Raw genomic sequence first — 56,762 nt, 5'->3', positions numbered from 1 at the left:
CAGCTGCCGCAGGCGCTGCTGCTGCGCGCCTTCGCCAGCAAGCAGGATGCGCTGGATGGGTTCCTCGGCGCCGCCTATGCACTGCACATCGTTGCCACCGTGGCAGTGATGGCCGATGCGCGCGACCTGCAGAAGTCGGTGGGCAACGGCGATGGCACCTGGATCGCGATTGCCGACCAGAGCGGGCGCGGCCAGCTGCGGGGCAGCGATGGCGAGCCTGGCGCGGTGGAACTGCTGCAGGAATTCGTGCCGACCGTATACCTGTACGACAACTTCCCCGGTGGCGTCGGCCTGAGCGAGCCGCTGTGGCAGCGCCAGGCCGAGCTGGTGCAGCGCGCGCGCGAACTGGTACAGCGCTGCGACTGCAAGGCGGGTTGCCCGGCCTGCGTCGGCCCGGTGCTGGCCGCGCAGGAACAGGATGAAACCTCGCCGCGTGCGCTGGCGCTGCGCGTGCTCGACCTGTTCGATGCGCAGGCCTGCCAGCAGGTGGCCGATGTGGTGGCAAGCACGCGCGACCCGATGGAGCTGATCGCCCCGTGAGCCTGAGCTTGGACAAGCTGCGGCTGCTTCGCAAGCAGGCGGGTGACCCGAAAGCAGCCACGCCTGCCGCGCCGACGCAGCAGACGCCGCCGGCACGGGTGGCCGCCAACGATGCGCGGCAGCCACCGGCCGAGCGTTCGGTGTTTGCCTGGGTGGAACAGGAGATCCGCCACAAGCCGACCGGCACCGCCACCGCCACGCCTGCGCCAGCAGCACTGCGACGGCCCGAAGTGGGCAGCCTGCATCGCCTGCTCGGCATGCGCTCGCGGGGTGGCCCTGCGCCGGCACGCGCCAGCGCGCAGGATCGCCAACTGCCCGGCAACGAGATTGCGCCCGGCCTGTTCCTGATCGAGTCACTGCTGCCGCAGCCGATTCCCGCCATGCCGCTGTCGCTGGCCTTCGCCAAGCGCGAGGGTGAGCACGTGGCTGCGCGTGACCTGCTGTTCTTCGATACCGAGACCACCGGCCTGGCCGGCGGCACCGGCACCCGCGCCTTCATGATCGGCGCGGCCGACTGGCATGTGTGCCCGCAGCGTGGCGAAGGCCTGCGCATCCGCCAGCTGCTGATGTCGACGATGGCTGCCGAGGAAGCGATGCTGGCCGCCTTCGCCAGCTGGCTGCAGCCGCATACCGTGTTCTGCAGCTACAACGGCCGCAGCTACGACGCCCCACTGCTGAAGACACGCTATCGGCTGGCCCGCCAGGCCGATCCCATCACCGCGCTGGACCATGTCGACCTGCTGTATCCCACCCGCCGCCGTTACCGCGGAACGTGGGAGAACTGCAAGCTGTCCACCATCGAGCGGCAACTGCTGCGCGTGGTGCGTGAAGATGATCTGCCCGGCTCGGAAGCACCCGCCGCATGGCTGCGCTTCCTGCGGGGCGGCGATGCGCTGAATCTGCGCCGGGTGGCCGACCACAACCACCAGGACGTGGTGACCCTGGCACTGCTGCTGCAGCGGCTGGTGCGGGAAGAGCAGCGCGAACGGGAGACCCTGGCGCTGGTAAGCGGATGAACGGAGAGGGCGGATCCAGGCCGCGTTGACATCACTGACACAGGGCTCGGCGACACTGCCGCTACTGAACACCACCCAGGAGTACTGCCATGCGTCGATCCCCCCTGTTGCTGCTTGCAGCCGTCCTGCCGCTGGCCGCCTGCAGCCATGCCGGTGGCAACGCCTCTGCCGATGCCGGCAGCCTGCCGGCCAAGGTGTCCGATGGTCCGCAGGAGTGCCGCCCCGAGGCGCTGGACGCATTCACCGGCAAGACCGCCGACGAAGCAACGATCAAGAAGCTGGTGGCCGACAGCGGCGCGCGTAACGCACGCGTGGTGAAGCCGGGCATGGCGGTGACCATGGACTTCCGCCAGGACCGGGTAACGGTGCAGGTGGACGCACAGAACCGCATCGAACGTGCCAGCTGCGGCTGATGGGGTAGCGCCGGGCCCTGCCCGGCGGATTCCATTCGGATACGCGCCGCTGCGGGCGCCGGGCATGGCCCGGCGCTACCGCTCTGTCAGAGCCGCTCGGCCTTGCCGCTGGCCAGCGCACGCGCGATGACCTGCTCTGCCTGCTTCGCTGCCTGTGCCTGCAGCCGTGCCTGGCGCTCACCCAACGCGGCCTGTTGACTGCCCAGTGCCGCCTGCTGGCTTCCCAGCGCGGCCTGCTGGCTGGCGAGTCGGCTCATCTCGCGGCTACGCTCGGACTGCAGCGCCTGGTTGCGGGCAACCTGTGATGCGCGCTGTGCTTCGGCCGCAGCCTTGCGTGCAATCGCCGCATCATCCACCGCGCCGCGTGTAGCCCGCGCCGCTTCGGCTGCCGCTTCGCGATTGATGTCGCGATCGTTGATCGCACTGCGTGCAGCCCGTGCGGCGGCGAGGGCGATCTCACGCGCCTCTTCGCCCTGCAGCCTGCCCAGCTCGCCCTGCTCGCGGCCGAGCTGGCCCTGCTGACGACCCAGCACACTCTGCTGGCGCCCCAGTTCACTCTGCTGGCGGCTCAGGTCGACGGCGCCGGCATAGGCACGCTGCAACGACTGGATCAGCATCGGATCGCGCACCACGTAGCGCTTGTCGCCCTGGCGGAACCACAGGGCGGGGCCGTCACCAAGCCGGCTGCGCGCCTGCATCACATCGTCCATGCCGGCATTGGCGAACGCCTGGCCGTGATCAACGAGGACGAAGGCCTGCTGTGGCGGCGTACCCAGATCCAGCTGGCCATGGGTGACGATGGTGGTCTGCGAGTGCGCATGGGTGCCTGCGTCCTGCTCCTCGTCTTCATTGACGTCGGCAGGTTCCTCAGGCTCGGCGGGTTCTGCCGGCTCGGCCCAGTCGGCCGGCTCCGCCGGTACCGCTGCGGCAGGCGGCGCTGCCGGTGCCGGGGGTGCTGCGGGCGGCGGCGGCGGCGCTGGCACAGCGCGCGGCGGTGCCGGCGGTGCAGGCGGGACCGGCGCGGCCACCAGCCGCATCGGCGCCACTCCCACGGCCAATACAACCAGCGTCAAGCCGACGGCCAGCAGGCGTGGGCACGCCCGGTGCGACTGCAGCGACAGCAGGCGGCGCTTGAGGCTGGTGGTGCTGGGCGCTGCGCTGGCCACGCCGAGGTGTGGCTGCGGCGCCACACCCAGCTGCAGCAGCAACCGGCCATAGGCATGACGGCTGGCACCGTGCTGGCCGACCACCGCCGCATCCACGGCTTCCTCGCGGGCCTGGGCGTATTCGCGCACGGCCAGGCGCAGCAGCGGATGGAAGAAGAACAGGTGCTGGGCCAAGGCAGGCAGCAGCCCCCACTGCAGGTCACGACGCTGCAGGTGCTGCAGCTCGTGGGTCAGCGCCAGGTCCAGCGCATCGCCCTGCAGCGCGTTCATTCCCGCCGGCAGCAGCAGCACCGGACGGAACGGCCCGACCAGCTGCGGCGCGTCCACCTGGTCGCTCATCCACAGGCGCGGCGCGCGGCGCAGGCCGTGCGCATCCGAGGCCAGCTGCAGCGCCTGCACCAGCGCCTGGTCCTCGCACGGATACGACGCCGCCAGCAGCGCACGGCAACGGCGCCATTCGCCGAAGGTCCGCAACGCCATCAGCAGTACACCGGACATCCACAGCGCGGCCAGGGCCAACGCCCACCAGGCCACCGGGGTGCTGCCGACATCACCCATCGGCGTGTTCGCCAGCAGGTGCGCCGATGCCTCCGGTGCCATCGTATATATCGCGTCCGCCGCAAGATCCACGGTCGTCACTGCCACCGCATCGGGTGCGGGCAACCAGGCCAGCTGCAGCGGTTGGCTCCACAACAGACCGACCACCGCCTGCAGCGACACCAGCCACCACAACCGGCAACGGGTGGCCGCCGACAGTGCCGGCAGCGCGCGGCACAGCAGGTACACCAGCGCCACCAGCAACACGGTCTGCAAGCTGGTCCAACCCAGCCGCTCCAGCATCGGAATCAACATCGAGGTATCCATGGCTCAGTCCTCCTGGCGACGCGATTGCAGTTCGGCCACCAGCGCTTCCAGTTCGGCCAGTTCGTTGTCGCTGACCTTCTGCCGCTGCGACAGGTACGCCACGAATGGCGACACCGAGCCCTGCAGCGTGTTGTCGACGAACTGGGCAACGGCGCCCTGCAGCACGCTCTCCGGGCCACGGGTAGGCTGGTAACGGTAGACACCCTGCTGCTGCCTGCGCTGCAGGTAACCCTTGGCGCGCAGGCGCTCCATCATCGTCAACACGGTGGACCGGGCCAGTCCGCGCGGTTCGCCATAGCCGCTGGCGACCTCGCCGACGCTGGCCGGTGCCTGCTCATCCACATACTGCAGCAGGGCCAGTTCCTGGTCCCCGATGGTCTTGCCACGCATGACAACACTCCCTTGACTACACGTGTCGCTACTGTTGCCATGACGACACCTGTAGTCAACCCCCCGGAAGTCATGGGCCGACGAACGGTAGGGCGCGCAGCCGGCTTGAACCTTTTACGCCGGGCGCGCATCCGACCCATGGCCCGTCGCCTGCGGCAGCCGTCATCGCCGCCGATCTTTCCGCCCTCCGGGAACCCGCATGCCTCGCCAGACGCTACGAACCCTGCTCATGATCATCAGCCTGCTGCCCTTCGCCGCCGTCTCCGCCAACCAGGACCAGGCCAACGACCAGACCCGTCGTTTCATCCGGCAGACCATGCAGGAACAGCGCATCCCGGGCCTGCAGATCGCGGTGGTCAAGGATGGCCAGGTGGTGCTGTCGGAAACCTATGGGCTGGCCAACGTCGAGAACGGCGTGGTCGCCACCCGCAGCACCCGGTTCCCGCTCAACTCGGCCACCAAATCCTTCACCGGTGTCGCTCTGGCGCAGCTGGCACAGGACGGGCGGGTGGATCTGGACGCGCCCATCGCGCGCTATCTCGACGACCTGCCCGAAAGCTGGCGGGCGGTGCGGGTGCGCCAGCTGCTCGCCCACACCTCCGGCCTGCCCGACATCCTCGATGCAGAGGGATTGCTGGGTGGGGGCTCGGAACAGGATGCATGGCAGGCGGTCCGCGCGCTGCCGGCAGAGGCCAGGGCCGGCGAGCGTTTCCAGTACAACCAGACCAACTACCTGCTGCTGGCGCGGATCATCGCGCGGCAATCCGGCATGCCCTACGAACGCTTCCTGGCCACCGGCCAGTTCTCCACCGCGCGCATGGCACGCACCACGTTCGGCGACAGCTACGACCTGATCCCGGATGCGGCGACGATGTACAGCTACCTGCCACGCGCCACCGATGCAAAGGATGCGACGCCACGCCTGTCGCACTGGTTCTACGACATGCCGCCCAGCCTGTGGGCCGGCGGCGGCATCCTCACCACGGCCGATGACACCGCGCGCTGGTTGGCAGCATTGCAGGAGGGACGCCTGCTGGAGCAGCGCGCGGTGCAGCGGATGTGGACGGCCGAGCGCCTCAACGATGGCAGCGCCGGTGACTGGGCCGCAGGCTGGCCGGTGTTCAACACCGCACCCGACCTGCAGGTGGGCGGCATGGGCGGTGCGCGCTCGGCCTTCATCGTCTATCCCGAGCGCGGCCTCGCCGTTGTCCTGCTGACCAACCTGGTCGGCGCCAATCCGCAGCAGTTCATACCGCGCATCGCCGGCTTCTACTCCGCCGCGCCCTAGCCACGCGGCCCGCCCATCACCGGCAGGATCACCCCGCTGATGTAGCTGGCGCAGGCCGGCGAGGCCAGGAACACATAGGCCGGCGACAGTTCTTCGGGCTGTGCCGGCCGCCCCATGTCACTGTCCTTGCCGAACTCGGCCACATCCTTGGCCTGCTTGTCGGCCGGATTCAACGGCGTCCACACCGGGCCCGGCGCCACGCAGTTGACCCGGATGCCGCGCGGCAGCAACTGGCTGGCCAGCGCCTTGGTGAACGCATGGATCGCGCCCTTGGTAGCCGAATAATCGATCAGTGCCTTGCTGCCGAACAGGCCGGTTTCCGAGCCGGTGTTGATGATGCTGGCGCCCTCGCCCAGGTGCGGCAGCACTGCGCGTGCCATCTGGATATAGCCGCCGATATTGGTCTGCAGGGTTTCCTGCAGGTGCGCGTCTTCCAGGTCTTCCAGGCGCTCGCAGTGCAGCTGGAACGCCGCATTGTTGACCAGGATGTCGATGCCACCGAAGGCCTTGGCCACCTGCTTGACGGCCTTGTTGCAGAAGCCCGGGTCGCGCACGTCGCCGGCGATCACCACGCAGCGGCCGCCCTCTTTTTCCACGTGCTGACGCGTCAGCTCGGCGTCCTTGGCTTCATCCAGATGCAGCACGGCAACGTCGGCGCCTTCGCGGGCGAACAGCACCGCCACCGCACGGCCGATGCCGGAATCACCACCGGTGACGATGGCCCGCATGCCCTGCAGCTTGCCGCTGCCGACGTAATCCGGCGCGAGGAAGCGCGGGGCCAGCTCCAGTGCATGCTCATGGCCGGGCTTGGCCAGCTGCTGCGCCGGCATCTTCTCCGGCTGATGGCGCGGTCCGGCCTGGGTGGCGGTCTTCTTTTTTGTCGCCTTCTTTGCCGCGCGTACATCCTTCGCTTTCTCCTGGTCCTGCAGGCGTCGCTGCCGTGCTGCGACACGCGCCGCGCGCGGATCGGAAGCGGCGGCCTTGCGGGTGGCGGTCTTCACCACGCGCGGGCGCTCGGTATCGGCGGCCGTCGTCGCAGCGGTACTGCCCTTGCGGACCTTGGGGTCGCCTTGCGGCGGGCGGGGGTCTTCTTGGTGGTGGCCATGCAGGTCTCCTCGGGAGGGTGGGGGTTGCCGGCCAGCGGCCGGCACTACCGGGGCGCGTGCGCCGCAGTACCGGGGCGGCGTGCGCCGCTCGTGCAGTGTCTCCACGCAGGCTGTTGGCAGCAGTGAGCGCACTGTGTCCATCGCGTGCACGGCGTTCATTCCGCCACCACGCGTGTCGTCGCACCCTGCAGGCCACAACACGAGGAACGCCCCCCATGAAACATGCCATTGCCACCGCCGTCGTCTGCTTCGCTCTCGCCGCCTGCAGCAGCAGCCCGGTCGCCCAGGTCCAGCCGATCGATGGGGTGATTTCAGGCCAGTGCCACACCGACAAGGTGCGCGGCGCAGTCGGCCTCGCTGCTTCGGGCATGACCATCGAACGTGCGCGCGTGGACAGCGACAGCCTGCACGTGCAGGTAACCCGCGGCAGCCGCGAGCGCAGCGGCAACACCGCCAGCGGCGCTGCCGATCCGGCCGCCGGTGCAGCCACGGAAGGTGGGGATCGCCTGACCATCGAAACCGGCCGCACCAACAACATCACCGCCATCTACTGCGGCTGACCTGCCTTGCGGCTGAGCCGCCGGGCCCGCCGCAGTACCTTCAATGTGGCCTGCTCCCACTGCCGCGGGCCGCGCAGGCCCGCCAATGCAGTCAGTTCGCCGCGTTCCCAACCGGCGAACACGCAGGGATCGATGTAGGCCTTGCGGCATACCGCTGGCGTATTGCCCAAGCGCGCAGCCACCTGGCACACCACCTCGCGTTGCGCCTTGGCCAGCGCGCGTTGGCTGGCCGGCTCGGGCAGCTCGGTGGCGGCGAAGGCCTGCACCGCCGCCATCGTGCCGCCCCAGGTGCGGAAGTCCTTGGCGGTGAAGTCCTCGCCCATCACCTCGCGCAGGTAGTCGTTCACCGCGCCCGAATCCACAGGCTGCACCTCGCCCGCGTCGTCGCGGTACTGGAACAGGGCCTGACCCGGCAGCTGCTGCACGCTGCGTACCAGCGCGCCCAGCCGACGGTCACCGACCACCACCTCCTGCAACTGCCCGGACTTGCCGCGGAAGCGCATGCGCACCCGGCCACCCCGAAGCAGGTCCAAGTGACGGTTGCGCAACGTTGTCAGGCCGTATGACTTGTTCTCCTGCGCATAGGCTTCATTGCCCACCCGCACCAGCGTGTCGGCCAGCAGCGCGACCACCACCGCCAGCACCTTCTCGCGCGGGAAACCGCTGCGCTTGAGGTCGCGGCCCAGGCGTCGCCGCAGCGCCGGCAGTGCCTGGCCGAAGGCGATGGTGCGGTCGAACTTGCCGGCGTCGCGCACGGCCGCCCAGTCGGCGTGGTAACGGTACTGCTTGCGCCCGCGCGCATCGCGGCCGGTGGCCTGCAGGTGGCCATCGGCGTGGGCGCAGATCCACACGGCGGTATAGGCCGGTGGAATGGCCAGCGCGCGGATGCGCTGCAGGGTGGCGGCATCGCGCACGGCATGGCCATCGGCATCGCGATAGGCAAAGCCCTTGCCTGCGCGTCGCCGGCTGATGCCAGGCTGGGTGTCATCGACGTAGCGCAGGCCGGCGGCGCGCGCGGCCTGGCGTTCGGGTGTGGGGGTCGCTGGCATGCCTGCAGTCTGCCGATCGGCGCGGCGTGGCCACGTCAATAACGCAAGACAAACACGTGAGGGCGGGTTCGCCGCTATGCTCGGCCTTTCACCGTCCCTTCCCTTCCGGAGTCATGATGTCGTTCCCGATCCGCGCCCGTTCCCTCTCCGCCCTGCTGCTGCCGGCCGTGCTGGCCCTGACCGCCTGCCAGGCGCCGTCGCTGGATGAGCAGGATTCGGCCACCGCCCACGCCCAGCAGGCCGCCGAGGCCGCCAAGGCGCCGGCCGACGAAGCCGGCAAGGCCACCGAAGCACCCCCGGTCGGCAACTGCGACGCCAGCCAGGTGCAGAGCCTGGTCGGCCAGCCCTATACCGAAGCGCTCGGCAAGCAGGCCCAGGAAGATGCCGCGGCCAAGCAGCTGCGCGTACTGCACCCCAATGACGTCACCACGATGGAGTTCCTGGGCGATCGCCTGAACATCGAAGTGGACGCAAAGGACGTGGTCAGCGGCGTCCGCTGCGGCTGAGCAAGCCCGCGCCGGCAAGCGTTTGCCGGCGCTTTGGTTGCGCCTGCAACCGTGTATTGCGGCGTTGCAGCAACCTGTGATCTAGTCGAGGCATCCGGTGGCCTCATGATGCGCTCCAGGAAGAGCACGGCGTGTGCGTCAGGGTGAGTGTGAAGACACTTGGCGTGCGGCCAGACAGGGCGCGCGCCGCCGCGCAGGCCAGTGCCTGCGCAAAGTGAGCAACGCCGCATGGGCGTGCGCCAAGCGGCTTCCCGAGGGGCCGCGCCATGCGCGGCACACTCCACCATGACGTACAGGGCGTGCTCTACAGAGCGGGCAGGGGTGTCCCCGTTCATTTCAATCTGCATCGAGGTAGAGATGGCCCCCCGCAACCGCCAAGGGCTTTACGACCCGCGCTCCGAGCGCGATGCCTGTGGATTTGGCATGGTCGCCCAGCTCGACGACCAGCCTTCGCGCCTGCTGGTGGATACCGCCATCGCTGCGCTCTCGCGCATGACCCACCGTGGTGGTGTCGCCGCCGATGGCCTCACCGGCGATGGTTGCGGCCTGCTGCTGCGCCGCCCCGATGCCTTCCTGAAACTGCTGGCCAGCGAAGCCGGCATCGCCGTCGGCGCGCGCTTCACTGCGGGCCTGGTGTTCCTGCCGCACCATGCCGACGCCGCACAGGCCTGCCGCACGCAGCTGCAGCAGCAGATCGAAGCGGTGGGCTGCAAGGTGGCCGGCTGGCGCGAGGTACCGACCGACGACAGCGTCTGCGGACAACTGGCACGTGACACCCTGCCGCGCATCGAGCAGGTGTTCGTCGATGCCGGCGTCGGCCAGGATGACGCCGGCTTCGGCCTGGCCCTGTTCCTGGCCCGCCGCCGCAGCGAACAGCAGCTGCGTGCGCACGCCGACTACTACGTCACCACGCTCAGCCCCAACGCCATCAGCTACAAGGGCATGGTGCTGCCGGACAAGCTCAGCCGCTTCTTCCCGGACCTGCAACGCCGCGAACTGGCCTCCAGCGCCATCGTGTTCCACCAGCGCTTCTCCACCAATACGCTGCCGCGCTGGCCGCTGGCGCACCCGTTCCGGATGCTCGCCCACAACGGCGAGATCAACACCATCGAAGGCAACCGGCGCTGGGCACAGGCGCGCAGCAAGGTGTGGAAGACGCCCCGTTTCGACATCGGCGAATTCGACCCGGTCATCTCCATGCACGGCTCCGATTCGCAGAGCCTGGACAACATGCTGGAACTGATGGTGTCCGCCGGCATGGAGCTGATCCAGGCGCTGCGCATCCTGGTGCCCCCGGCAACGCAGTCGCTGGAATTCAAGGACCCGGACCTGGCGGCGTTCTACGAGTTCCACGGCCTCAACAGTGAACCGTGGGACGGCCCGGCCGGCATCGTCGCCTGCGACAGCCGCTACGCGGTGTGCACCCTCGACCGCAACGGCCTGCGCCCGGCACGCTGGATGCTGACCGCCGATCGCCACTTCCTGGTCGCCTCCGAAGCAGGCGTCTGGGAAGTACCGACCGAGCGCGTGGTGCGCAAGGGCAAGCTCGGCCCGGGCGAGATGATCGCCATCGACCTCAAGCGCGGTGACCTGCTCGATTCGGAGGCCATCGACCGCATCAACCGCGGCCGTGCACCGTACAAGCAGTGGCTGCAGCAGGGCGTCACCTACCTGCAGACCGAACTGATCGACCCGTCGCTGGTGGAAGAGCCGTTCGACGAAGGCACGCTGCGCAGCTACCACAAGCTGTACCAGCTCAGCAGCGAGGAAGTGGAACAGGTGCTGCGGCCGCTGGCCGAGACCGAGCAGGAAGCCACCGGCTCGATGGGCGATGACACGCCGATGGCCGTACTCAGCCAGCGCAGCCGTCCGCTGTACGACTATTTCCGCCAGGCCTTCGCGCAGGTCACCAACCCGCCGATCGACCCGCTGCGCGAAGACTGCGCAATGTCCCTGTCCACCCAACTCGGCAAGGAGACCAACATCTTCCATGCCGGCCCGGAGACGGTGAACCACGTCATCCTCAACTCGCCGGTGCTGAGCCAGCGCAAGCTGCGCCAGCTGCTGAAGATGGACCAGTACGTGCAGGCCAACCGCCTGCTCGACCTGTCCTACAGCGAAGAGGAAGGCCTGCGTGCGGGCATTGAACGCATCTGCGTCGAAGCCGAACAGGCTGCGCGCGACGGCATGGTGATGCTGCTGCTGTCCGACCGCTACCCGGTGGCCGGGCGGCCGATGGTGCATGCGCTGCTGGCCACCAGCGCCATCCACCACCACCTGTCACGGTTGGGCCTGCGCTGCGACGTCAACCTGATCGTGGAAACCGGCACCGCGCGCGACGCGCACCACATGGCCTGCCTGCTCGGCTTCGGTGCCACGGCGGTGTATCCGTACCTGGCCTACCAGACCCTGTTCGACCTCGGCCGACGCGGCATCCTCAAGCTCAGCAAGGGCGGTGAGCAGTCGCAGATCGGCCGCCGCTACCGCAAGGGCATCTACAAGGGCCTGTCCAAGATCATCTCGAAGATGGGCATCTGTACCGTGGCCAGCTACCGCGGCGCGCAGCTGTTCGAGATCATCGGCCTGGAGCCGGAGGTCGTGGAGCTGTGCTTCCCCGATACCGCCTCGCGTATCGGTGGCGCCGGCTTCGCACGCCTGGATGCCGACGCGCGTGAACTGTGCGCGCAGGCCTGGGATGCCCAGCAGGGCGTGGATGTCGGCGGCCTGCTGAAGTACGTGCACGGCGGCGAGTACCACATGTACAACCCGGACGTGGTGACCACCCTGCAGCGCGCAGCGCGCAGCGGTGACCCGCGTGCGTGGCAGCAGTACTGCGATGCCGTGCATGCGCGCCCGCCGTCGGCGCTGCGCGATCTGCTGCAGCTGGTGCCGGCGGCAACGCCGACACCGCTGGACGAAGTGGCACCGGCCAGCGATCTGTTCCCGCGTTTCGATACCGCCGCGATCAGCCTTGGTGCGCTTTCGCCCGAGGCACATGAAGCGCTGGCCATTGCGATGAACCGCCTCGGCGGCCGCAGCAATTCCGGCGAAGGTGGCGAAGACCCGGCGCGCTATGGCACCGACAAGCGCAGCAAGATCAAGCAGGTGGCCTCGGGCCGCTTCGGCGTCACCGCCGAATACCTGGTCAACGCCGAAGTGCTGCAGATCAAGGTTGCGCAGGGCGCCAAGCCCGGCGAAGGCGGCCAACTGCCCGGGCACAAGGTCAATGAACTGATCGCACGCCTGCGCTATGCCAGGCCGGGCATCGGCCTGATCTCGCCGCCGCCGCACCACGACATCTACTCCATCGAAGACCTGGCACAGCTGATCTACGACCTCAAGCAGGTCAACCCGACCGCGCTGGTGTCGGTGAAGCTGGTCAGCCATGCCGGCGTCGGCACGATCGCGGCGGGCGTGGTCAAGGCCGGTGCTGACCTGATCACCATTTCCGGCCATGACGGCGGTACCGGTGCGTCACCGGTCAGCTCGATCCGCTACGCCGGCGTGCCGTGGGAACTGGGCATCGCCGAGGCGCACCAGGCGCTGGTGGCCAACGACCTGCGTGGGCGCACCCTGCTGCAGACCGATGGCGGCCTGAAGACCGGCCTGGACGTGGTCAAGGCAGCGCTGCTGGGCGCGGACAGCTTCGGCTTCGGCACCGCGCCGATGATCGTGCTGGGCTGCAAGTACCTGCGCATCTGCCACCTCAACAACTGCGCCACCGGCGTGGCCACCCAGGACGAGCGCCTGCGCGAGAATCACTTCACCGGCCAACCCGAGCGCGTGGAGAACTTTTTCCGCCTGCTGGCCGAGGAAGTACGCGGCTGGCTGTCGGTGCTGGGCGCACGTTCGCTGCAGGAAATCGTCGGCCGCACCGACCTGCTGCGCCAGCTTGAGGTGTCACCGCGCGAAGACGTGCGCGTGGACCTGTCGCGGCTGCTGGCCGACGCCAGTTACCCAGGCAGCCACTGCGCCGCACAGCGCCTGTATGAATCTCCGGACAGCCTGGCCACGCAGATGGACGGCCTGCTGGCCGAGGCCATCGAACACAAGCGCGGCGGCGAGCATCGCTTCCTGATCCACAACACCGACCGCAGCGTCGGCACCCGTCTGGCCGGTGCCGTCGCGCGCGCGCACGGCAATCAGGGCATGGCCGAATCGCCACTGGAACTGCGCTTCCGTGGCAGCGCCGGGCAGAGCTTCGGTGCCTTCAACGTCGGCGGCCTGCACCTGGAAGTGGAGGGTGAAGCCAACGACTACGTCGGCAAGGGCATGGCCGGTGGCCGCCTGGTGGTGCGCCCGCCGCGTGGCGCACGCTTCGAGGCACGCAGCACCGCCATCATCGGCAACACCTGCCTGTATGGCGCAACCGGTGGCGAGCTGTTCGCCGCTGGCCGTGCCGGTGAACGATTCGCCGTGCGCAACTCCGGCGCACTGGCGGTAGTGGAAGGCGCAGGCGATCACTGCTGCGAGTACATGACCGACGGCGTGGTGCTGGTGCTGGGCAAGGTCGGCCTCAACTTCGGTGCAGGCTTCACCGGTGGCCTGGCCTACGTGCTGGACGTGGACCGCGATTTCGTCGACCGCTACAACCACGAGCTGATCGACATCCATCGCGTCTCCGCCGAAGGGTTCGAGAACTACCGCCAGCATCTGCACCGCCTGATCGGCCGTCATCGCGAATTGACCGGCAGCATCTGGGCGCAGCAGATCATGGACGAGTTCCGCGATTACATCGGCAAGTTCTGGCTGGTCAAACCCAAGGCCGCCAGCATCGAGTCGCTGACCGAAACCCTGCGCCGCGCGGCGTGACACACCGCACGTGAGCGATGCGCCGCATGCACTGGGCGCACCGGCTTCCCCACCGCTGTAGTGCCGGCCGCTGGCCGGCATCCGGAAATCCACAGAGTCCGCCATGAGCCGCAAGCACGCCTTCCAGTTCCTCGACCTGCCCCGGACCATGCCGCAGCGCATCCCGGTCGAACTGCGCACCTCCGGCGACTGGGGTGAGCTGTACGGAAAGTTCGGCAAGGAAGATGCGCAGTACCAGGCAGGCCGCTGCCTGGACTGCGGCAACCCGTACTGCAGCTGGAAGTGCCCCGTGCACAACGCCATTCCGCAGTGGCTGCAGCTGGTGCAGGAAAACCGCATCCACGAAGCAGCCACGCTGTGCCACAGCACCAACCCGTTGCCGGAAGTGTGCGGCCGGGTGTGCCCGCAGGATCGCCTGTGCGAGGGCAGCTGCACGCTGGAAGAGTTTGGTGCGGTCACCATCGGCGCGGTGGAGAAGTACATCGTCGATACCGCGCTGGCCACCGGCTGGCGGCCGGACATGGCCGCCGTGCAGCCCACCGGCCACACGGTGGCGGTGATCGGTGCCGGGCCCGCGGGGCTGGCGTGTGCCGACCGCCTGGCGCATGCCGGCATCACCGCGGTGGTCTACGACCGTTACGAACAGGTCGGTGGCCTGCTGCAGTTCGGCATCCCCAGTTTCAAGCTGGACAAGGACGTGATCCGTCGTCGTCGCGACGTGCTGGAAGGCATGGGCGTGCAGTTCCGCCTCGGCGTCGAGATCGGCCGCGACATCAGCCTGCAGCAGCTGCTGGACACCCACGATGCAGTGTTCGTCGGTACCGGCGCGTATCGCTACACCGACGGTGGCCTCGACGGCCAGGACCTGAAGGGCGTGCTGCCGGCGCTGCCGTTCCTGGTGCAGAACAGCCGCATCGTCGGCGGCGATGATCCACAGGGCCGCCCGATCGCTGGCTGGGAAGACCAGATCGCCCTGCCCGACCTCAATGGCAAGCGCGTGGTGGTCCTTGGCGGTGGCGACACCGGCATGGACTGCGTGCGCAGCGCGGTGCGACTGGGCGCGGCCAAGGTCACCTGCGCCTACCGCCGCGACGAAGCCAACATGCCGGGCAGCGCGCGCGAAGTGGCCAACGCGCGCGAGGAAGGCGTGCGCTTCCTGTTCAACCGCCAGCCACTGTCGATCGAAGCCGGCGCCGATGACGAAGTGATCGGAGTGACGGTGGTCGAGACGCGGTTGGGCGAACCCGATGCCAATGGCCGCCAGAACGCCGTGCCGATCGAGGGCAGCGAGTCGCTGCTGGAAGCGGACGTGGTGATCATCGCGTTCGGCTTCTCGCCCAGCGTGCCCTCGTGGCTGGCCGAGCACGGTGTGGAGGGCCAGGCCAATGGCCGCATCCTCGCCGGCGGCAAGGGCAGGCTGCCCTTCCAGACCGCCCATCCGCGCCTGTTCGCCGGGGGTGACGCGGTGCGCGGTGCCGACCTGGTGGTGACCGCCGTGGCCGAAGGCCGCGACGCCGCCGCCAGCATCGCCCGGCTACTGGCCCACTGACAGACCGAGTGGCAACAGCACTGCGGCCAGAGCGGCATGCAGTGCGTGGCGGTCAACCGGCTTGGCGATGAAGTGATCGATACCAGCGTCGTGGCAGGCCTGGCGGGTGCTGTCGAGCACGCTGGCGGTCAACGCGATGATCGGCACCCTTGCCGCGTCGGCACGAGGATCGGCGCGGATCGCGCGGGCCAGGGCAAAGCCGTCCATGCCCGGCATGTGGCAGTCGGTGATGACCAGCGCGAACCGTTGCGTCTGCCACGCCTGCCAGGCCTGCTCGCCATTGGCTGCGGCATGCACCTGCAGGCCCAGATCCCGCAGCTGTCGCACCAGCAGCTGCAGGTTGGTGGGATGGTCTTCGGCAACCAGGACCCGCACCGGCGGCAATTCGTGCACGCCAGCCGCATCATCACGATGTTCCACCGATGGCGCCTCGCAGGCCGGCAGGTACAGGTCCAGCCACACCGTGGTGCCCACGCCCGGCGTACTGCACAGGTGCAGTTGCCCGCCCATCGATGCCGCCAGCTCCCGGCAGATCGCCAGGCCCAGGCCGCTGCCACCGAAGCGCCGGGTGGTGGAGGCGTCGGCCTGGGTGAATGCTGCAAATACCGCCCGCTGGCGCTCCCGGCTGATACCCACGCCGGTATCGGTCACCTGCAGCCGCAGCTGCTGGCCCTGCGCGCGCTGCTGCAGCACCCGTACCTGCAGGTCCACCCCGCCGTGCAAGGTGAATTTCAGCGCATTGCCGGCCAGGTTGAACAGGATCTGGCGCAGGCGCAGCCCATCGGCCAACGATCCACGCTGCAGCGCAGGATCCACCTCGCAGCGCAGATGCAGCCCTTTGCTGGCCGCCACCGGCACCAGCAGGCGCTGCACCGCACGCAGCAGCCCGGCCAGGTCGGTGGGCAGGCACTGCGGTGGCTGTGGCCCGGACTGCAGGCGTTGGCTGTGCAGCACGTCATCGAGGATCTGTCGCAGCATCTGCGCGGCATCATCGATGGTCGCCAGTACCTGGCGCTGGCGCGCATCCAGCGCGCCACTGCCGAAGCGCTCCAGCATTCCCAGCATGGTGCTCATCGGTGTGCGGATCTCGTGGCTCATGGTGGCCAGGAAATGGCTTTTGGCGGCGGCATCCTGCTCGGCGTCACGCCGGGCATCGTCCAGTGCCTGCGTACGTGCGCGCGCCTCGGTGACATCCATCCAGTATCCGCTCCATTCCACGCCGCTGTCGCTGCAGGCAATCGGCCGCCCGTGCGAACGTACCCAGCGCCAGCCGTTGGGGCCGCGAGTGCGGAAGGTAACGTCGATGGGCCCACGCACCAGCGCGGCCGCGTCAACGCAGGCCAGCACCGAGCGGCGATCCTGCGGATGGACTGCCGCCAGCAGGCTGCCATGGTCGACCCGCGCGGTATCCACGCTGATTCCGAACAGGGCATGCACATCGCCGGCAATGTGGGGAACGCTGTACTCGCCGGTACTGCTGCGCCGCGCCTGGTACACCACCGCCGGCAGGTTGGCGGTGACCTCCTGCAGACGCTGTTCCAGCGCCTGCCTGCGCAGGCCTTCGCGGTGCAGTCGCCAGTAACCGAAGGCATGCACCAGGCCCATTGTCAGCAGCATCAGCAGCACCGCGATCAAGCCGCGCAGGGGCGACACCGGTGGCACGTGGCCGCGGCGAGGGGATGTCGAGACCCAGTGCGCCCGCAATGCCTCGCGCTGCTCTTCGGTCATGGCCGCCTGCAGTTGGTTGAAGCGATCCACCAGGTGCGCGCACGCCGGCAGCGCCGCCAGTACCAGTGCGTCGCTGAAGCCGGCCGGCGCTGCCACGTGCAGCGCGCCGCCAGGCTGATGGCGCAGCGCCGCTTCCACTTCCACCAGGTTGCCCACCACTGCATCGGTCTGGCCGCTGATCAGCAGCTGCAGCGCCTTGTCCAACGCCGCCACCTGCAGCAGCGGCACGTGCGCGCTCGACTCTTCCAGCATTGCAGCGAGCGGCACGATGTCGGGGCTGGCCACGCCATGACCGTGCAGCCCCTCCAGGCCGATGATCGGCCGCGCGTCGGGGCGTCGCACGATCACCTGCGGCACCTGCAGGTACGGAACGCTGGCCACCCAGCCTTTCGGCGTCTGCGCGCGCGGCCAGCCAAGCACGGCGTGGGTTCCGGCAGGCAGCGCAGCAGCGGCCAGCGTCGTCGCCGCGACCGGTGTGGCGCGCAGCGTGGGCACCTGCTCCTGCAGCAGTGCCAGATAGGCGGCCACCAGCCCCTGCGGCGTGTCGTCCTGACTGGACGACAACGGCGCACGGTCAGCGGGATAGGCCAGCAGGATGGGGCCTTCGCACTGCCCGGCCCAGGCCGGCGCCGACAGCAGCGACAACGCGACGATGCGGGCCAGGGGGCCAGCGACATTCATGGTGGACATCCTCATGTCGCAGGCAGTGGCACGGCCGCGCCCCGGTATGACCTGCTGCCACGCTAGCGGCCTCCTTGCCAGCAACAATGAGGAAATTTGTAAAACCCTCCGAAACCGCCAATAGCGACATACACTGCCGCTTCTACCGATCCCGGAGCTTTCGATGCGCATCGGCCTGGCCGCCAACCGTCTCCATCACCACGACGCGCGCGCGGCACTGTTCCGCTGGCTGCGCGCCAGCGAACCCGGGCTGCGCGAACTGGGCGTGACACTGTGTGCGGTCGGCCGCACCCACGACGCGATCCAGCGCAACGGCTTCCTTGCCGGTTACGACGGCCTGCAGCGCTATCCCTACGGTCGCGACGGCGGCTTGATGAAACTGGTGGCCGAAGTGGTGGGCATGGGCGCCGAGCGTACGTTGGACGGTGCGGTCTATCTGATGGATCCGGTGGACCCTTCCTCGGTTTTCCCCGAGGCGACCGCGCTCAAGCGCCAGTGCGTGATCCACGGCAAGCCGTTCATTTCCACCGTGGCCACCGCCCGCGACTGGATCGAGGTGGAACGCATCCATGCGGGCTTGGCCGCCGATGCCGGCACCGACGACCTGCATGCGTTCGAAGGGCAGACGCTGGCGTTGATCGCGCACGATGCGATGAAGCCGGCGATGCTGGCGTTCGCCGATGAACACTTCGACGTACTGGCGCGCTTCGGCGAACGCGTCGCCACCGGCACCACCGGCCAGCGCTTGAACGAGCTGGCCTGGAGCCGTGGCTGGCCAGCGGATGCGGCGTGGGTGACGCGCTACCAGAGCGGCCCGATGGGCGGCGATGCGCAGATTGCCGACCGCGTGCTGGAAGGCCGTTGCCAGCGCGCGATCTTCTTCGAGGATCCGCACGTGGCGCGCCAGCACGAAGCGGACATCCAGCTGCTGGAGCGGGCGGTGACCACGGTGACCGATCAGGCGGTGTGCATCACTGCGCCGCGCGTGGCAGCGCGGTGGGCGGAGGCGGCGGCCCTGCGTGCGGGTCGATGAGGTCTGCGGCCAACGGCTGAGCCCCTCGTGGTGGGCGTTCAGATCAGAAGCCGTGCTTGGCCGGGCGGGGTGGATTGCGCAGGGGTCGCCGTGAATACGTCCTTGTAGGCTCGGGCGCGCCATCCATGGCGCTTACGCCCCTGCGCAACCCACCCCGCCCGGCCACGGATGGTTTCCGTGCTGACCACGGAAGAGAAAAAGAAGAGGAGGAGCAGAAGCGGGTCGCGCGCTGTGCGCGCTTCAGTAGAGCCGATTTTGCTCGACTGCGCCGCCGGCTCTATGGAGTGGAGCCCCTTCTGTTGAAGGGGCGCGCCGAAGGCGGGGTAGAGGAGGAATGCGTGGGCAGGTGCTGTAGCGCAGGCGCTACAGCAGTTGCCGGAGCATCGCTTTCAGGCGTCGCCCTTCCAGCTGGAAATAGTCGCGCTGCTCGCGCCAGTCGGGGAAGCGTTGTTCCACTTCGTGCCAGAACGCTGGCGAGTGGTTGGCCTGGATCAGGTGGCAGAGTTCGTGCACGAGCACGTACTCGAAGGCGGCGGGACGGCCCAGTACCAGTGCCAGATCCAGCGCCATGCTGCCGTCGGGGGCCAGCGAGCCCCATTGCGAGGACATCACCTTCAACCGCAGGCGGCTGGGCGCGCGCGGCAGGCCGGGCAGGTACTTCGGCAACCAGCGGCCGACATCGGCGCGGGTCTGTGCTTCGTAGAATTCGCGCAGCAGGCGGCGCAGGGTCGCATCGCCGCCACGGCTCGGCCATTGCACGCAGGCACCGTGTTCGTCGATTTCCAGACGCGCATAGCGGCCTTCCTGCCAGCGCAGTGGCAGCAGTTCGCCGCGCAGCGGCAGCACACCGTCGACGCCGGGCTGCAACGCGGCGGGCAGGCCATGCCCCTGGTAGTGGCGCAGCTGCAGCCCCAGCCATTCGCGATGCAGTTCCAGGAAGCGCTCGCCCATCACCAGGCTGGCACGCGGCGGCAACGTCAGTCGTGCGCCGCGCTCATCGACGCTGAGCTTGATCCGGCGCGCGCGCGGATCACGCACGCGCAGTATCTCGATCTCGACATCCTCCAGGCGCAGGCGAACGGTATCGCGCTGCACGGTGGCGGGTGGGACCGGCGAGATCAGGCGGCGCAGCAGACGGCTCATGGTCCCAGCATAGCGCCGTGCGAGGCCGCCGGATGACCGGCGGCCGACGGCCTGCCTGTTCAGTCAGCCTTGCTGAGCTTGAAGGCTTCTTCAAGCAGCAGGAACAGGCGACGGATCTCCGCACTCTGCAGGGCGAAGCGGGCGTCGAACTCGGCACGGCGGCCGTCTTCGTCGGCATGTTCCAGCTGGTCCAGCGCGCCGTCCAGGAACTTCAGCTTGCGCACGATCAGGTCGTCGCCCAGCACGAAGGACAGGTTGTCCTCGAACACCAGGGCCAGCTTGGTCACCTGCTTGCCGGCATCCAGGTGCTTGTCGATCTCGTCGCAGCGCAGTTCCTGGTGCTGGCACTTGACCACCGCGCCGCCTTCCACCGGGTCCTTCATCTCGCACTCCTCGCCCAGGCTGAAGCCGGTGGGCAGGGGCTCGCCGGCGATCCAGCCGGTCAGGATCGAACGCGGCGCGACTTCGGCGTTCAGCGGCATCGCCGGGAAGCTGCCGAGCAGGCCGCGGATGTCGGACATGAAGTATTCGCCGGTCTTGCGGCTGGAGGTGTCCACCGCCACATAGCCGTGCAGCTGGTCGATGAAGGCATCGTTGCGCGAGGACTTCACGAAGGCGCGCGGCAGCAGTTCATGCAGCAGGTCGTCCTTCATGCGCTTGCGCTCGCGGCCACCGGGGCGGCGGCCTTCCTTCTCTTCGATCTCCTCCAGCTTGCGCTCGAGCAGGTCGTTGACCACCGCGCCGGGCAGGATCTTGTCCTCGCCACCGACGGTCAGCCACAGGTGTTCGGCAATGCGGTGCGAGAGCACTTCCTTCTCTTCGCGGCCGAATGGCGAGATGAAACCACGCGAGTTCATTTCCAGTGCGCCCACCGGCTTGAGCAGGGCGTGCGGCAGCAGGGTGTCGACTTCGGAAAAATCAGTGGCAGTCGGGAAGCGGAAGAACGTCAGGTTGCGAAAGAACATGGAATTCCGGTGTCTGAAGAAGAAGGGCGCCCGACCTTAAACGGCAGGCGTCTCGGGAACTGCGTCGGCCGGCCAGGCATCGGCATGCGCCGCATCGCCGCGGCGGCCCAGGGCCATGAAATCGAACAGGGCGGCATCGGCCAGCTGCGCAGGTCGCACGTCGGCCATCGCACGTGCGATCTGTTCAATGCGCCCTGGATGGTCCTGGTCCCACTGCTTGAGCATCAGGCTGACCTGCCGACGCTGCAGGTTTTCCTGGCTGCCGCACAGGGTGCAGGGAATGATCGGGAAACAGCGCGCCTGCGCGTACTGCGCGATGTCGTGCTCGCGCACGTACGCCAGCGGGCGGATCACCACGTGCTGGCCATCGTCGCTGAGCAGCTTCGGTGGCATGGCGGCCAGCTTGGCGTGGTGGAACAGGTTCAGGAAGAACGTGGCCACCACATCATCGCAATGGTGGCCCAGTGCGATCTTGCTGAAGCCATGCGCCTTGGCGTGGTTGTACAGCGCGCCACGGCGCAGGCGCGAGCACAGCGAACACATCGTGCGGCCTTCCGGGATGACCCGGCTGACCACCGAATACGTGTCCTGCTCGATGACCTGGTACGGCACGCCCAGCCCGGCCAGGTACTCCGGCAGGACGTGCGCGGGGAAACCCGGCTGTTTCTGGTCCAGGTTCACCGCCACCAGGTCGAACGGCACCGGCGCCTTTTTCTGCAGCTGCAGCAGCAGGTCCAGCAGGGTGTAGCTGTCCTTGCCGCCGGACAGGCAGACCATGACCTTGTCGCCCGCTTCGATCATGCCGAAGTCGGCGATGGCCTGGCCGACCTGGCGGCGCAGGCGCTTGCCCAGCTTGTCCGCCCCGAGCCCGTCCACGCGCGGATCGCGCGGAACGCGCTGCGGGGGATCGGGCAGGGAGATCACGGCGGACATGGCGCCATTCTACCGGCTTGTGGCAGCCCGGACCCGGGGTCGGGATTCCCCTCTCCCGGCAGTCATCGTCGCTGTGTATGCTCGGAGACCGTGGACACCTACAACCCCGCCGAAATCGTCGAACACCTCGTCGCCCTGCGCGCCGAGCACCGGGCGCTGGATGAACAGATCGCGCGCATGGCCGCCAACGGCGAAGATGAGCTGGAGTTCAAGCGCCTGAAGCGGCGCAAGCTGCAGCTGAAGGACTGCATCACCAAGCTGGAAAGCCTGCAGATTCCGGACGAACCGGCGTAACCGGGGGCCCGCCCACGCATGGCGTGGATCTACTGGACCATGCCGCCCCGGATGCCGATGGCACGACCCGGCAACCTATGGATCCACGCCATGCCGGGAAGTCCCGGTAGATCCACGCCATGCGTGGATGGGGCGACCCGGAAACACATGGATCCACGCCATGCCGGGACATCCAGCAGAACCACGCCATGCGTGGATGCGGCCCTGCATCAACGCGGCAGCGCCAGCTCCGCACTCCAGGCCGCCTCACCGTCCACGGTCAGGTCGCAGCGGCGCACGTTTCCGGCACCGGAACAGCGCAACTCCAACGGGTGTCCGTACCAGTCGCCGGCTAGTCCCTGGCGAGCGGCGGATTCATCACCGCTGATGCGCACCTCGCCGGCCAGCCACAGGCGGTAGTGCGCCGGTTGCCCGGTCCTTGCCAGCAGACACAAGCGCACCGGCGCATCGGCAAGGCGCCCGGGCAGGTTGTCGTCCACGCAGGCTTCGGCCGCCTGCACCGAAGTAGTTGCAAGGCCTCCGGCCGCGATCAACGCGGCCAGGCCCGTCAGGCGCCGCAGGTTCAATCCTGCGGTGCCGGTTCGTCCGGGCGCGCCGCTTCCGGGCTGACCCGTTCGATGGTGTGGCGCAGTTCGCGGCCGAGGATGAACTTGGCATCCTTGGCCCAGGCGTCCAGGCGCTCGTCGAACAGCAGCTTGCTGTTCTCGTCCGGCCACACCAGGCGCAGCTCGCGCAGCTTCTGGATGAAGCCGCGGAACAGCGACTTGTCGAAGAACTCCGGCGCAGCCGGTGCATAGAGCAGGCTCAGGCGCTGCGCGGCCTGCTGGCACAGGCTTTCCAGCTCGGCGGCGCCGAGCGTGCCCGGGCCGTTCTTCACCAGCACCGAAATGGCGATGTAGTAGCGCTCGAATGCCTGCTGCAGCGAGTGGCCGATCGCACGCAGGCGGAACACTTCGTCGGTCTGCCCGGTGTTGCGGGCAAGGATGCCGCCGTCGTCTTCGTTGACGTTCTGCAGCAGGCCCTCACGCACGAACACGTCGATGGTCTGGTCGATGCGCTGGGCGAACTCGTCCTCGGTCCACGGCAGGAACAGTTCGGCCTGCAGGAACGGGTACACCGTGCGGCCCAGCTGCACCAGGCCGGTGCGGCTCATGCGGCGGTTGTTCTGGAAGCAGCAGGCCACCCACGACGATGCGGTGAACAGGTGCACCACGTTGTTGCGGAAGTAGCTCAGCAGCACCGCGGTATCGCCGCTGACGCTGAGCACGTCGCCCAGCGGGTGCTTGATGCGGGTGAGGACGTTGATCTCTTCGGCGTGGGCGATGATCCGCTCCGGCGAGTGCGGGGTCACCGTCACCCGGCCCGAATACGGCATCTCCACCAGCAGGGTCTTGCACAGCTCGATCTGCGCGATCAGGTCGGCCTCGCCCATCGCATGCTTGGGCGTGGACAGCAGCGCCAGCGCCAGCAGGTTGATCGGATTGACGTCGGCCGCGCCGTTGATGCGCACCTGGATGCGCTCGGCCAGGGTGTCGACGGTGGTCGACAGCCACGAGGGCTTCTCGTCCTCGGACACCGCCTCGCCCCCCCACTCCGGAGCTTTCTCGGCCAGCACATCGTTCAGCGCGATGGGTTCGCCGAAGTTCACCACCACCTGGCCGTAGTTCTGCTTGAGCACCTTGGGAATGCCCCACAGCAGCTGCCAGATCGATTCCTTCTCCTTGGGCCGCCCGGACAGTTCATCCAGGTAGCTGCCGCCCTCCATCAGCTTCTCGTAGCCGATGTAGATGGGCTGGAACAGCACCGGCTTGCGCGGCTGGCGCAGGAACGCGCGCAGGGTCATCGAGATCATGCCGCCCTTGGGCTGCAGCAACCGGCCGGTACGCGAGCGCCCGCCCTCGACGAAGTACTCGATGGAATAGCCGCCGGCGACCAGCTGCGCCACGTACTCGCTCAGCACCGCCGAATACAGCGCGTTGCCGCGGATCGAGCGGCGGATGAAGAACGCACCGCCCTTGCGCAGCAGGGTGCCGACCACCGGCAGGTTCAGGTTGATGCCGGCCACGATGTGCGGCGGCACGATACCGCGGTCGTACAGCAGGTAGGACAGCAGCAGGTAGTCCATGTGGCTGCGGTGGCTGGGCACGTAGACCACTTCGTGGCCCGGCGCTGCGGCCTTGAACTTGTCCAGGTGGTGCACCAGCACGCCGGCGTAGATGCGGTTCCACACATGGCTGAGCATGAAGCTGGCCGAGCGCACCACCGGGCTGGAATAGTCCGCGGCGATTTCCCAGGCGTAGGCGTGCGCCTTCTTCCAGGCATCGCTGGTTTTACTGTTGTCGCGCTTGGCCTGCGAGGCGATCGCCTCGCGCACCGTCTCGGCGGCCAGCACCTGGTCCACCAGCAGGCGCCGGGTCGACAGGTCAGGACCGATCACCGACTCGCGGATGCGGCGGAAGTGGGTACGCAGCACGCGCTGCAGCTTGCGCACCGTACGCTCGGGCTCCAGGCCCTCGTCGACGGTGCTGCGCAGCGAGATCGGCGGTGCGAAGCGGACGATGGTGTTGCGGCCGTTCAGCAGCAGGCCGAGCAGACGGCGGAAGCGGCCGACCAGCGCCCAGTTTTCCGAGAACAGCACGGCGAACCAGCCGCTCTGCTTGTCCGGGGCGCGGCCGACGAAGATCGACACCGGCACCAGGTGCACATCCAGGTCGTCGCGCACGCGATGGGCCTGCAGGACCTTGGCCAGCGAATCGGAATGGGTCTTGGCGCCGCGCTGCTCGGGAATCAGCGAGTTGCTCGAGCTGCGCCGCGACAGGGCCAGGTAGGCGCGCTTGCGGCCGGTGGGGTCACCGGCCAGCGGTACCAGCGGCGACGGCAGGCCAGCCTGGCGGCAGGCCTTGTCCAGGATCAGCGCGTTGGACAGGCCGTAGTCTTCCAGCACGTACATGACCGGGCGGCCATCATTGTACTGGCCCGGGTCTTCCGGCTCGATCTTCAGCGACAGCCAGGGCTCCACCAGGCGCCCGAGCAGGCGCGCCCACAGTGGGCGGCGGCCGGCAGGACGCGCGTGCACAGGCGTCGCCGCCGGCGGCGTGCCGGCGTCGGTCGAGGGGGACGCCGGCGCCGTGTCGGCGGGCGTCGGCTGGGATTCTTCGCCGGGGAACGGCAGCGGGTTCTGTTTCGACATCGGCGTCATTATGGCTTAGCCGATGGCGTTGCCGCTTCCCCATCGGTTGTCGGGGCGGGCACAGGGTCCGGAGCGGCAGCAGCGCGCGCCGCATCGGCCTGCCGCAACAGGGCATCGGTATCGGCCAGGGTGCGGGTCAGGTACCAGTGCCCCTCGCGCCGGCTCAGCGGCACCTGCACGGTCATCGCGCGGCCGGCGAGCTCGTACTGCAGGCGCACCAGGGCGTTGTCGCCCTCGACCGACAGCAGCTCACCGCGCACGCTGCGCAGCGCCTCGTCCACGCCCAGGCCATAACTGGCCAGCACCGCCTTCAGCGTGTGGACGAACGGCGCCAGCTGCTGCAGGCTGCCTTCCATGCCTGCGGCCTGCAGACCGGCATCGTCCTGGAAACCCACCTGGGCGGCGGCGCCGACGAGGGCGGCGATGCTGCTGCGGGCTCTGGCGCGGTCGCTGATCGGGGCATCCTGCGCCCAGGCGGCCAGGGTCTGCACCAGCTGGATGTAGTGCGCCTGCTGGCCGGGCGTATAGCCCTTCTGGTGCCGCAGGTACTGCACACCGAAGTTGCCCATCGACTGCGCGGCCTGGCGCACGGCGCGGGCCTGGCCAGCCAGCTGGCGATCGAAACTGCGCTGCAGCTGCACGCTGGCGCCGGGCTCACGCAGCGCCGCCAGCATCGGCAGCAGCTGGTCGCCCAGCGGCAGTCCGGTCAGCGGCCACTGGCTGTGGCCGTCGGCCCAGGCCTGCTGCAGGCGCTGGTACTGGCTGGGGGGCACCGACAGCTTTGCATAGCCGACCAGGTCGTCCTCGGCCAGCCGTTGCGCCATCGCCTGTACTGCAGCGACAGGTTCGGCCGGCGCGGCGGCCGGATCACTGCCGGATTCACGGCACGCGGCGATGGCCAGCAGCAGCACGGCCGCCAGCCCCCATCCCCGCGCAGACCTTCCTCGCATTACCACGCTCATGCAATCGGACTCCCCGGACCGGTCCGCATCTTGCGGCCTGCGACGTGACAGCGGCAAGCCGGGGCGTCACGGTTTCTGCCATGGCGCGCACTGCGCGGTGCATCCACGCCCCGCGCCGATGGGCCCTTGCCGCACCCGGCGGACAAAAAAAGAGCCCGGACCACAGGGATCGCAGGCTCTTCAAACCGGCGCAGGGCCGGTGGACAGTGTTGTGGCGCATGTCCGGCCCGAAGACCGGATGGCGGCGATCCTACGCTGCCCGCAAAGTTAACGCAACACATGATGAAATGTCATTCAACCCATTGATTTTATTGGCTCAATCGCGTTGCCAGACTGCTTCAATGAAATCTACGGCATGTTTTTCGGCGATTCGGGCATAAACGCCGGGGTAGCCGGCCAACGCGCAGCCTTCGCCCCAGCTGACAACACCGAACTGGGTCCAGCCCTCGCGCAGGCGCAGCAGCAGCGGACCACCGGAGTCACCCTGACAGCTGTCGATCCCTTCGCGGCCGGCGCAGATCACCTTGCCGCGTGCGAGCTCGCCTCCGTACGCCTGCTGGCACTCGGCGAAGGGGACGAACGGGGTCTGCACCGTCTGCAGCTGGGTGGGATAGAGCCGTCCGTCACTGATGTCGGTGTCGCCCCAGCCGATCACCGTGAACTCCCGGCCTGGCTTGAGATAGTTGGCATCGGGCCGCAACCGCAGCGCGACCGGCTGCGCATCGGCCAACGGTGCGCTGAGCTGGATCAGGGCAACATCATGTTCCAGCGTGTTGCCGCTGTTGAACGCCGGATGCATGTGGATGGCCTTGACGTTGGAGGGGCGCGCCGACGGCTCGGTGGACAGCGCGGTAGCGCCCCCCAGCACGGCCAGATCATCCGGGCGATCACCTTCCACGCAGTGCGAGGCGGTCAGCACCCAGGAGGGCGAAATCAGCGTGGCGCCACACCAGTGGCGACCGTGGTCACTGTCGCCGTAGGACAAGCGCTGGATGCTGACCATGAACGGGTAGTCGCCCGGCTTGGCCGCCTCGCCGCCGATGATGCGCGGTGCTTCGCGGGATTGGGGTGCAGCCGTGGCGGGAAAGACGATGGCCGCCGCCAACAGGCCGCCGAACAACAAAGAGGTGCTGCGATACATATCCGTGTATTCCTCTATCGATGGTTGGAACCGGCACGGCCGCGGTCCGTGCTGGTGCATCGATTGATAGAGGGCGCTCCACGCGTACAGCGCGATGCGGCGCACAGTTTTCCCGGCTGGGGTCGGGTGCGTCAGAGCAACAGGCACAAATGCGAACGCCATCCCGCATTCGACGGGATGGCGTTCGTGGTGCCGGCGTGACCGCCGTCGGGGCGGGGCTCAGCGCGCGGCCAGAGCCGTCGCGATTTCCTGCTGGATCGCCCGTGCTGCAGCCTGCGGATCGGACGCATGGCGGATCGGACGACCGACCACGATGGCATCGGCACCATCGGCAAACGCCTGCGCCACACCCACCGTGCGCTTCTGGTCATCGCCGACCGGGCCACCGGGGCGGATGCCCGGGCAGACGATCGAGAAACCGGCGCCGGTCGCGGCGCGGATCGGGCCGGCTTCCTGGCCGGAGGCGATCACGCCGTCGATGCCAGCGGCCTGTGCGGCCAGCGCGCGTTCGACCACGACCTCCACCGGCTCGCGGTCGATGCCCATCTGCGCCAGGTCCGGGCGGCCCATCGAGGTCAGCACGGTCACCGCCAGCAGGCGCATGTCGCCGCCGTTGGCGGCCGCGCAGGCCTCCATCATCGCCGGATGCCAGCCATGGATGGTGGCGTAGCTGACCGGCCACTGCGCCAAGCGCTTGATCACCGCCGCAGCGGTGGCCGGGATGTCGAAGAACTTCAGGTCGACGAACACGCGCTTGTCGCGGCGTGCCAGTTCGTCCAGCACCTGGAAGTACTCGCCGGACGCGAGCAGTTCCATGCCGATCTTGTAGAACGCCACGCTGTCGCCAAGGCGGTCGACCCACGCCAGCGCCTGCACACGGTCAGGCACGTCCAGCGCGAAGATCAGGCGCTCGTCGTCACGCAGCGGCAGCGGGGCGCGGCTCACGGCGCGTAGTCCAGCGCAGCACGCTTGGCGTCATGACGGGCCTGCCGCGACTGCGCGTAATCGTTGTTGAACTGCGCCGGCTCGAAGCCGCCGTAGGTCGGATTCGGCAGCATCCACCAGCGCTCGCCGAACCAGTCGTGATACTGCTGCAGCAGCGCGTCGCGGCCATCGTTGGTGTTGGCGGTCACTTCGACGAAGTCACCCAGCTGGTCGCCGAACTGCATCAGCACGCGGTACTTCTGCCCGGCCAGGCGGCGGCGGCAGTTCTTCTCGCTGCCGGCCTGCTCGCACCCTTCAACCACGGTGCCCAGGCCGAGGAACACGCTGTCATCGGCCACCGGCAGGCCCTGCTCGCGCAGGTTGGCCAGGGTCGCGTCCTTCAGGTGCACGGCGCGGTTGGAGATGTACAGCAGGGTCACGCCCTTGGCATTGGCAGCCTTGGCGAAATCGACCACGCCGGGAATGGCCTTGGCCTTCTTTTCGGCCACCCACTGGTCCCAGCTGAGTTCGTCGTATTCCTTGCCATCACGCACCAGGCGGGCCTGGTAGGGCGAGTTGTCCAGCACGGTCTCGTCCACGTCCAGCACCACGGCCGGCTTCAGGCCCTTGGCCTCGTTGCCGCGCTCTTCCGGTACCAGCGCGTCCCAGTGGGCTTCCTTCAGCGCAACGTCCAGATGGTCGGCGGCGGCGCGGTAGGTCTGCTCGGTGATCGCCCTGTATTCCTGCGCGCGCTGCATCCACAGCACGGCATTGAGGTTGTCGTTGGCGGTCGCGTCGAGGGCACCGTCGGCCTTGGCGGCGGCGGCCGGGGCTTGCGGGGCGGTGGCTTCGGCAGGCGCTTCCACGCGCTTGCAGGCGGACAGGCCCAGCACCGCAGTGGCGAGCAGGGTCAGGGACAAGGAAACGGGACGACGCATGGATTCACCGGCAATCAGATATACCGGCCCATTTTACCGGCAAAGGCGCCGCCGGGACGGCTATGCTTGGCGGTTGACACGTTGTCTTCCGGAAGCCGCCATGACCGACCCTGCCCAGACCCCCGACGTTCCGCTGCTGGATGCCGTACAGGCGCGCCTGCTGGGCTGCCTGGTGGAGAAGGAAGCCACCACCCCGGACACCTACCCGCTGACCGTCAACGCCGCGCAATCGGCGGCCAACCAGAAGACCGCCCGCGAGCCGGTGATGAACGTGAGCGCCGGCAGCGTGGAGCATGCGCTGCGCCAGCTGGAGGCACTGGGCCTGGCGCGCCAGCACTTCTCCTCGCGCGCCGACCGTTACGAGCACCGCCTGCAGAGCGCGCTGGACCTGACCCGGCAGCAGACCGTGCTGCTGGCCCTGCTGCTGCTGCGCGGGCCGCAGACCCTGGGCGAACTGGTCACCCGCGCCGAGCGCCTGCACCGCTTCGCCGATGCCGACGAAGCCCGCCACGCCATCGAGCGCCTGCAGCAGCGTGCCCTGCTGGTGGTGCTGCCGCGCGCCAGCGGCCAGCGCGAAGACCGCTACATGCACCTGCTGTGCGGTGAAGTGGACGGCGCGGCGTTGGCAGCGAAGTACGCCAGCAGTGGCGGCGGTGCCGAGCCGGCCGACCCCGGCCTGGCCGAGCGCGTGGCGCAGCTGGAAGCGGCAGTAGCCGAGCTGCAGGCCCAACTGGCCGGGCTGCGCGGCTGAAACAGCCCGCCGGGCATGGCCCGGCGCCACCGCAGCTGCACCCGGTAGTGCCGGCCGCTGGCCGGCATCCAGGCATGACCAGGTTGCCGGCCAGCGGCCGGCACTACCCGACCTCAGCCGCACCCAAGGTAGCGAACAGCCGGCTGGGTGTTTCGATGCCCGGCAGCTGGATGACCCCGCGCTCGTGCATGCCCAGGCCCAGCAGCACCTTCGCCGAGGCGATGTTGTCCAGATCGGTGATGCCGTAGAGATCCATCAGGCCCAGCGCCGTGCGCGCGTGATTGAACACCGCCCGTGCCGCCTCGCTGGCATAGCCCTGTCCCGCGTATGCGGACAGCACCGCGTAGCCGATATCCGGTGCCGGCAACCCCTCGCGGCGCACCAGCCCGGCGTTGCCCAGCCACGCACCATCGGACAGCCGCTCGATCGCATACATGCCGAAGCCATTCAACGCATAACTCTGCAGCACACGCAGGGCGATGTACTCGCGCGCCTGCGCTTCGTCGCGCACGTTGCGGTCACCGATGAAACGCACGAAGCCCGGATCATTGAGCAGGGCCAGCATCGGTGCCGCATCGCGGTCCGGTTCAATGGCCCGCAGGCGCAGGCGTTCGCTTTCAATGGGATGCACGCGCAGACCTCCAGCAGAAACCCCGATTCTGCCTCAACGCGCGGCTGTTGCTTTTGATTTTCTTTGCATTGCCGTGGCAGGACGCGCCCGGAATCTGTCAGAGGCCGGTCGGGGTGGGTTCGCGGGGGTATCCGCGCCATGGATGGCGCGGCTAAGCCCCCAGGGACGGGTTCACGGCGTCCCCCGCGAACCCACCCCGACCGGCCACACCGCGTAGCCAACGCGCGCTCGACCACGGAGGGGCGGCGCCGTTGGAGCGCCTTAGTCGAACAACGCCTCGATCGCCGCCAACCCCGCCGTCGCCCGCTCCTTCTTGCGCGCCGCATCCGCCACCGGATCAGCGCCATCGCGCTGGATCTCCTCGGCCGGGATCTCCTCGAAGAAGCGGCTCGGCTTCAGCCGCACGTGTTCGCCGAACTTGCGGGTCAGCTTGCTGTAGCTCATCCACAGCTGGATCTTGGCGCGGGTGATCCCCACGTACAGCAGGCGCCGCTCTTCCTGCAGATTGCCCTCGTCCAGGCTGACCTGGTGCGGCAGCACGCCGTCCTCGCAGCCGACGATGAACACGTAGGGGAATTCCAGGCCCTTGGAGGCGTGCATGGTCATCATCCGCACCTGGTTGCCACCCTCGTCCTTGTCGCTGCGCGACAACAGCGCCAACTGGCCGGCCAGGTCGGCGGCGGTGGCACCACGCGGGCCACCCTCGAACCACTGCGCCAGTTCTTCGATGTTGTTGGCGCGACGCTGGTAGCTGGCTTCTTCCTTGGCCTGCTGCCGCAGCTCGCTGAGCAGGCCCGATTCCTTGGCGACCTTGCGGATCATGTCGCCGGAGCTGATCTGCCGCGTCTGCGCGCGCAGGTCACGCAGGATGTCGGTGAAGCGCGCCAGGCTGTTGGCCGCGCGCGGTGGCAGCTGCTGCAGCGCGCCGATCGCCTCGGCGGCCTGCGCCATCGGCATGCCCTTTTCCGAGGCCAGTTCGGCCAGCTTGGCCAGGGTGCCGGCGCCGACTTCGCGCTTGGGCGACTGCACCGCACGCAGGAACGCGGTGTCGTCGTCCGGGTTCACCAGCAGCCGCAGCCAGGCCAGCGTGTCCTTCACTTCCTGGCGCTCCAGGAACATGGTGCCGCCGGTCAGGTGATAGGGGATGCGCAGCAGCTGCATCGCCTTTTCCAGCGGACGCGACTGGAAGTTGCCGCGGAACAGGATGCAGAAATCGCTCCACGGTACGTTGCGCGTCTGCGCTACGAACGCGATCTCGGCGGCGACCTTCTCGGCCTCGTGTTCGCTGTTGCGGCACTCCCACACACGGATGCGCTCGCCGTCGGCCTGGTCGCTCCACAGCTTCTTCAGGTGTTCGTGCGGGTTGTTGGCGATCAGCGCGTTGGCCGCGCGCAGCACGCGGTTGGAACACCGGTAGTTCTGCTCCAGCTTGATGATTTCCAGCGCCGGGTAATCGCGCCCCATCTGCTGCAGGTTTTCCGGGTTGGCACCGCGCCAGGCGTAGATCGACTGGTCGTCATCGCCCACGCAGGTGAAGTTGCCCTTGTCACCGGCCAGCTGCTTGAGCAGGCGGTACTGCGCATCGTTGGTGTCCTGGCATTCGTCGACCAGCAGGTAGCCGATGCGCTCGCGCCAGGCCAGCGCGATCTCCGGGTTCTCTTCCAGGATCTGCACCGGCAACCGGATCAGGTCGTCGAAGTCCACGGCGTTGAACGCGCTCAGGCGCAACTGGTAGCGCTCGTAGATGCCGGCCGCTTCCTTCTCGCGGTTGCTGCGCGCAGCGGCCATCGCCTGCTCCGGCGACAGGCCGGCGTTCTTGGCGCGCGACACCAGGTTCTTCATGTCCTCGATGTCGTCCGGCTTGGCGCCGTACATCAGGTCCTTGATCTGCGCGGCCGCGTCATCGGCATCGAAGATCGAGAAACCGCGCTTGAGCCCGACGGCGGCATGCTCGATCTGCAGGAACTTCAGGCCCAGCGCATGGAAGGTGCAGATGGTCACTTCATCGGCATCCTGCTCGCGCAGGCGTTTGGCCACGCGCTCGCGCATTTCCTTGGCCGACTTGTTGGTGAAGGTGATCGCGGCGATGCGCTTGGCCGGGTAGCGGCCACAGCTGATCAGGTGGGCGATCTTTTCCACGATCACGCGCGTCTTGCCACTGCCGGCGCCGGCGAGCACCAGCAGCGGCCCTTCGATGTGGAGGACGGCGGCAGCTTGGGGGGGATTGAGACCGTGCATTGGGGTGCGATTGTAGCGGGCGTTGGTGGCGGCCACAGCCACCGGCCGGTGGGCTTGCTGAACAGCTTCGGCCGGCGCCGGGTGGCGTCGTACAATCGGCCGATGGCCAAGCTCTATTTCTACTATTCGGCGATGAACGCCGGCAAGACCACCACCCTGCTGCAGAGCGCGCACAACTACCGCGAGCGCGGCATGCGCGTGGCGATCCTGACCCCACGCCTGGACGACCGTGCCGGCGCGGGCGTGGTCGCCTCGCGGATCGGCCTGCGCGCCGACGGCATGGCCTTCGAACGCGACACCGACCTGCAGCAGTGGGTCAGCCAGGATCTGCAGGCCAACGGACCGCTGGGCTGCGTGCTGGTGGACGAGGCGCAGTTCCTCAGCCGCAGCCAGGTCTGGCAGCTCAGCGAAGTGGTCGACCAGCTGCGCATCCCGGTGCTGTGCTACGGCCTGCGCACCGATTTCCGTGGCGAGCTGTTCGAGGGCAGCCAGTACCTGCTGGCCTGGGCCGACGAGATGCAGGAGATCAAGACGATCTGCCACAGTGGCAAGAAGGCGACCATGACCGTGCGCGTGGACGAACATGGCCATGCCGTGCAGGACGGCCCGCAGGTGGAGATCGGCGGCAACGAGCGCTACGTGTCGGTCAGCCGCGCCGAGTTCAAGAAGATCACCCGTGGCGAGGGGCGGATCGATCCGGCGCAGGCACCGCTGCCGCTGTAGGGGGTGTTCGGCAGGGCTGCGCCCTGCACCTGCTCAACGCAACAGCAACAGCAACAGCAACAGCGAAAGCTGGCATTGCGTGGGATGGCGGGGCGGTGTCGGCTTGCAGGACACGCCCTAAACCCGTCCCTGGGGCTCGATGGCGCCATCCATGGCGCCAACGGTCCTGCAAGCCCACACCGCCCCACCTCTGACAGATTCCCGCAGCTGTTGGCAGGTGTCGACCTTGGTCGACACATTTGTCAGATGTCGAATGAAATTCCGGGGTCAGATCCGGTTTCCTTCGGAAAACGGATCTGACCCCACGAGCTGTTCCGACAGACGCAGAAATCTGTCGAAGGCGGGGTGGGTCCGGTTGCGGGGGCGTGAGCCGCATGGATGCGGCGACCGAGCTTACATGGACGTACTTGCAGCGTCCCCCGCAACCGGACCCACCCCGCCTACCCACAGGAAACCAGCTTCTGCTTCGGCTGTTGCTGTTGCTGTTGCTGTTGCTTTGGCCTCGGCAGGTGCAGGGCTGCAAGCCCTGCAAACCAACACCCCTCTCAGTACAGCGTGCGCTCTGGCGCACCAGCCGGCGGCGGGGTGTACTGGTACAGCCAGGTTTCGGTGAGGGTCTTGCCGCCACTGCGCAGGTACAGGCGGATGTCGATCTGCTCGCTGCTGCCCTCCGGCGGCACCAGGTCGAACATCGCGCGGTAGCCCTTGATCTCGCGCAACGGCCGCGCCGAGACGATCTCCACCCGGCCACGGCTGGTTTCAACAACCGCTTCGACATCAGCCTTGTCGATCAGGCTGGCCAGTTCGCCGCCTTCGAAGTCGACTGCAAAGCGCCACGAGAAATACTCGCGCTTCTTGCCGATCACCCCGCCCAGGCCGGTGCGGCTGGCAACGCAATGGGCCAGCGGCGTATGCGCCGGCGGCTGTGCGCCCCAGTACAGCCGGTAGCCGACCAGCAGTTCCTGGCCCGGCTGCGGCTTTTCCTTCGGGTTCCAGAAGGCCACGATGTTGTCGAAGGTTTCATCGACGGTGGGAATCTCCACCAGCTGCACCGAGCCCTCGCCCCAATCGCCCTTCGGCTCCACCCACAGGCACGGACGCTTCTCGTAGAACACGCCGTCGTCCTGGTAATGGTCGAAGTTGCGGTCACGCTGCAGCAGGCCAAAGCCACGCGGATTGCGGTCGACGAACATGTTGAAGCGCAGGTTGCGCGGGTTCACCAGCGGCCGCCAGATCCATTCACCAGCGCCGGTCCACAGCGACAGCCCGTCGGTATCGTGGATTTCCGGGCGCCAGTCCCAACCCATGCGGCGGTCGTTCTCGCCCACTTGGTACATGCTGGTGCAGGGAGCGATGCCCAGCCGCTCGATGGTCTTGCGCGGGTACAACGCGCTGTCGATGTCCATCAGCAGCACCTCGCCGTTGGTGACGGCGAAGCGGTAGGCACCGGCCACGCTGGGCGAATCCAGCAGCGCATAGACGATGATGGTGTCCGAGTCGGCCGCAGGCTGTTCCAGGTAATAGGCGATGAAGTCGGGGAATTCCTCCGGCTTGCCCATGCCGGTGTCGATGGCCAGGCCACGCGCGGACTGGCCGTACTGGCCTTCCTTGCCCACTGCGCGGAAGTAGCTGGCACCCAGGAACGCGGCGAAATCGCGGTCGGTGTCCTTGCGCGTGTTCAGCCGGAAACCGGCAAAGCCGAGGTCGGCCGGCAGCTCACCATTCTTCAACCCGCTCTTGCCGTAGTTGAACGCGGCGCCGTCATAGGCCAGTTCCTGCGCCTTGCCGTCGACCACGTCGTACATGCGCACGGGCGAATGGAAGTACAGACCCAAGTGGAAGAACTTGGCCTGGAACTTACCCGGCTGGTCGGCCCACAGGGCGTGGTCCTGGCGATAGCCGATCGACTGGTACTGATCCCAGTCCAGCGCCTCCAGCTTGCCCGGCAGCACCCGCTTGTGGCTCTGGTAGGGCGCCTGTGCCAGCGCGCGCGCCTGGCCCTTCAGGGTGGCGAAATCGAACGGCTGCGGCTGGCCAAGCCGGCGCAGCCCAAGCTGGCCACTCTTGCTGGCCGCGCAGGCCGGCAGTGACGGCAGGCCGAAAGCGGCCAGGGCCAGGGAGGCATTGCGGATGAAGTCGCGTCGTTGCATGCAGGCGCGGGAGCAAAGGGAAGGTCGGCCATCATAGGCAGACAAACGTTAACGGGCAGCGGTGGACTCGATACCCTGTTCAGCCTGCGCCAATGCCGCAAGGCGGGCATCAAGCTCGTGCAGGGCCGGTGCCTGCGGACCGCGCTGGGCCAGCAGCAGCTGTCGTGCCTCGGCCAGCACGGTGCGGGCCTGCGCGATCTGGCCGGCCTGCTGCAGGACCTGCCCCTGTGCGAGCAGCGCCTGCGGCAGCAGGGCGACGTGATCCGGTTGCCGCCAGATCGCCACCGCGCGGGCATAGTGCGCTGCTGCTGCCGAGGGGTCGCCGCTGGCGCTGGCCCACTTCCCCAGCGCGAACTCGCCGTAGCCGATCTCGCGATGGTCCGGGCCCAGGGCGCCGAGCAGCTGTGCCTGCACCTGCCGCAGTTCCTGGCCGGCCAGCGCGTGCTGGCCGCGCTGCAGGGCCAGCAGCGCGCGTGCGCGGCGGACCACCAGTGCCTCCGGGTGGCGCGGTCCCCATGCCTCCTGTGCCGCCTGCCAGGCCAGCTCCAGCTCGGCCGCTGCCGCCTGCGTGTCGCCCTGCCGGGCCAGCACATCGCCCAGCTGGCGATGCAGGCTGATCACCTGCGGGCTGCTGGCATCGGCGCGTTGGCCGAGCAGGGCCAGCGCCTGCCGGTACCCCGCCAGCGCGGCCGGCAGGCGTCCGGCGGTGGCGTCCAGGGCGGCCAGATCGGCCAGTGATTCAGCACGCCCGAAGCGCTCGACCATCCCCTGGTGACGCAGCGCCAGCGCCTGCTGGAACGAACGTCGCGCCGCATCGGCGTCACCCAGTTGGGCCTGGCAACGCCCAAGCTGGCTGTGGAACTCGGCCACCGCCGCCGGCAATGCCGCCGCCTGGCTGGCCGCCAGCGGTTGCAGTGGCTGCAGGTGCGCCAGGCACTCGCGTCCGCGACCGAGCATGCGCAGTGCCCGCCCGCGCTGGGTAACCGCCTCGATCTGCAGCGCCGGCGGCACCTCGCCCACCTCCTGCAGCAGCCGGCGCTGCTGGTCCAGGGTCTGCAGCGCCAGCTGGTAGTCGCCCAGGCCGATGCGCAGGCGGCCGATCACCCCTTGCAGCTCGGCCAGCGCCAGCGGCTGGTCAGCCAGTTCGGCTTCGCCCCGTTGCTGGCCGGTGGCCAGCAACTGCGGCACGTCGAAATGGCCGTGGCGCTGGCTGGCCGCCTTGTCGAACAGGCCAACAGTGAAATCCTGCATGGCCTGCGCACGCGCCATTTCCGCCCGCGCCTGGCGCAACTGCCACAGGGCGAAGGACGTGGTCCCCAACAGGGCCAGCGCGGCCAGCCCGGCCAGCGCCACGCCCCAGCGATGGCGGCCTACGTACTTTCGCACCCGGTAACCCACGCCCGGCGGACGCGCCTGGATCGGCTGCCCCTGCAGGTAGCGGCGCAGGTCGCCGGCCAGTGCTTCGGCCGAGCTGTAGCGCTGCTGCGGGTCTTTCTGCAGGGCCTTTTCCAGCAGCACGTCCAGATCGCCACGCAGTCGCTTGGCCTGCCGCAGCAGCGCCCGTCTCGGTGCCCCCGGCTCGGCGGCCAGCCGTTGCAGCAGCGCCGAGGCACGCGGTGCCTGCACATCCAGGATCGAGCGCTCCCATTCCGCATCGCTGTGCCGGCGCAGGCGATAGGGCTTGTGCCCGGTGACCACCTCGAACAGCACCACGCCCAGCGAATAGACATCGGTCAGGGTCGTCACCGCCTCGCCACGCACCTGCTCCGGCGCGGCGTAGTGCAGGGTGAACGCGCGGATTTCGGTAGCCGGATGGGCCGCGTTCGGGTCGTCGTGGTCGAGCAGCTTGGCGATGCCGAAGTCGAGCAGTTTCACCGTGCCATCGGCGCGTACCAGGATGTTGGAGGGCTTGAGGTCGCGGTGCACCACCAGGTTCGCATGCGCGTGGCTGACCACCGCGCAGACCTGCAGCATCAGCTGCAGCCGTGTTTCCAGCGGCGGTTGCAGGCGCCGGCAGTAGTCGCTGATCGGCTCGCCTTCCACGTAGTCCAGCGCCAGGTAGGGCTGCCCGTGCTGGTCCACCCCGGCGTCCAGCAGCTGTGCCAGGTGCGGGTGCTGCAGGCGGGCCAGGATCTGCCGCTCGCGGCCGAAGCGCTGGCGCAGGCCCGGATCGGCGACGCCACTGCGCAGCAGCTTCAGCGCGACCTGGCGCTGGTACAGGCCATCGCAGCGCTCGGCCAGCCAGACCTCGCCCATGCCGCCTTCGCCGAGCGGATGCAGCAGCCGATACGGCCCGACCTCGCTGCCGGCGCGGCCTGGCGGTGTGGCGGTCCACAAGGGCTGGGCCATGAACTCGTGGCTGTCGGCTTCCTGCTGCAGCAGGCGTTCCAGTTCGCGGCCCAGCGTCGGGTCCTGCGCACTCAAGCGCTGCAGGCGCAGCTGGCGGGCGGCCGGCGCCAGCTCCAGCAGCTGGTCCAGCCAGGACGACAATTGCTGCCAGCGGGCGGCGTCCATCGTGGGGTTCGGCCCGGGGTCAGTCGCTGCGCATCGCGGCCAGCAGGAACAGCCGCGCTTTCTGCCAGTCGCGGCGGATGCTGCGCTCCGAGCGCTGGCTCAGTTCGGCGATCTCCAGTTCGGACAAGCCGGCGAAGTAGCGCAGCTCCACCACCTTGGCCAGGTGCGCATCGACGGCCTGCAGGCGTTCCAATGCAACATCGAGGGCCAGCAGATCCTCGTCCAGGCGTACGCCGCTGCTGCTGTTCTCGGGAATCTCGGCCACCCGCTTGAGGTCGCCCCCGCGTTTGCGCGCCAGCCGGTTGCGCGCGTAATCGACGACCACGCTGCGCATCGCCGACGCCGCATAGGCGAAGAAGTGCGCACGGTCCTCGAAGCGCGCCGCACCGCGGCTGCCCAGCAGTTTCAGGTAGGACTCGTGGACCAGCGAGGTCGCATCCAGGGTGCGTCCCTGCTGCCCGGCCAGCTGCCGCCGGGCCATGCTGTGCAGTTCCTGGTACAGGGTGGTCAGCACACGGTCGAGCGCGGCGCGGTCGCCACCGCGCGCAGCATCCAGCCATACGGTGATATCCGGGCCTTCGTCCATCGCCAACGCTCCCCCGCAGCGGATGTCGGCTGGACTATAGCGCTGCGCGTGTGCAGCGCATGAAGACGTTCAGCGCTGGCAGCGGCTGCACCACACGCTCGCCCGCTGGCCGATCATGGCGTGCTTGAGCGGGCGGCCGCAGCCGGGGCACGGCAGGCCATCGCGGCCATAGACCAGCAGCTCCTGCTCGAAGTAGCCCGGCGCGCCGTCGGGGCTGATGAAATCGCGCAGGGTGGTGCCACCGCGGGTGATGGCGTAGTCCAGCGTTTCCTTCACTGCCGTGGCCAGCCGCCGATAGCGCTCGCGGGTGACCTTGCCGGCCTCGCGCAGCGGGCTGATCCCCGCCTTGTACAGGCTCTCGGCGGCGTAGATGTTGCCCACCCCGACCACCACCGCCTGGTCCATCAGGAAGGTCTTCACCGGCGCGCTGCGGCCGCGGCTGCGGGCAAACAGGTAGTCGCCGTCGAAGGCGTCGTCCAGCGGCTCCGGGCCCAGGCCCTTCAGCAGCGGGTGGATCTCGCCGGCCGGCTGCCAGAGCAGGCTGCCGAAGCGGCGCGGGTCGTTGAAGCGCAGCAGGCGGCCGTTGTCCAGGCTGATGTCCACATGGTCGTGCGCGCGCAACGGGGTGTCGCCGGGCAGCACGCGCAGGCTGCCGGACATGCCCAGGTGCAGCACGGCGCTGCCGATGGCGGTATCCAGCAGCAGGTACTTGGCGCGGCGACGCACCTCTTCGATGCGCTGGCCGGGCAGCAGCTCGGCCACTTCCGGTGGAATCGGCCAACGCAGGTCGGCACGGCGCAGGATCACCCCGTGCACGCGGCGGCCCTGCAGGTGTGGCGCCAGGCCACGGCGGGTGGTTTCTACTTCGGGCAGTTCGGGCATGGGACGATTCTATGCCCGCTCAGCGCGGCGGTGCAGCCAGTTCCCGTGCATCCAGGAAGCCGTCACCGTTGGCGTCCTGCTTGTGGAAGCGCTGCACGATCACCTGCCGCTGCTGCTGGCGGGTGATGGCCCTGCCCTTGCCGCCGGGCAGCTCGTCGGCGGTCAGCACGCCATCGCCGTTGCGATCCATGCGATCAAAGGCATACAGCATCCACTGCAGGTACTCGGCTTCACTGACCTTGCCGTCGCCATCGCTGTCCATGCGCTGCAGGTAGCTGGCGGTGTCGCTGACCTGGGCCTGCACGGCAGGTGCGCACACGGCGGCCAGCAGCAATGCCGTCAGCACAGCCCTCATCCGCCCACCAGGGTGTAGCCCTTCAGTCGCGCGGCATAGGCCTGCAGCGCGGCGATGCCGCTTTCCTCGGCCTCGCGGCACCAGGCCTGCAGTTGTCGCAGGCGCTCGGCGGCATCGTGGCCGCGTGCTTCCAGCAGCGTCGCCAAGCGTGCGCGGTATTCCACCAGGGTGCGGATGCGCGGGCGCTGGGCGACCCATTCGCTGAGCTGGGCGCGGCTGTCCGGCTTCAACCAGCGGCCGTCGTTGACCAGGCCCCGGCGTAGCCGGCGCGGCAGCAACCGGCGCAGCTTGGCCCCTGCGTGTCGCGCTTCTTCGCGCAATGCCGGCATGAACACGTTGCGCTGGTAGTCGGTCATCGCCTGGAAGCGATGCGACAGCAGTGCCTTCAGGGTATCGGCGTCGGGCACGGCGATGTTCGGGCGCACGTCCATGGCCGGCGCGACACGCAGGACCTTGGCCAGGCGCAATGCCTGCAGCAGGCGGATCGCACTCCAGCCGATGTCGAATTCCCAGCGCCGCATCGCAAAGCGCGCCGAACTGGGGAACGCATGGTGGTTGTTGTGCAGTTCCTCGCCACCAATCCAGAACGCCCACGGCGTCAGGTTGGTGGAGGTGTCGGCCGACTCGTAGTTGCGATAGCCCCACCAGTGGCCCAGGCCATTGACCACACCGGCGGCCCAGAACGGGATCCACGCCATCTGGATCGCCCACAGGGCGACGCCCGGCAGGCCGAACAGCACGCTGTTGACCGCAAACAGCAGCACCGGGCCGAACGTGGCGTACGGGGTGTACAGGCGGCGCTCGATCGCGTCGTCCGGAGTGCCGCGACCGTACTGTTCGATGTCCTCACGCATGCCGCGTGCTTCGCGGTAAAGCTCCACGCCGCGCCAGAACACCTGGCCGATGCCGCGGGTAACCGGGCTGTGCGGGTCGTCCTCGGTTTCCACCTTGGCGTGGTGCTTGCGATGGATCGCCACCCACTCCTTGGTGATCATCGAGGTGGTCAGCCAGGTCCAGAAGCGGAAGAAGTGCGCGACCACCGGATGGAAGTCCACGCCCCGGTGCGCCTGGCTGCGGTGCAGGTAGAGGGTGACCGAGAAGATCGTGAGCTGGGTGAAGACCAGCAGCACCAGGGCCAGCTGCCACCAGCCCAGGCCCAGCACGCCACCGGTCAGCAGGGACATCAGGGCATCAGGCATGGCGGCGCTCCAGAGCAACACAGGTATGGGAGACATCATGGGCGCTTGCGTTGCAAACTGCACCTTGCACCGCTGGATTGGCAGCGCCATTCCGTGGCTTCGTTCACAGTTGGGGACCCGTGTTGTCGAGCCTTGATCCGCGCACCCGCGCCGCAGCCCCGTCCGCCGGGGACCTGCCACCCTTGATCGAACTGGACCGCGCCAGCGTGATGCGCGGCCAGGTGAAGGTCCTGCACGGGCTGAGCCTGCGCATCGCGCAGGGCCAGCACACCGCCCTGCTTGGCCCCAATGGCTGTGGCAAGTCCACCTTCATCAAGCTGATCACCCGCGAGCTGTACCCGCTGGCGCAGGCCGACGGCGCGGTGGCGGTGAAGGTGCTGGGCCAGAACCGCTGGCAGGTCGACCGGCTGCGGTCGCAGCTGGGCATCGTCACCGGCGACCTCAGCAGCAACCTGGCCGACATGCCGGGGCTGACGGTGGAACAGGCGGTGCTGTCGGGGTTCTTCGCCAGCTACGTGGTACCCGCCTTCCGCGAAGTCACCGCCGACATGCGCATGCGGGTGGGCGAGACCCTGGCGATGACCGGTGCGTCGGGCCTGCGTGAGCGTGCCTACGCCGAACTGTCGGCCGGCGAGACCCGCCGCGTGCTGATCGCCCGCGCACTGGTCAACCGGCCGCAGGCGCTGCTGCTGGATGAACCCTCCACCGGGCTGGACCTGGTCGCCCGGCAGCAGTTGATCGCCACCATGCGCGTGCTTGCGCAGCAGGGCATCACCCTGGTGCTGGTCACTCACCACATCGAGGAAGTGATCCCCGAGATCGAGCGGGTGGTGCTGCTGCGCGACGGCCGCGTAGTAGCCGATGGAGCGCGCGCCGAGCTGCTGCGCGACGAACCGCTGTCGGCCGTGTTCGGCGGCGCGATCACGGTGGTGGAACAGGAAGGACGGCTGACCGCGTACGCGGGGTGACACCGCTTCTGTGGCGGGCCGGACGTCCGGCCCGCCACGCCTTGATTCAGAACCGCAACGCCAGCGCGCGCGACTCGATGGGTGCCATCCGGCTCTGGTCCTGCAGCTGCAGGTCGCGCAATTCATAGGGCGCACCGAAGCCGGCAGGCAACGCGGCCTGGTCGAAGGGCAGCACCAGCGCGCCGCGGCCCGGGCCATCGAACCACGCTGCGGCATGCGCCTGCGCCACCGGCTGCAACTGGCCGCTGGCTGCGGTGGCATACAGGGTGCCGCGCGCCTCGTAGCGTCCGGCGGCGGCCACCTGCAACGGCAGACTGACCTGGCGGCTGGAGGGATCGGGCATGGCCTGGCCGATGAAGCGCGCGGTCGGCCGCGCCACGGCGAAGGCGACCTTGCCATCGCGCAGCACGCCGTCGGCCTGGGCAAACACCTGCAGTTCCCACAGGCCCTGCGTGTTGCTGGCCTCGGCGGGAATCCTTACCTGGGCACGCAGGCTGCCATCGGTGGTGCGCAGCAGCCGTTGCGGCCAGCTGCGGCCATCGGGTGCAACCAGCAGCGCTTCGCCGCCGAGGCTGTCACGCCGTGTGCGCAACGTCGCCGCGCTGGCACCGTCTTCCAGCAGACGCGCCTGCAGCTGCACGTTGCCTCCGGCCAGCACCTGCGTCTGGCTGGCCTGCACTTCCAACCGCAGCGGGCTGTTGGGCTCCAGCACCTGCACCACATAGCGGCCCTGCGCCTGCGCGCTCTGCAGGCGGTAAACACCGGCCGCGCTGGCGGTACCGGTGCGCAGCATGCTGCTGCCATCGCCGACCGGCATGCCCGCATCCTGCAACTGGCGTGCATCGACACTGCGCGCGACGCTGCTGCGCCCCGCCGGATCACGTACCTGCAGCGAGGTGGCCGGCAGCGCGCGGGCGCCCGGCGCCGGGCTGAGCTGGATCACCGCATCCGGTGCGCTCAGGGGCAGTTCCAGGCCGCGCTGCAGTTCGGCAGCGTCGACCTGCTGCCAGTAGCTGCGGCTGATGGCGGCCTGGGGACCGGGAGCCTGCAGTGGCTGTGCCGGGTCCAGCGCCCAGGCGAAGGCCAGCGGCGCGTGCTCGCTGTCGTCGGCGGGCAGCGGCGCGGCAACCAGTGCAGCGGGAATCTGGTCGCCAGCGGCAACGCGCAGCGGCTGCGCGGCCTGCGCCGATGCAGTGGAAAGGACCGCCAACACGGCGGCAGCCAGCAGGGTGGAATGGATGGTCATGGTCATCTCCCTCACTGGGTCAGGTCGTTGCGCAGGAGGCTGCCGAGGCCGAAGCACTCGCGGCGGCTCTGGTTATGGCTGAGCGGCTCGGCGCCCTGGGTGCGCGCCTTGTCGGTGAACCACAGGGTGCCGGCCGCCTTCTGGCTGCTGCACTCCAGGAAACCGTCCGAGCACGACGACAGCCAGTTCTGGGTGAACTCCAGGCCGACATTGGCGGAGTAACCGCCGCAGTAGCTGTTGCTGTCCCACACCGCCGATTCGACATCGCTGCCGACCACTGCGCGGAACGGCCTGGGCAGGGCCGGGCGGCCGGTGGTGCCGTACAGGTTCTGCGCGTTGTAGGTGGCCATGTGCCCCACCTGCTGCATGCGCACGGCATCGTTCTTGTAGCCCAGCAGCCAGCCCAGCGAGGTCTCGAAGGTGTTGCCGTTGAGCACGGCGTCGGCCAGCGGCGTACCTGCCGACGAGGGCGCCAGCGCAGTGACCTTGCGCAGCCGGTTGATGATCTTCGGGTAGCGGCTGTCGTAGGTGGGGTTGGACAGGATCCAGCGCATCACGTTGCCGCCGTTGGAATGGGTGATCACCACCAGCTGGGTTATGCCCCGGCTGTCGATGAAGCCGGTGAGCTGGTTGGCCAGGCAGCCAGCCGCTTCCGGCTTCCACATGTACTGGGTGAAGTCGCAGTTGATGACCACGTAGTTGCTGCTGTTCGGCAGGCCCTGGCGGACGGTGTCGATGATCGCCGGCTGCCAGTAGTCCTGCGTGGCGTTGGTCTGCGCGCCGGTGCCGTGCACGAAGGCGACGCCGTAGACATCGGCGGCCTGCGCCGGGGTGGTCGCCAGCCCCAGGAGCAGGGCCAGGACGGTACTTCCTGTTGCGGTGCTGCGCATCGCGTCTCTCCCTTTCAGCGGATCCCCCCGGCCCGGCTGTGAGCTGATGCTCATGGCGGCAGCGCGTGAAAGTCCGTGCGCTGCGCCCGGATTCAGCAGATTGCCGACAATTGATGACCGTTTTTCATCCGGTGCAGCGCGACCATGCCGGGTCTGGCCGTATGTCCGATGGAAGCTGCGGCCGGCAATCGAGGCTGCGATCATGGCCGGCGAGTTCCCTGCCCGAGTCTGCCCATGTCGTCGATCCTCCCCCCTGCCCGGCCGCTGCTGGGCCTGGCCATCGCGTTGTCGCTTGCCGGCTGCGCCGCCACCACCGCCAGCAAACCGACCGCCGTCGAAGCCAACGTCACCACCAAGGCCGTGGGCTACCTGGACAAGACCGCAGTGCCGGCCAGCATCGACCTGGTTCCGGCACCACCGGCCGCCGGCTCGGCGGCCTTTGCGCTGGACGAGCAGGTCAGCCGTGAAGCACGTGCGCTGCGCGGCAGCCCGCGCTTCGCCCAGGCCAGCGCCGATGCCGAACTCGGCTTTCCGGAAGGGGCCAACCATTTCTCCTGCGCCGCCGACATCGACGTGGATGCAGTGAAGACCCCGGCCCTGTACCGCCTGCTGGAGCGCAGCCGCATCGACGCCAGTGCTGCCACCAAGGCTGCCAAGAACAGGTACCAGCGCCCGCGCCCGTTCATGGTCAACGGTGAACCGACCTGCTCGCCGAAGGATGAGGAAGGCCTGCGCAAGAACGGCTCCTACCCGTCCGGCCACACTTCGATCGGCTGGGCATGGGCATTGATCCTGTCTGAGATCGCACCGGACCGCGCCGATGCCATCCAGGCCCGCGGTCGCAACTACGGCGAGAGCCGCCTGGTGTGCAACGTGCACTGGCAGAGCGACATCCTCGAAGGCCGCTTCATGGGTGCTGCTGCCGTGGCCCGGCTGCACGACAACGCGGCGTTCAACAGCGACCTGCTTGCCGCGCGCAGGGAGATCGCTGCCGCGCGCAAGGCCGGCCTGCATTCCAGCCGCGACTGCGCCACCGAAAGCGCCGTGCTGAAGGTGCGCCCGCAGAGCGCCCTGTAATCCACCGCCGTTGCGCTCGCCGGGCATGGCCCGGCGCTACCGGGCGCGACGCATGGGTAGCGCCGGGCCATGCCCGGCGGACGCGAAAAACAGAAGGGCCGGCAGTGCGCCGGCCCTTCGTCATTGCATTACTGCGGCAACCGCATCAGAACTTCGCGGTGAACTCCACGCCCCAGGTACGCGGCTCGTTGAGGAAGCCCGTCAGGTTGTTGAAGTCGATCGCGCCGACCACGCGGGTCTGGTTGGTCAGGTTGCGGCCGAACACGGCTACGTCGTACTGGCCGTAATCCCAGTTGTAGCCCAGGCGCAGGCCACCTTCCAGCGAGCTGCGGCCACGGAACTCCGGCGACTCGTAGATGAAGAAGTTGACCGCACTGCGGTAGGCCCAGTCGGTGTAGGCATACAGCTCGCTGCCATCGCTGAGCGGGAAGCCCACGCGCAGGGTCGCGTTGTGGATCCACTTCGGTGCCTGCGGCAGCGGATTGCCGTTGACCAGCGCATAGGTGCCGCCATTGATGACCGTGGTCGGGTCGGTGATGGTGCAGCCGCCGCCACAGACCGCCACCGCCAGGTTCTTGTCCTTGATCTCGGTGTCGTTGTAGCTGCTGCCGAAGGTCAGCAGCACGTTGTCGGCCAGGTAGGCCTCCAGGTCCAGCTCCACGCCCTGGCCGATGGTCTTGTCGGCGTTGAGCAGGGTGGCGGTGTTGTTGGTGCCACCGACGGCGATCAGCTGCTGGCCGTCCACGTCATAGCGGAACACGCTGAAGCCCAGGCGAGCACGACGTTCGAACAGGTCGGCCTTGATGCCGGCTTCGTACGAAATCACCTTCTCCGAATCGGCCTGCGACAGTCCCGGTGCGAACGCCAGGCGCCCCTGGATCGACGGTGCGCGGAAGCCCTTGGCCACGCGTGCATAGGCGTTGACGTTGTCGGTCAGCTTGTACACGCCGCTGACATCCCAGCTGACGTCGTTGACGTCGGTGTTGGCCAGGTACGGACCGCTGACCGGGGTGCCGAACGGAACCGCCTGCAGCACGCTGGCGCTGAAGTCCTTCTTGTCCTGGGTGTAGCGCACGCCGGCACGCAGCTTGAAGCGGTCGGTGACATCGAAGTCACCCGAGGCGAACACCGCCCACGCCTTGTTGCGCTGCTGCTGCACGACGTGGCCGGTCTGCGGGTTGCCCGGGGTCAGCGAGTCGTAGTTGAAGTTGTTGATGGTGACGTCTTCATCGAAGTAAAAGACGCCGGCCTGCCAGTCGAAGCGGCCCCATTCGTTGGATTCCACGCGGAATTCCTGGGTCCACTGACGGTGGTGCGGCAGGCCGTCGGCCGACTCGGACGAGAACGGAATCAGGCCCGGGCCGGAGTTGCCTGCACCCAGGAACGCGGCGCCGTAGCCACCGTCGATGTCGCCGCGGTTGAGCGACTCGGCGGTCTCGTAACCGGTGATCGAATGCAGGGTCACCGAACCGAGGTTCCACTGCAGGCGCGCGCTGCCGCCCCAGGTTTCCAGGTCGGAGAAATTGACGCCGTCGTTGGCGACCTTGTCGCGGTCGAAGTTCTCGACCAGCGCGTTGCCGCCCTTCTCGATGATGTTGGCGCGGAACAGGCGCGCGGTGCCGTTGAGCTTGCGCTTGTGCAGGTTGAACAGCGCTTCGAAGTCATCGCCTTCGTACAGGAACTGCACGCGGCCGGCGGCTTCGTCATAGCCTTCAAAACCACTGTTGGGCGCACCGGCACGGGTGTTGTCGACCCAGTCGTCACGACGCTGGTAGATGGCCGACACGCGTGCGGACCAGCGGTCGGTCAGCGGGCCGCCGTAGGCGCCCTGCACATTCCAGCTGTTGTAGCTGCCATAGCCCACGCGCACGTAGCCATCGGCATCCTGCGACGGCCGCGCCGAATCGAACTTGACCACGCCAGCCGGGGTGTTGCGCCCGAACAGGGTGCCCTGCGGGCCGCGCAGCACTTCCACGCCGGCCAGGTCGAACAGCGGGAAGCCCTTCAGCAGCGGGCTTTCCTGCACCACATCGTCGTACACCAGCGAGACCGGCTGCGATGCATTGAGGTCGAAATCGGTATTGCCCAGGCCGCGGATGTAGAAGCGCGGGAAGGCGCGGCCGTAGGACGACTCGATATTGAGGCTCGGCACGCGCGCAGCAAGGAAGCGGATGTCATCGCCCGCCGAACCGAGCACGTCGAGCTTTTCGCCCTGGATCGCGCTGATCGCCACCGGCACGTCCTTGGCGTTCTCGACACGACGCTGTGCAGTCACCTGCAGCGCATCGAGGGCGACCGGATCCTTGGCGGCGGGGGTTTCCTGGGCGGCTGCTGCCAGCGGCAGCAGGGCGGAAAGAGCGACAACGAGCGGGCGCGCGACCGGAGAGCGGCCACGGGAAGTACGGGTCGGAGACATGGCGGTAGGCTGTGTTTGGAGGGGTGGTAAAACGGCGCTACCAGATAATTGTTGCAATACAGCACCTCCCTCGCAAATGCCGATCGTTCATGGCCGCCTCGCGCGCCGCCGGACGCTGCCGCTGGACTCGGGGTTTTTCCCCGCAACGGACCTGCTGCGATGACCCAGTGGTACTTCCATGCTCCCGGCCAGGCCGATCGGGTCGGTCCGTTCGACGTGCGCTGGGTCCAAGGCATCAGGAGCATGCTGTTCGGTGGCGAAGACGTGTTCCTGGCCACGCTGACCCGGCCGCAGGGGCGGCAAGAGCCGCGGCAAATGCTCGCTGCTGGGCTGACGGGCCGGTCGACGGACGTCTGGCGGTGCCGGCCGCTGGCCGGCAATCGCTGGGATGCGTGGGTTGCCGGGGTTGCCGGCCAGCGGCCGGCACTACACAGTGAGCGGCAGGCGATTTCATGAATGGGGAGCCGACCCACCCTGCCCGGCCTGCCACGCCTTCGGTATGCTGGCGCCCTTTCCTGAATCCGGCGCCGCGAGCGCACTGCCGATGAGCCTGTTCCGCCCCCGCGTGATGCTGTCCGTCGCCCTGCTCGGCCTGCTGGCCGGTTGCGGTGGTGAAGAGGTCCGCCCCACCCCGCCCGCGCAGCCCACCGTGGTTCCGCAGGCCAAGCCGGTGAAGATCGGCATCGCGCTCGGCGGCGGCGCGGCCAAGGGCTTTGCGCACATCGGCGTGATCAAGATGCTCGAGGCCAACGGCTTCGAACCGGTGGTGGTGTCCGGCACCAGTGCCGGCAGCGTGGTCGGCGCCCTGTATGCCAGCGGCATGGACGCCTTCCAGATGCAGAGCAAGGCGGTGGCGCTGGATGAAGCCAGCATCCGCGACGTGCGCCTGTTCTCCGGTGGCCTGGTGCAGGGCCAGAAGCTGCAGGACTACGTCAACGAACAGGTGGCCAACCGCCCGGCCGAGCGCCTGAAGAAGCCGTTCGCCGCCGTCGCCACCCAGCTGGAGACCGGCGAGCGTTCGATCTTCGTGCGCGGCAACGTCGGCCAGGCGGTGCGTGCTTCCAGCAGCATCCCCGGCGTGTTCGAGCCGGTGAAGATCGGTGGCCGCAACTACATCGACGGCGGCGTGGTCAGCCCGGTGCCGGTGGATGCCGCACGACAGCTCGGTGCCGAGTTCGTGATCGCCGTGGACATCTCCAGCAAGGCCAGCGGCAAGGCACCGACCGGCATGCTCGGCATCGTCAACCAGTCGATCTCGATCATGGGCCAGCGCCTGGGCGAGCAGGAACTGGCGCGCGCCGACATCGTGATCCGGCCGAAGGTGCTGGACATCGGTGCTGCCGATTTCAGCCAGCGTGGCACGGCCATCCTGGAAGGCGAGAAGGCCGCGATGGCGGCGATGCCGCAGATCCGCGCCAAGATCCAGCAGCTGCAGAAGGCCCGTGCCGCGGCGTTGGCACCGGCACCGGTGGCAGCGCCCAAGTGCGACGAGCCTTCGCGCCTGGGCAAGCTGATGGGCCGCAAGGAAAAGTGCTGACGCCCGGCGCTTGAACGGCCGCCGCGGTCAGCGCCGCGCTGGTGGGTAACCACTGGCCAGGCGTCGCTGCCGGCGCCGCTCATCCACCGCCCGGTCATGCCGCTGTGCGCTCAGCTGCAACTGCTCCATCGCATCCCCCGGCAGCCACAGCTGCTGCTGGGCACGGGTGATCGCCACGTAGGCCGCGCGCACCGGGCTGTGCAGCGCGCGCGCATCATGGCCGCTGTCGAAGCAGCACGGCGCCATGGACACCGTGGCGAACTGCAGGTTCTTGGCGTGCTGGGCCAGGCACAGCACGACGCTGGCCTCGTCCGCATCGACCAGTTGCCCGAGCAGGCGCTGCAGCGCCGCAGCGTCGAAGCCACCGGCAAACAGCGCGGGGATGTCCGCCTGTCCACGCTTGGCACAGACCTGCACGAAGCTTTCCCAGCGTTGTCCGGGGCCGCCAGCGGCGGCGCTGCGCCAGGCGTCGATCGGACCGTCCACTTCTTTCAACAGCGCCTGCCGCGACGCAGGATGCAGATGCACGCGCGCGCCGCGCGCAACCAACTCGTTGGCTTCCAGCAGCATCCGCCACAGGCTGCCGTACAGGCGGGCGCCGGTGCTGGGCACCGCCGACCAGTCGTCATAGCGGCGCAGGCCGGTGGCGCGGTCGCTGGCGCCCACGAAAGGCGCCGGCTCACCGAGATCGTCCAACGCCAGTGACTGGTTGACCAGCGCATCGACCTGCCGCCCCTGCCGCACCGACTGGTGCATCTCCAGCGTTTTCGCCGATGACCAGCGCTGTACGCGTCCGCTCAGCCGTTGATGCGGATCGCCCAGGCTGACCACGCCGGGCGCGTGGGTGGCCAGCAGCTGTTTCCATGCAGGGCTGAGATCGTGCGCCTCATCGACCAGCACCATGCCCAGCGACACCGGCAGCGGCACGGCACGCAGGGCCAGCCATTTGCCGATGTGCCCGGCATCCAGGCGCAGGCAGCCACCCTTCTGCACCACCGGATCGAACATGCAGCGCCAGACGAATTCCGCGGCCGCGATGAACGGCGTGGCTTCCAGCTGCGCTGCGCCCAGCGAGCGCTGGAAGTGCCAGGCCTGCAGGTTCGGCGCTGACGACGCGCACCACCGGTTGATGGCGTCCAGGGCGATCATCAGGACCTGGTCCGGCCGGCGTGCACCGATGGCCGGCACGCCGAGTCGGGCAGCCGCCTCGCGCAGGGTCAGCGTGCTCTGCCGGTAGGTCGGTACGAAGCCACCGGTCAGGCCGTTGGCGGCGGCATGGCGGGCGATCGCGTTGGCGAACTCGATCTGGGTCAGCAGGCGCGTGCCGGCGCCGGCCGGCAGCCGCGCGCGGAATGCCTCGACCTGGCCACGCGTGGGCGCCACATAGGTGTAACGGCCCGGGCGAGCCTGCAGCAGCGCCAGCACCAGATGGCCCTTGCCGGTGCCGGCATAGGCCTGCAGGTCGATCAATTCATCGGGATTGGCCGCGATCGCACGCAGCACGCGTGCCTGTTCGGAAGTGAACAGGCCGTTGTGCTGGGTCGCATGCGTTGTCTGTTCGTCATCGCCGGTGTCTTCGTCATCGCCTTCGGCCAGCGATGTCGCCGGAAAGTGGATCGTGTGCTCTTCCAGGGTGATCCTGCACGCCGCCTGGAAGTCCGCGCCGGGATAGGCGTCCGGCGACGCGGCCAGCACCGCCTCCATCACCTCGTCCGGTGCCAGCAGCACGTCCTGCGCGGCCAGCACGCCCAGCCACGCCTCCAGCGCCCGCGCGTCCTGTCCAGCGCTGGCCGCCAGCTGCGCCTGCGCAGCAGGGCCATCATCGGCGGCGAACAGCGCACAGGCGTCGTGCAGCAACCGCTGCAGCTGGGTGGCCGGTGGCCTCTGCCGGCGGCACAGCATGGCCACCAGCAGGCCGGCCTGCTCCAGCGGTGTGTCCGGCGGCGTGCCGTCGCTCAGGTGCCGCAGCAGGCTCTGCTCGCGCAGCGGAAGGAACAACGGGGAAGACGTCGGGAATGGGGTATCAGACATGCCGGAGCCAGAGGGAATCACTGCGCGGCCTGCATGTGCACGGCCGCCGCGGGCCACGATGCTCGGCCAGCGCACGCGCGCCGTCAAACATCACCGCGGCCGCCGGTTCATTCCAGCTGCGACAACGGCAATGCCTGAAAACCCTTCACCGTGCGCAGCACGAAGCTGGAATTGGCATCGGCCACGCCACCGGCGTTGAGCAGCCTGTCCAGCAGGAAACGCGAGAAGTGCTCCAGATCGCGCACATACACGTGCAGCAGATAGTCCATGTCGCCGGTCAGGGCGTGGCAGGCCACCACTTCATCCCAGGCCTGCACGCTGTCGACGAAGTGCCCGATCGCGGCCTGGTCATGCTTTTCCAGCTGTACGCGCACGAACGCCTGCAGCCCCAGGCCGAGCCGGCGGGGCTCCAGGCGCGCGCCATAGCCGACGATCACCCCTTCGCTTTCCAGCCGCTGCAGGCGGCGCAGGCAGGCCGACGGCGACAGGTTCACCCGCGTCGCCAGCTCCGCGTTGGTAGCGCGACCATCCCGCTGGATTTCAGCCAGCAGACGTATATCCGTGCGATCGAACTGAACTTCTCCGGCCATTGTTGCCCCGCAACATGGTGAGTACGCAAGGATATTGCGCCAACAAGATGAATCCGCGCAACTTTTGCAACCCTGTTGCGCGCCCCCTGCCCTAGCATCGTGGGTATCCCGTCAAGGAGTCTTCCATGGACCTCGCCCAGCCCCGCCGCGTCGAACACCAGCAGACCGACAAGGGCTACGTGCCGGTGTACACCACCGCGCTCGTCGAGCAGCCGTGGGACACCTATACCGCCGACGACCACGCCACCTGGAGCACGCTGTACCAGCGCCAGCGCGAACTGCTGGTCGGCCGCGCCTGCCAGGAATTCCTGGATGCGCAGGACGAGATGGGCATGAGCGCGCACATGATCCCGCGCTTCGACCAGCTCAATGAAGTGCTGGGCGCGGCCACCGGCTGGACCCTGGTCGGCGTGGAAGGCCTGCTGCCGGAACTGGATTTCTTCGACCACCTGGCCAACCGCCGCTTCCCGGTGACGTGGTGGATCCGCCGCCCCGACCAGATCGACTACATCGCCGAACCGGACCTGTTCCACGACCTGTTCGGCCACGTGCCGCTGCTGATGAACCCGGTGTTCGCCAACTACATGGAGGCCTACGGCCGCGGCGGCGTCAAAGCACATGCGATCGGCCCCGAGGCGCTGCAGAACCTGACCCGCCTGTACTGGTACACAGTGGAGTTCGGCCTGATCGACACGCCCGAAGGCATGCGCATCTACGGTGCCGGCATCGTCTCGTCGAAGGGTGAATCGCTGTACTCGCTTGAGTCCGCCGCACCGAACCGCATCGGTTTCGACCTGCAGCGGATCATGCGCACGCGCTACCGCATCGACACCTTCCAGAAGACCTACTTCGTCATCGACAGCTTCGAGCAGCTGATGCAGGCGACGTCGCCGGACTTCACCCCGATCTATGCCGCGCTGGCCGACCAGGCGCACCTGCCGGCGGGCGATGTGCAGGCTGAGGATCGCGTGTTCCAGGCCGGCACGGGCGAGGGCTGGGCCGACGGCGGCGACGTGTGAGCCCACAGGCGGGTCCGCTATCCTGACCCGCATGACCGACGCTTTCGCTTCCCTGCGTGTCATCGACATCAGCTTCGATGACGACTTCATCCTGTTGACCCTGGCCGACGGCCGCCGCACCCGGCAGCCGTTGCGCTGGGCGCCTGCGCTGTTCGAGGCCACGGCTGAACAGCGTGCGCAGTGGGTGCTCACGACCGATGGGCTGGGCGTGAACTGGCCCGCGCTGCTGCCGGCGCAGGAACGCGGCGTGGTCGATGTTCCGAACCAGGTGTGGGATGACCGCTATGAAGCCGCGCTGGCGCGCCTGAAGGCGGCCGCATGGTCGCTCGATGCGCTGCCCGATGAAGACCAGCAGCTGGTGGCGATGTGGCGGATGGAAGCGGACATCAACAACGGCGGCTTCATGCAGTTCCTGTGCAACTGGGGCGACCCGAGCTGCCAGCTGGCGCTGCGCGCGTTGCAGGCGATGGGCGCAACGCAGACGCACGCGATCCTGGCCGGCATGCGTGGTCTGCTGGACCGGCTGGAAGACGACCCGGCGATCAAGGAACTGACCGACCTGTACGGCGCGATGACCGAGCAGGAGCAGGAGGCGCTGCATGCCTTCGATGAAGCGTATTTCGCGCGGCCGGAAGACTTGGCCCGGTTGGGTTTGAAGCATTTCGGCCCGGAGCCGTTGTAGAGCCGAGCGCACGCTCGGCTGCGTTTCAGCTACCGCGGATACGCCAGCAGTACCACCAGATCCTCATCACCGACCTGCTGCAGCGCATGGCTGCTGCCCTTGCGCGTCAGCAACGCATGCCCCGCACGCACGTCGTGCTGTTTTCCATCCAGCACATAGCTGCCCTGCCCGCTCACGATGTAGTAGATCTCATCCTTGTGCTGCGGATGCAGGCCGATGCCCGCGCCCTTGTGCAGCACGCGCTTGCGCAGCACGAACGGAAGGCCCTGCGCATCGGCGAAGAACGGGTACGCCGTGGTCGGCCCGGCGCCGCCATGCGGGCCCGGCTGTGTGCGCGCCAGCGTGTCTTCGTGCAGCACCTGCGAGGCACGCGCTGGATCGCCGCCCTGCCCCGCCCCCATCACATCGCAGTCGATGTCGCGCATCAGCGCCGGTTGCAACGCCGGCAGCAGCGGCACCGCCTCGCGCAGCACCAGGCACGCCACTGCGTTGGCGCCGGCTACGCTGAAGTGGGTGCCGTCGGCCTTGTGCTGTTCCGGCACGAACAGGAAGTACGGGCGTGCACCCTGCTCGCCCAGCGCGCGGATCCAGCGCATGCTGCGGTCGTTGAGGTCGATCAGTGCAACGTGCTCGCGTGTGGCCAGCTGCTGCATCGCCAACGTGTAACGCGCGTGCGTATCCAGCAGCGAACCGAAGTCGTACAGCAGCCGTGCCACCGGCGTGACCAGCACCGGCGTGGCACCGTGGTCACGCGCCACCTGCACGTAGCGCATCAGCATCCGCGGGTAGTCACTGTCCGGATCGGTGTAGCGCGTGCGATCTTCGAACTTCGCATCGTTGTGGCCGAACTGGATCAGCAGCACATCGCCACGACGCAGTTCGCGCCCTATGGCGTCCAGGCGCCCTTCGTCGATGAAGCTGCGCGTGCTGCGCCCACCCTTGGCGTGGTTTCGCACTTCGAAACGCGCCGGATCCAGGTAGCTCTGCAGCGCCTGGCCCCACCCCGCCTGCGGCGCACGCTCGGGCCCGTATTCGGCGGCGGTGGAATCACCGGCAATGAATACCCGCACGGGCGCCGCCTGCGCGGCGGCGCTCGACAGCAGCAACAGCAGCAACAGTTTCCGCATGGCCGGGCCCTGGTAGTGCCGGCCGCGGGCCGGCAAGCTCATGGATGCGTGGAGCGTCGGAGGAAGTGCCGGCCAGTGGCCGGCACTACCGAAAACCAAGCATTACCGCGCCAGCCAGCCACCATCGACCGGCAGCACCGCACCGTTGATGTAGTCCGACGCCGACGAAGCCAGGAACACCGCCGCGCCGGCCAGGTCTTCCGGCGTACCCCAGCGGCCGGCCGGAATGCGCTCGAGGATCGCCTTGTTGCGGTCCGGGTCGGCGCGCAGCGCGGCGGTGTTGTCGGTGGCCATGTAGCCCGGTGCGATCGCGTTGATGTTCACGCCCTTGCCCGCCCACTCGTTGGCCAGCAGGCGGGTGATGCCGGCGATGCCGCTCTTGCTGGCGGTGTACGACGGTACGCGGATGCCGCCCTGGAACGACAGCATCGAGGCGATGTTGATGATCTTGCCGCTGCCCTGGGCGATGAAATGGCGGCCGGCGGCCTGCGAGATGAAGAAGGCCGACTTGATGTTGACGTTCATCACGTCGTCCCAGTCCTGCTCGCTGAAATCCACCGCGTCGGCGCGGCGGATCAGGCCGGCGTTGTTGACCAGGATGTCCAGCCCGCCCAGGCCCTCAAGGGTTTCGCGCACCACGCGCTCGACCGGCTCGATGCTGATCAGGTTGGCTTCCACCGCCAGGCAGCGGCGGCCCAGCGCGGTGATCTTCTCGATGGTTTCGGTGGGCGGGGCGATGCCGGCCACGGCGACATCGGCGCCTGCGGCAGCCAGCGCCACTGCGATGCCCTGGCCCAGGCCGGTATTGCCACCGGTTACCAGAGCGACTTTTCCTTCCAGGCTGAAGGGATTGGTCATTGCGTATGCGTTCCTTGGTAGAGGCGTGCGTGATGCGGGGCAGGTGGCCACCGGCACGGCGTGCGCGGTGGCCGCCCGGCGCTTACTTGAGCTGGCAGATGTCCAGCACGTGCATGTCGGTGTAATCCAGGTTCTCGCCACCCATCGCCCAGATGAAGGCGTAGTTGCTGGTGCCGGCGCCCATGTGGATCGACCACGGCGGCGACACCACCGCTTCGTTGTTCTGGATGACGATGTGGCGCTGTGCGTCCGGCTCGCCCATGAAGTGGTAGACGCGGTCGCTGTCGCCCAGGTCGAAGTAGAAATAGACCTCGCTGCGGCGGTCGTGCAGGTGCGGCGGCATGGTGTTCCAGACGCTGCCCGGCTTGAGCACGGTCAGGCCCAGCAGCAGCTGCGAGGACTGGCAGGTGGCCGGCACGATGTACTGGTAGATGGTGCGCTCGTTGCTCGTCTCCAGCGCGCCGCGATCCAGTGCCACCGCGTCCTTGATCGACAACTGCCTGGTTTCAAAGCGCGCATGCGCCGGGGTCGAGGCCAGGTAGAACTGCGCCGGGTTGGCGGCGTCCTGCGAAGCGAAGACGACGTCCTTGCTGCCCATCGCCACGTACAGGCCATCCTTCGGCCCCAGCGTGTACACGGTGCCATCGACGGTGACCATGCCGGTGCCGCTGCCGACGTTGATGATGCCCAGCTCGCGACGCTCCAGGAACGGATGGCCAGCGGCCGACGCCGGTTCGGTCTGCGCCGGCAGCGACAGCGGGCCGTTGACCGGCGCCGCACCGCCCAGCACGAAGCGCTCGTAGTGGGTGTACTTCAGGGTCACCGCATCGGCGTTGAACAGGCCATCGAGCAGGTACAGGTCGCGCAGCTGATCGTTGCTGGCGCCCTTGATGGCGTCGGGATGGGTGGCGTAATGGGTCTTGCAGTACATGGCTTCTCCAGAGCAGGGGGCGGGCCGATGGTTCGGCCCCGGCACGGTTCACGGTCGATTCTAGCCAGACAGGAAACCGGTGTCATTTTGCGCTGCACGATGCGGGTCGGACGGCATCGGCAGGGTGGGGGCAACGTGAAAGGTGTCACGACCAAAGGGTCGTGACCTGC

General features: G+C 68.3%; 48 protein-coding genes (1 of these 48 only partly in view). 18 read left to right on the top strand and 30 right to left on the bottom strand.

All coding sequences use genetic code 11. The features are described from left to right. From LMF57_RS00460 to LMF57_RS00450, 3 genes are all read left to right on the top strand, one after another. Positions 1-540, top strand: the end of a protein-coding gene (locus LMF57_RS00460) for a DEAD/DEAH box helicase (protein WP_229290509.1). Its footprint begins 1,950 nt before the window's first position; only the last 540 of its 2,490 coding nucleotides appear in the window; the start codon falls outside the window, past its left edge; it ends in the stop codon at positions 538-540. Continuing rightward, complete coding sequence (locus LMF57_RS00455; protein WP_208083069.1) at positions 537-1,556, top strand: ribonuclease H-like domain-containing protein; 1,020 nt, start codon at positions 537-539, stop codon at positions 1,554-1,556. The genes LMF57_RS00460 and LMF57_RS00455 overlap by 4 nt, the downstream gene beginning before the upstream one ends. 89 nt (positions 1,557-1,645) lie before the next feature. Continuing rightward, a complete protein-coding gene (locus LMF57_RS00450) occupies positions 1,646-1,969 on the top strand; it encodes an I78 family peptidase inhibitor (protein ID WP_222388021.1) in 324 nt (107 codons plus the stop codon). An 86-nt stretch (positions 1,970-2,055) separates the two neighbouring features. On the opposite strand, the gene LMF57_RS00445 is transcribed toward LMF57_RS00450, so the two are convergent. Next, positions 2,056-3,999 (bottom strand): M56 family metallopeptidase, encoded by a 1,944-nt coding sequence (locus tag LMF57_RS00445; protein ID WP_218788279.1) that lies wholly within the window; start codon positions 3,997-3,999, stop codon positions 2,056-2,058. Positions 4,000-4,002: 3 nt separating this feature from the next. Then, complete coding sequence (locus LMF57_RS00440; RefSeq protein ID WP_025876036.1) at positions 4,003-4,389, bottom strand: BlaI/MecI/CopY family transcriptional regulator; 387 nt, start codon at positions 4,387-4,389, stop codon at positions 4,003-4,005. A gap of 229 nt (positions 4,390-4,618) precedes the next feature. Between LMF57_RS00440 and LMF57_RS00435 the strand changes: the two genes are divergently transcribed. After that, a complete protein-coding gene (locus tag LMF57_RS00435; RefSeq protein ID WP_208083160.1) occupies positions 4,619-5,677 on the top strand; it encodes a serine hydrolase domain-containing protein in 1,059 nt (352 codons plus the stop codon). On the opposite strand, the gene LMF57_RS00430 is transcribed toward LMF57_RS00435, so the two are convergent. Beyond that, positions 5,674-6,942: an SDR family oxidoreductase gene (locus LMF57_RS00430; RefSeq protein WP_229290508.1), complete on the bottom strand. Its 1,269-nt coding sequence runs from the start codon at positions 6,940-6,942 to the stop codon at positions 5,674-5,676. The genes LMF57_RS00435 and LMF57_RS00430 overlap by 4 nt on opposite strands. 56 nt (positions 6,943-6,998) lie before the next feature. Between LMF57_RS00430 and LMF57_RS00425 the strand changes: the two genes are divergently transcribed. Beyond that, positions 6,999-7,343 carry a hypothetical protein gene (locus LMF57_RS00425; protein WP_117309165.1) on the top strand — a complete coding sequence of 115 codons (345 nt, stop codon included), beginning with the start codon at positions 6,999-7,001 and terminating at the stop codon, positions 7,341-7,343. Here LMF57_RS00425 and LMF57_RS00420 read toward each other — a convergent pair. Continuing rightward, the gene (locus LMF57_RS00420; RefSeq protein WP_229290507.1) at positions 7,331-8,392 is read right to left on the bottom strand and encodes a DNA topoisomerase IB; all 1,062 of its coding nucleotides are present in this window, start codon (positions 8,390-8,392) and stop codon (positions 7,331-7,333) included. The two genes, LMF57_RS00425 and LMF57_RS00420, sit on opposite strands and share 13 nt — an antisense overlap. Positions 8,393-8,508: 116 nt before the next feature. Between LMF57_RS00420 and LMF57_RS00415 the strand changes: the two genes are divergently transcribed. The 3 genes from LMF57_RS00415 (at position 8,509) to LMF57_RS00405 (ending at position 15,259) form a co-directional block, all read left to right on the top strand. Further along, positions 8,509-8,898 carry an I78 family peptidase inhibitor gene (locus LMF57_RS00415; RefSeq protein WP_025876043.1) on the top strand — a complete coding sequence of 130 codons (390 nt, stop codon included), beginning with the start codon at positions 8,509-8,511 and terminating at the stop codon, positions 8,896-8,898. 357 nt (positions 8,899-9,255) lie between these two features. Further along, positions 9,256-13,710: a glutamate synthase large subunit gene (gene gltB / locus LMF57_RS00410; protein WP_208083157.1), complete on the top strand. Its 4,455-nt coding sequence runs from the start codon at positions 9,256-9,258 to the stop codon at positions 13,708-13,710. Between the two features lie 103 nt (positions 13,711-13,813). Then, entirely contained in the window at positions 13,814-15,259 is a 1,446-nt protein-coding gene (locus LMF57_RS00405) for an FAD-dependent oxidoreductase (RefSeq protein WP_117309162.1), read from the top strand. Here the strand turns inward: LMF57_RS00405 and LMF57_RS00400 are convergent. Further along, the gene (locus LMF57_RS00400; protein WP_229290506.1) at positions 15,245-17,668 is read right to left on the bottom strand and encodes a response regulator; all 2,424 of its coding nucleotides are present in this window, start codon (positions 17,666-17,668) and stop codon (positions 15,245-15,247) included. The genes LMF57_RS00405 and LMF57_RS00400 overlap by 15 nt on opposite strands. Before the next feature lie 163 nt (positions 17,669-17,831). Between LMF57_RS00400 and LMF57_RS00395 the strand changes: the two genes are divergently transcribed. After that, positions 17,832-18,701: a methylglyoxal synthase gene (locus LMF57_RS00395; RefSeq protein WP_229290505.1), complete on the top strand. Its 870-nt coding sequence runs from the start codon at positions 17,832-17,834 to the stop codon at positions 18,699-18,701. 363 nt (positions 18,702-19,064) lie between these two features. On the opposite strand, the gene LMF57_RS00390 is transcribed toward LMF57_RS00395, so the two are convergent. From LMF57_RS00390 to ttcA, 3 genes are read right to left on the bottom strand one after another with little or no spacing between them, the layout of a single operon-like run. Beyond that, complete coding sequence (locus LMF57_RS00390) at positions 19,065-19,844, bottom strand: SprT family zinc-dependent metalloprotease (RefSeq protein ID WP_229290504.1); 780 nt, start codon at positions 19,842-19,844, stop codon at positions 19,065-19,067. A 59-nt stretch (positions 19,845-19,903) separates the two neighbouring features. Then, positions 19,904-20,809: a recombination-associated protein RdgC gene (locus LMF57_RS00385; protein WP_025875418.1), complete on the bottom strand. Its 906-nt coding sequence runs from the start codon at positions 20,807-20,809 to the stop codon at positions 19,904-19,906. A gap of 36 nt (positions 20,810-20,845) precedes the next feature. After that, positions 20,846-21,742 carry a tRNA 2-thiocytidine(32) synthetase TtcA gene (gene ttcA, locus LMF57_RS00380; RefSeq protein WP_208082804.1) on the bottom strand — a complete coding sequence of 299 codons (897 nt, stop codon included), beginning with the start codon at positions 21,740-21,742 and terminating at the stop codon, positions 20,846-20,848. Positions 21,743-21,832: 90 nt separating this feature from the next. On the opposite strand from ttcA, the gene LMF57_RS00375 reads away from it, so the two are divergent. Further along, on the top strand, positions 21,833-22,036 hold the full coding sequence (locus LMF57_RS00375; RefSeq protein WP_117309157.1) for a YdcH family protein: 204 nt from the start codon (positions 21,833-21,835) through the stop codon (positions 22,034-22,036). Positions 22,037-22,245: 209 nt separating this feature from the next. Here the strand turns inward: LMF57_RS00375 and LMF57_RS00370 are convergent, their stop codons facing one another. The 6 genes from LMF57_RS00370 to LMF57_RS00345 form a co-directional block, all read right to left on the bottom strand. Further along, a complete protein-coding gene (locus LMF57_RS00370) occupies positions 22,246-22,602 on the bottom strand; it encodes a hypothetical protein (protein ID WP_117309156.1) in 357 nt (118 codons plus the stop codon). Beyond that, positions 22,599-25,235 (bottom strand): glycerol-3-phosphate 1-O-acyltransferase PlsB, encoded by a 2,637-nt coding sequence (plsB, locus tag LMF57_RS00365; protein WP_208082805.1) that lies wholly within the window; start codon positions 25,233-25,235, stop codon positions 22,599-22,601. The genes LMF57_RS00370 and plsB overlap by 4 nt, the downstream gene beginning before the upstream one ends. Next, entirely contained in the window at positions 25,235-26,188 is a 954-nt protein-coding gene (locus tag LMF57_RS00360; protein WP_229290503.1) for a hypothetical protein, read from the bottom strand. Before LMF57_RS00360 ends, plsB begins: the two co-directional genes overlap by 1 nt. Before the next feature lie 316 nt (positions 26,189-26,504). Next, complete coding sequence (locus tag LMF57_RS00355; protein ID WP_229290502.1) at positions 26,505-27,329, bottom strand: serine protease; 825 nt, start codon at positions 27,327-27,329, stop codon at positions 26,505-26,507. 219 nt (positions 27,330-27,548) lie between these two features. Continuing rightward, a complete protein-coding gene (pyrF, locus tag LMF57_RS00350; RefSeq protein ID WP_229290501.1) occupies positions 27,549-28,274 on the bottom strand; it encodes an orotidine-5'-phosphate decarboxylase in 726 nt (241 codons plus the stop codon). Further along, the gene (locus tag LMF57_RS00345; protein WP_229290500.1) at positions 28,271-29,191 is read right to left on the bottom strand and encodes a 5'-nucleotidase, lipoprotein e(P4) family; all 921 of its coding nucleotides are present in this window, start codon (positions 29,189-29,191) and stop codon (positions 28,271-28,273) included. The genes pyrF and LMF57_RS00345 overlap by 4 nt, the downstream gene beginning before the upstream one ends. Positions 29,192-29,291: 100 nt before the next feature. Here LMF57_RS00345 and LMF57_RS00340 point away from each other — a divergent pair, with 100 nt between their 5' ends. Then, positions 29,292-29,942 carry a DUF480 domain-containing protein gene (locus LMF57_RS00340; RefSeq protein ID WP_229290499.1) on the top strand — a complete coding sequence of 217 codons (651 nt, stop codon included), beginning with the start codon at positions 29,292-29,294 and terminating at the stop codon, positions 29,940-29,942. Positions 29,943-30,045: 103 nt separating this feature from the next. On the opposite strand, the gene LMF57_RS00335 is transcribed toward LMF57_RS00340, so the two are convergent. Further along, positions 30,046-30,573: a GNAT family N-acetyltransferase gene (locus LMF57_RS00335; protein ID WP_229290498.1), complete on the bottom strand. Its 528-nt coding sequence runs from the start codon at positions 30,571-30,573 to the stop codon at positions 30,046-30,048. Positions 30,574-30,834: 261 nt separating this feature from the next. Next, positions 30,835-32,811: a UvrD-helicase domain-containing protein gene (locus LMF57_RS00330; RefSeq protein ID WP_093820450.1), complete on the bottom strand. Its 1,977-nt coding sequence runs from the start codon at positions 32,809-32,811 to the stop codon at positions 30,835-30,837. Between the two features lie 102 nt (positions 32,812-32,913). Here LMF57_RS00330 and LMF57_RS00325 point away from each other — a divergent pair, with 102 nt between their 5' ends. Beyond that, positions 32,914-33,534, top strand: coding sequence for a thymidine kinase (locus tag LMF57_RS00325; RefSeq protein ID WP_025875442.1), 621 nt, complete (start codon positions 32,914-32,916; stop codon positions 33,532-33,534). A 545-nt stretch (positions 33,535-34,079) separates the two neighbouring features. Here LMF57_RS00325 and LMF57_RS00320 read toward each other — a convergent pair. From LMF57_RS00320 to LMF57_RS00295, 6 genes are all read right to left on the bottom strand, one after another. Continuing rightward, positions 34,080-35,684 carry a glucan biosynthesis protein D gene (locus LMF57_RS00320; RefSeq protein ID WP_229290497.1) on the bottom strand — a complete coding sequence of 535 codons (1,605 nt, stop codon included), beginning with the start codon at positions 35,682-35,684 and terminating at the stop codon, positions 34,080-34,082. 48 nt (positions 35,685-35,732) lie between these two features. Further along, the gene (locus LMF57_RS00315; RefSeq protein WP_229290496.1) at positions 35,733-38,198 is read right to left on the bottom strand and encodes a serine/threonine-protein kinase; all 2,466 of its coding nucleotides are present in this window, start codon (positions 38,196-38,198) and stop codon (positions 35,733-35,735) included. Positions 38,199-38,217: 19 nt separating this feature from the next. Continuing rightward, positions 38,218-38,784 (bottom strand): ECF-type sigma factor, encoded by a 567-nt coding sequence (locus LMF57_RS00310; protein WP_025875449.1) that lies wholly within the window; start codon positions 38,782-38,784, stop codon positions 38,218-38,220. 69 nt (positions 38,785-38,853) lie between these two features. Then, the gene (gene mutM / locus LMF57_RS00305) at positions 38,854-39,666 is read right to left on the bottom strand and encodes a bifunctional DNA-formamidopyrimidine glycosylase/DNA-(apurinic or apyrimidinic site) lyase (protein WP_093820299.1); all 813 of its coding nucleotides are present in this window, start codon (positions 39,664-39,666) and stop codon (positions 38,854-38,856) included. A 19-nt stretch (positions 39,667-39,685) separates the two neighbouring features. Next, the gene (locus LMF57_RS00300; RefSeq protein WP_117309146.1) at positions 39,686-40,021 is read right to left on the bottom strand and encodes an EF-hand domain-containing protein; all 336 of its coding nucleotides are present in this window, start codon (positions 40,019-40,021) and stop codon (positions 39,686-39,688) included. Then, positions 40,018-41,220: a fatty acid desaturase gene (locus LMF57_RS00295; RefSeq protein WP_229290495.1), complete on the bottom strand. Its 1,203-nt coding sequence runs from the start codon at positions 41,218-41,220 to the stop codon at positions 40,018-40,020. Before LMF57_RS00295 ends, LMF57_RS00300 begins: the two co-directional genes overlap by 4 nt. Positions 41,221-41,429: 209 nt before the next feature. Between LMF57_RS00295 and LMF57_RS00290 the strand changes: the two genes are divergently transcribed. After that, positions 41,430-42,188 carry an ATP-binding cassette domain-containing protein gene (locus LMF57_RS00290; protein ID WP_229291417.1) on the top strand — a complete coding sequence of 253 codons (759 nt, stop codon included), beginning with the start codon at positions 41,430-41,432 and terminating at the stop codon, positions 42,186-42,188. Between the two features lie 46 nt (positions 42,189-42,234). On the opposite strand, the gene LMF57_RS00285 is transcribed toward LMF57_RS00290, so the two are convergent. After that, on the bottom strand, positions 42,235-43,434 hold the full coding sequence (locus LMF57_RS00285) for a DUF4785 family protein (protein WP_229290494.1): 1,200 nt from the start codon (positions 43,432-43,434) through the stop codon (positions 42,235-42,237). Positions 43,435-43,445: 11 nt separating this feature from the next. Further along, positions 43,446-44,324, bottom strand: coding sequence for a hypothetical protein (locus LMF57_RS00280; protein WP_117309143.1), 879 nt, complete (start codon positions 44,322-44,324; stop codon positions 43,446-43,448). A gap of 234 nt (positions 44,325-44,558) precedes the next feature. Between LMF57_RS00280 and LMF57_RS00275 the strand changes: the two genes are divergently transcribed. Continuing rightward, the gene (locus LMF57_RS00275) at positions 44,559-45,401 is read left to right on the top strand and encodes a phosphatase PAP2 family protein (protein ID WP_117309142.1); all 843 of its coding nucleotides are present in this window, start codon (positions 44,559-44,561) and stop codon (positions 45,399-45,401) included. A 145-nt stretch (positions 45,402-45,546) separates the two neighbouring features. On the opposite strand, the gene LMF57_RS00270 is transcribed toward LMF57_RS00275, so the two are convergent. Next, positions 45,547-47,817, bottom strand: a complete 2,271-nt coding sequence (locus LMF57_RS00270; RefSeq protein ID WP_025875467.1) for a TonB-dependent receptor — start codon at positions 47,815-47,817, stop codon at positions 45,547-45,549. Between the two features lie 159 nt (positions 47,818-47,976). On the opposite strand from LMF57_RS00270, the gene LMF57_RS00265 reads away from it, so the two are divergent. Both LMF57_RS00265 and LMF57_RS00260 read left to right on the top strand, forming a co-directional pair. After that, complete coding sequence (locus tag LMF57_RS00265) at positions 47,977-48,273, top strand: hypothetical protein (RefSeq protein ID WP_229290493.1); 297 nt, start codon at positions 47,977-47,979, stop codon at positions 48,271-48,273. Between the two features lie 88 nt (positions 48,274-48,361). Beyond that, on the top strand, positions 48,362-49,354 hold the full coding sequence (locus LMF57_RS00260; RefSeq protein WP_229290492.1) for a patatin-like phospholipase family protein: 993 nt from the start codon (positions 48,362-48,364) through the stop codon (positions 49,352-49,354). A gap of 27 nt (positions 49,355-49,381) precedes the next feature. Here the strand turns inward: LMF57_RS00260 and LMF57_RS00255 are convergent, their stop codons facing one another. Both LMF57_RS00255 and LMF57_RS00250 read right to left on the bottom strand, forming a co-directional pair. Further along, a complete protein-coding gene (locus tag LMF57_RS00255; RefSeq protein ID WP_229290491.1) occupies positions 49,382-51,385 on the bottom strand; it encodes a hypothetical protein in 2,004 nt (667 codons plus the stop codon). A 107-nt stretch (positions 51,386-51,492) separates the two neighbouring features. Next, the gene (locus LMF57_RS00250; protein WP_025875473.1) at positions 51,493-51,975 is read right to left on the bottom strand and encodes an Lrp/AsnC family transcriptional regulator; all 483 of its coding nucleotides are present in this window, start codon (positions 51,973-51,975) and stop codon (positions 51,493-51,495) included. A 125-nt stretch (positions 51,976-52,100) separates the two neighbouring features. On the opposite strand from LMF57_RS00250, the gene phhA reads away from it, so the two are divergent. Together phhA and LMF57_RS00240 are read left to right on the top strand one after the other, a co-directional pair. After that, positions 52,101-52,994 (top strand): phenylalanine 4-monooxygenase, encoded by an 894-nt coding sequence (gene phhA / locus LMF57_RS00245; protein ID WP_059063088.1) that lies wholly within the window; start codon positions 52,101-52,103, stop codon positions 52,992-52,994. Positions 52,995-53,025: 31 nt separating this feature from the next. Then, entirely contained in the window at positions 53,026-53,676 is a 651-nt protein-coding gene (locus tag LMF57_RS00240) for a DUF4375 domain-containing protein (RefSeq protein ID WP_229290490.1), read from the top strand. Between the two features lie 29 nt (positions 53,677-53,705). Here LMF57_RS00240 and LMF57_RS00235 read toward each other — a convergent pair whose 3' ends face one another. The 3 genes from LMF57_RS00235 to kduI form a co-directional block, all read right to left on the bottom strand. Then, positions 53,706-54,803 carry a GDSL-type esterase/lipase family protein gene (locus LMF57_RS00235; protein WP_208081866.1) on the bottom strand — a complete coding sequence of 366 codons (1,098 nt, stop codon included), beginning with the start codon at positions 54,801-54,803 and terminating at the stop codon, positions 53,706-53,708. A 102-nt stretch (positions 54,804-54,905) separates the two neighbouring features. Continuing rightward, the gene (gene kduD / locus LMF57_RS00230; protein ID WP_229290489.1) at positions 54,906-55,661 is read right to left on the bottom strand and encodes a 2-dehydro-3-deoxy-D-gluconate 5-dehydrogenase KduD; all 756 of its coding nucleotides are present in this window, start codon (positions 55,659-55,661) and stop codon (positions 54,906-54,908) included. Positions 55,662-55,743: 82 nt separating this feature from the next. Beyond that, positions 55,744-56,592 (bottom strand): 5-dehydro-4-deoxy-D-glucuronate isomerase, encoded by an 849-nt coding sequence (gene kduI / locus LMF57_RS00225; RefSeq protein WP_229290488.1) that lies wholly within the window; start codon positions 56,590-56,592, stop codon positions 55,744-55,746. Positions 56,593-56,762 lie beyond the last annotated feature (170 nt).

This window comes from Stenotrophomonas sp. SI-NJAU-1 (assembly GCF_020883215.1).
Taxonomy (GTDB): Bacteria; Pseudomonadota; Gammaproteobacteria; order Xanthomonadales; family Xanthomonadaceae; genus Stenotrophomonas; species Stenotrophomonas indicatrix.
Note: the sequence above shows the minus strand (reverse complement) of the source record. Positions and strands in the feature narration are given on the sequence as shown.

Excerpts from the sequence above, each read along its gene's own strand:
- LMF57_RS00450 (WP_222388021.1), top strand. The coding sequence starts at position 1,646 with ATGCGTCGATCCCCCCTGTTGCTGCTTGCAGCCGTCCTGCCGCTGGCC.
- LMF57_RS00445 (WP_218788279.1), bottom strand. The coding sequence starts at position 3,999 with ATGGATACCTCGATGTTGATTCCGATGCTGGAGCGGCTGGGTTGGACC.
- LMF57_RS00440 (WP_025876036.1), bottom strand. The coding sequence starts at position 4,389 with ATGCGTGGCAAGACCATCGGGGACCAGGAACTGGCCCTGCTGCAGTAT.
- LMF57_RS00435 (WP_208083160.1), top strand. The coding sequence starts at position 4,619 with ATGATCATCAGCCTGCTGCCCTTCGCCGCCGTCTCCGCCAACCAGGAC.
- LMF57_RS00430 (WP_229290508.1), bottom strand. The coding sequence starts at position 6,942 with ATGAACGCCGTGCACGCGATGGACACAGTGCGCTCACTGCTGCCAACA.
- LMF57_RS00425 (WP_117309165.1), top strand. The coding sequence starts at position 6,999 with ATGAAACATGCCATTGCCACCGCCGTCGTCTGCTTCGCTCTCGCCGCC.
- LMF57_RS00420 (WP_229290507.1), bottom strand. The coding sequence starts at position 8,392 with ATGCCAGCGACCCCCACACCCGAACGCCAGGCCGCGCGCGCCGCCGGC.
- LMF57_RS00415 (WP_025876043.1), top strand. The coding sequence starts at position 8,509 with ATGTCGTTCCCGATCCGCGCCCGTTCCCTCTCCGCCCTGCTGCTGCCG.
- gltB (WP_208083157.1), top strand. The coding sequence starts at position 9,256 with ATGGCCCCCCGCAACCGCCAAGGGCTTTACGACCCGCGCTCCGAGCGC.
- LMF57_RS00405 (WP_117309162.1), top strand. The coding sequence starts at position 13,814 with ATGAGCCGCAAGCACGCCTTCCAGTTCCTCGACCTGCCCCGGACCATG.
- LMF57_RS00400 (WP_229290506.1), bottom strand. The coding sequence starts at position 17,668 with ATGAATGTCGCTGGCCCCCTGGCCCGCATCGTCGCGTTGTCGCTGCTG.
- LMF57_RS00395 (WP_229290505.1), top strand. The coding sequence starts at position 17,832 with ATGCGCATCGGCCTGGCCGCCAACCGTCTCCATCACCACGACGCGCGC.
- LMF57_RS00390 (WP_229290504.1), bottom strand. The coding sequence starts at position 19,844 with ATGAGCCGTCTGCTGCGCCGCCTGATCTCGCCGGTCCCACCCGCCACC.
- LMF57_RS00385 (WP_025875418.1), bottom strand. The coding sequence starts at position 20,809 with ATGTTCTTTCGCAACCTGACGTTCTTCCGCTTCCCGACTGCCACTGAT.
- ttcA (WP_208082804.1), bottom strand. The coding sequence starts at position 21,742 with ATGTCCGCCGTGATCTCCCTGCCCGATCCCCCGCAGCGCGTTCCGCGC.
- plsB (WP_208082805.1), bottom strand. The coding sequence starts at position 25,235 with ATGACGCCGATGTCGAAACAGAACCCGCTGCCGTTCCCCGGCGAAGAA.
- LMF57_RS00360 (WP_229290503.1), bottom strand. The coding sequence starts at position 26,188 with ATGAGCGTGGTAATGCGAGGAAGGTCTGCGCGGGGATGGGGGCTGGCG.
- LMF57_RS00355 (WP_229290502.1), bottom strand. The coding sequence starts at position 27,329 with ATGTATCGCAGCACCTCTTTGTTGTTCGGCGGCCTGTTGGCGGCGGCC.
- LMF57_RS00345 (WP_229290500.1), bottom strand. The coding sequence starts at position 29,191 with ATGCGTCGTCCCGTTTCCTTGTCCCTGACCCTGCTCGCCACTGCGGTG.
- LMF57_RS00340 (WP_229290499.1), top strand. The coding sequence starts at position 29,292 with ATGACCGACCCTGCCCAGACCCCCGACGTTCCGCTGCTGGATGCCGTA.
- LMF57_RS00330 (WP_093820450.1), bottom strand. The coding sequence starts at position 32,811 with ATGCACGGTCTCAATCCCCCCCAAGCTGCCGCCGTCCTCCACATCGAA.
- LMF57_RS00325 (WP_025875442.1), top strand. The coding sequence starts at position 32,914 with ATGGCCAAGCTCTATTTCTACTATTCGGCGATGAACGCCGGCAAGACC.
- LMF57_RS00320 (WP_229290497.1), bottom strand. The coding sequence starts at position 35,684 with ATGCAACGACGCGACTTCATCCGCAATGCCTCCCTGGCCCTGGCCGCT.
- LMF57_RS00315 (WP_229290496.1), bottom strand. The coding sequence starts at position 38,198 with ATGGACGCCGCCCGCTGGCAGCAATTGTCGTCCTGGCTGGACCAGCTG.
- LMF57_RS00310 (WP_025875449.1), bottom strand. The coding sequence starts at position 38,784 with ATGGACGAAGGCCCGGATATCACCGTATGGCTGGATGCTGCGCGCGGT.
- mutM (WP_093820299.1), bottom strand. The coding sequence starts at position 39,666 with ATGCCCGAACTGCCCGAAGTAGAAACCACCCGCCGTGGCCTGGCGCCA.
- LMF57_RS00300 (WP_117309146.1), bottom strand. The coding sequence starts at position 40,021 with ATGAGGGCTGTGCTGACGGCATTGCTGCTGGCCGCCGTGTGCGCACCT.
- LMF57_RS00295 (WP_229290495.1), bottom strand. The coding sequence starts at position 41,220 with ATGCCTGATGCCCTGATGTCCCTGCTGACCGGTGGCGTGCTGGGCCTG.
- LMF57_RS00290 (WP_229291417.1), top strand. The coding sequence starts at position 41,430 with ATGCGCGGCCAGGTGAAGGTCCTGCACGGGCTGAGCCTGCGCATCGCG.
- LMF57_RS00285 (WP_229290494.1), bottom strand. The coding sequence starts at position 43,434 with ATGACCATCCATTCCACCCTGCTGGCTGCCGCCGTGTTGGCGGTCCTT.
- LMF57_RS00280 (WP_117309143.1), bottom strand. The coding sequence starts at position 44,324 with ATGCGCAGCACCGCAACAGGAAGTACCGTCCTGGCCCTGCTCCTGGGG.
- LMF57_RS00275 (WP_117309142.1), top strand. The coding sequence starts at position 44,559 with ATGTCGTCGATCCTCCCCCCTGCCCGGCCGCTGCTGGGCCTGGCCATC.
- LMF57_RS00270 (WP_025875467.1), bottom strand. The coding sequence starts at position 47,817 with ATGTCTCCGACCCGTACTTCCCGTGGCCGCTCTCCGGTCGCGCGCCCG.
- LMF57_RS00265 (WP_229290493.1), top strand. The coding sequence starts at position 47,977 with ATGACCCAGTGGTACTTCCATGCTCCCGGCCAGGCCGATCGGGTCGGT.
- LMF57_RS00260 (WP_229290492.1), top strand. The coding sequence starts at position 48,362 with ATGAGCCTGTTCCGCCCCCGCGTGATGCTGTCCGTCGCCCTGCTCGGC.
- LMF57_RS00255 (WP_229290491.1), bottom strand. The coding sequence starts at position 51,385 with ATGTCTGATACCCCATTCCCGACGTCTTCCCCGTTGTTCCTTCCGCTG.
- LMF57_RS00250 (WP_025875473.1), bottom strand. The coding sequence starts at position 51,975 with ATGGCCGGAGAAGTTCAGTTCGATCGCACGGATATACGTCTGCTGGCT.
- phhA (WP_059063088.1), top strand. The coding sequence starts at position 52,101 with ATGGACCTCGCCCAGCCCCGCCGCGTCGAACACCAGCAGACCGACAAG.
- LMF57_RS00240 (WP_229290490.1), top strand. The coding sequence starts at position 53,026 with ATGACCGACGCTTTCGCTTCCCTGCGTGTCATCGACATCAGCTTCGAT.
- LMF57_RS00235 (WP_208081866.1), bottom strand. The coding sequence starts at position 54,803 with ATGCGGAAACTGTTGCTGCTGTTGCTGCTGTCGAGCGCCGCCGCGCAG.
- kduD (WP_229290489.1), bottom strand. The coding sequence starts at position 55,661 with ATGACCAATCCCTTCAGCCTGGAAGGAAAAGTCGCTCTGGTAACCGGT.
- kduI (WP_229290488.1), bottom strand. The coding sequence starts at position 56,592 with ATGTACTGCAAGACCCATTACGCCACCCATCCCGACGCCATCAAGGGC.